This is a genomic window from Promicromonospora sp. NPDC050249, assembly GCF_040656015.1.
In the GTDB taxonomy this organism is placed as follows: domain Bacteria; phylum Actinomycetota; class Actinomycetes; order Actinomycetales; family Cellulomonadaceae; genus Promicromonospora.
This window is the reverse complement of the sequence record NZ_JBFAKY010000039.1, coordinates 1-52,824: the sequence shown is the minus strand read 5'-3', so window position 1 is coordinate 52,824 and position 52,824 is coordinate 1. Positions and strand designations below refer to the sequence as shown.

The window sequence follows — 52,824 nt, the reverse complement described above, 5'->3', positions numbered from 1 at the left end:
ACCTCGGGCTCCCCCCACTAGCTGGGTTTGGCGTGGCCCTGGCCTCTGCCCTGGGCCGCGCCGCTCTTCCCCACCACCACCCCCCCCCCCAACCCCCCCCCCCCCGACCGAAGTCGGCGAGGCCGGCGGGGCATGTGACCGAAGTCGGCGAGGCCGGCGGGGCATGTGACCGAAGTCGGCGAGGCCGGCTCAGTGCCCAGCGGAACTCAGTGCCAGCGGAAGAGGCGGGCGGCGCCCGCGCCGAGCGCGGCCGTCCAGGCCAGCAGGATCACCACGGAGAACGGCGGCACGGAGCCGTGCAGCAGGGCGCCGCGCATCGCCTCACCCAGCGCTCCGGAGGGGAGGAGCACCGCGACGTGCGCCAGCGGGCCGGCGAGCTGTGCGGCGGGCAGCAGCACGCCGCCGCCCACCGTGAGCAGCACGAGCACGAGGTTGGCCACGGCGAGCACGCCCTCGGCGCGCAGGGTCCCGGCGAGCAGCAGCGCGAGGGCGGTGAACGCGGCGGTCCCGAGCAGCCCCGCGCCGACGACGGCGGGCAGCGCGCCGAGCTCCGGACGCCAGCCGAGGGCTACCGCGACGCCCGCGATGACGAGCACCTGCACCACCTCGACCGCGAGCACGCCGAGCACCTTGCCGGCCAGCAGCCCGCCGCGGCCCAGCGGGGTGGTCGCCATGAGGCGCAGCACGCCGTTGCGCCTGTCGAACGCGGTGGCGATGGCCTGGGACGTGAACGCCGTCGACATCACGGCGAGCGCGAGCACGCCCGGCGTCACGAAGTCGATACGCGTGTACCCCTGCGTGTCGAGGTCGAGGAACGAGGTGCGCACGAGCCCCACCAGCACCAGCACGGGCAGCACTATCGTCACGAGCAGCTGCTCGCCGTTGCGCAGGATCGCGCGCGTCTCGAAGGAGGCCTGGGCGGCGATCCGGCGGGCCACGGGCGCGGCGGCCGGTGCGGTCTGGACACTCATCGCAGGTTCCGTCCGGTGAGGTCGAGGAAGACGTCCTCGAGGGTGCGGCGGCCGGTGCTGACCGACCGGGCCAGCACGCCGCGCTCGGCGAGCCAGGCGGTCACGACCGCCAGCGCGGCGGGATCCACCGCCCCGGTCAGCGTGTACACCCCGGCCTCGCCCTCGCCGCCCGCCCAGTCCCCGGTGGTGTTGAGGGTGGTGAGCAGCGGGGTCAGGTCCAGGCCCGGTGTGGCCTCGACGCGGAGGGTGCCCGGTCCCGTGCTCGCGTCGGTCAGCTCGCGCACGCTGCCGGACGCGATGACCTTGCCGTGGTCGACGACGTGCACGTGGTCGGCCAGGTCGGCGGCCTCGTCCATGAGGTGGGTCGTCAGGACGATGGCGACGCCGTCGGCCCGCAGCTCGCGCACCAGGTCCCAGACGGCGCGCCGGCTCTGCGGGTCCATGCCGGCGCTGGGCTCGTCGAGGAAGACGACGTCGGGACGGCCGACGACCGCTGCGGCGAGGGCGACCCGCTGCCGCTGCCCGCCCGACAGGCGGCGCACGGTGGTGCGCGCGAAGCCGTGCAGCCCCAGCCGTTCGGCGAGCTCGTCCACGGGTCGCGGGCTGGCGTACATCGCGGCGACGTGCCGCAGCAGCTCCAGCGCGCGCACCCCGGTGGGCAGGCCGCCGTCCTGCAGCATCACGCCGACGCGGGGGCGCAAGGCCCGGGCGTCGGCGACGGGGTCGAGGCCGAGCACGCGGACCGTGCCGCCGTCGGGGGAGCGCAGGCCTTCGCAGCACTCGATGGTCGTCGTCTTGCCCGCACCGTTGGGGCCAAGGACCGCGGTGACGGCGCCCTGGCGGGCGACCAGGTCGAGGCCGTCCACCACCGCGCGGCCGTCGTAGCGTTTGACGAGGCCGCGCACCTCTACGGCGACCGCGTGGTCGCCGTCGGCCGTACCGGAGGCGCTGACTGTGGTGGCGCCCGCGGTGGCCGCCTGGGCGGAGTCGATCGCGGGCGCGTCGGACAAGGACACCGGACAATCGTAGGTGGCGGCACGCGGACCGTCGTCGTGCGACGTGACCTGGGTGTGGATCACACGTGTGAGATGTGTCGCGATCGGGCGGAACTGAGGTTCGCCTTCCTTGCGCATCTCGAATTAGGGAACAAGGATGTTCTCAAAAGCATTGGCGTCTACGAGGCGTGCACACCGAGGGTGAAGTTTGCCTCCGGACCGACGCGAGATCGACGTAGACCGGCGCAGGACCGACGTGAGGGAGGTGACCAGCATGAGCGCAGCGACACAGGTGGCGGCGGGCCACGTGGCGAGCCACGAGACCGACGGCACCACGCGTCGGCGAGTGCTCGAGCTCGTCGCTTCCCGGGGCCCGGTCACCGCAGGCGCCCTCGCCGCCGTCCTGGAGCTGACGGCGCCCGCCGTGCGCAGGCACCTGACCCTCCTGGAGGAGGACGGCAAGATCGCCGTCCACGAAGCCTCGCGGTCGGGCGTGCCCCGCCGTGGGCGCCCCGCCCGGCGGTACGTCGTCACGGGCGGCGGCCAGTCCGAGCTCGCCGGCGGCTACCAGGAGATCGCGCGGCAGGTCCTGCGGTTCCTGCGCGAGACGGGTGGCAGCGAGGCGGTGGTGGGCTTCGCCAAGGAGCGGTTCGACGCCGTCGCCCGCAGCTACGCGCCGCACCTCACCGCGGAGACCGCGGAGGGCCGCGCCGCCCAGCTCGTCCAGCTGCTGTCCGCCGACGGTTACGCCGCCTCCGTGCGGCCCGTCCCTGCGCCGCTGAGCGGTCCCACTGCAGGCACGGTCGCCCGTGCGGTGCAGCTCTGCCAGGGGCACTGCCCGGTCCAGCACGTGGCCGAGGAGTTTCCCGAGCTGTGCGAGCAGGAGGCCCGCGCGTTCAGCGAGCTGCTGGGCTCGCACGTCCAACGCCTCGCGACCATCGCGGGCGGTGCGCACGCGTGCACGACGAACATTCCCGTGAACATCCCCGTGAACCTGCCTGTGAACATCCCCCTGAACCACCCCGCGAAGACCCCCACCGAAGGAAAGTGATGAGCGCAGAAACGCAAGCGCCAGAGCAGCGCTCCGACGATGAGATCATCGCCAGCATCGGCTCTTACGAGTACGGCTGGCACGACAGCGACGCTGCGGGCATGTCCGCGCAGCGAGGCCTGAGCGAAGAGGTGGTTCGCAACATCTCGGCTCTGAAGAACGAGCCCGAGTGGATGCTGAACCAGCGGCTCAAGGCCCTGCGTCTCTTCGGCAAGAAGCCCATGCCGAGCTGGGGCTCCGACCTGTCGGGCATCCACTTCGACAAGATCAAGTACTTCGTGCGCTCCACGGAGAAGCAGGCCACCTCCTGGGAGGACCTGCCTGACGACATCAAGAACACGTACGACAAGCTCGGCATCCCCGAGGCGGAGAAGCAGCGTCTTGTCGCGGGCGTCGCCGCCCAGTACGAGTCCGAGGTCGTCTACCACCAGATCCGTGAGGACCTGGAGGAGCAGGGCGTCATCTTCGTCGACACCGACACGGGCCTGCGCGACTACCCGGAGCTCTTCCAGGAGTACTTCGGCACGGTCATCCCCGCCGGTGACAACAAGTTCTCCGCGCTGAACTCCGCCGTGTGGTCGGGTGGCTCGTTCGTCTACGTGCCGCCGGGCGTGCACGTGGAGATCCCGCTCCAGGCCTACTTCCGGATCAACACCGAGAACATGGGCCAGTTCGAGCGCACGCTGATCATCGCCGACGAGGGCTCGTACGTGCACTACGTCGAGGGCTGCACGGCGCCGATCTACACCTCCGACTCCCTGCACTCGGCAGTCGTCGAGATCATCGTGAAGAAGAACGCCCGCGTTCGCTACACGACGATCCAGAACTGGTCGAACAACGTGTACAACCTGGTCACCAAGCGCGCCACGGCCGCCGAGGGTGCCCAGATGGAGTGGGTCGACGGCAACATCGGCTCGAAGGTCACCATGAAGTACCCGGCGATCTACCTGCTGGGCGAGCACGCCCGCGGCGAGACGCTGTCCATCGCCTTCGCCGGCGAGGGCCAGCACCAGGACGCCGGCGCCAAGATGGTCCACGCGGCGCCGAACACGGTGTCGTCGATCGTCAGCAAGTCCGTGGCGCGCGGCGGCGGCCGCACGTCCTACCGCGGTCTGGTGCAGGTGCTCGAGGGCGCCAAGCACTCCGCGTCCACCGTCCTCTGCGACGCGCTGCTGGTCGACCAGATCTCCCGCAGCGACACCTACCCCTACGTCGACGTCCGCGAGGACGACGTCTCCATGGGTCACGAGGCCACGGTCTCGCGGGTGAGCGAGGACCAGCTGTTCTACCTCATGTCCCGGGGCATGGAAGAGACCGAGGCCATGGCCATGATCGTGCGCGGGTTCGTCGAGCCCATCGCGCGCGAGCTGCCCATGGAGTACGCACTCGAGCTCAACCGCCTCATCGAGCTGCAGATGGAAGGGTCCGTCGGCTGATATGACGACTGCTACCACCGATCTGACGACAGATCACACGCGCGCTGTTGCCGACGGCGCCCACACGCACGGCGCCGTCAAGCCCCAGGGCTCACGGGCCGAGCGCCGTACGTCCTTCGACCTGGCGGACATCCCCGTCCCCAACGGCCGCGAGGAGGAGTGGCGCTTCTCCCCGGCGGACCGCCTCCAGCCGCTGTTCCAGGCCGAGCTCGGCGCCTCGGGCGTCACGGTCCAGGTCACCGCGGCCCCCGAGGTCACCGTGGAGACCGTCGGCCGCGACGACGCACGTCTCGGCACCGCCGGCCAGCCCGGCGACCGCACGGCGGTCACCGCGTGGAACGCCTTCGAGCAGGCCACGATCGTGACGATCCCCAAGGAGGCCGTTGCCTCCGACGTCACCTCCGTGCGCCTGACGGGCGTGTCGAAGGACGCGACGGCGGCCCACGTGCTGGTCCGCGCCGAGCGGCACTCCGAGGCAGTGGTGGTCCTGGACCACGACGGCAGCGGCACGCTCGCCGAGACCGTCGAGATCGTCGTCGAGGACGGTGCGCAGCTCACCGTCGTCAGCGTCCAGGACTGGGCCGACGGCGCCGTGCACGCCTCCTCGCACCGCGCCCGCCTGGGCCGCGACGCGAAGCTCAAGCACGTCGTCGTGACGTTCGGCGGCGATGTCGTCCGCGTCACGCCGGACGCCGAGTTCACCGCCCCCGGTGGTGAGGTCGAGATGGTGGGCCTCTACTTCGCGGACACGAACCAGCACCAGGAGCACCGCCTCTTCGTGGACCACGCGGTACCGGACTGCAAGTCCCGCGTGACCTACAAGGGCGCCCTGCAGGGTGCAGGCGCGCACACCGTCTGGGTGGGTGACGTCCTGATCCGGGCGGCCGCCGAGAACACCGACACCTACGAGCTCAACCGCAACCTCGTCCTGTCGGACGGCGCACGCGCTGACTCGGTGCCGAACCTCGAGATCGAGACCGGTGAGATCGCCGGCGCCGGCCACGCCAGCGCCACCGGCCGGTTCGACGACGAGCAGCTCTTCTACCTCCAGGCTCGCGGCATCCCCGAGACGGAGGCGCGCAAGCTCGTCGTGCGCGGCTTCTTCGCCGAGCTCATCCACGAGATCGGCATCCCGTCGGTCGAGGAGCGCCTGCTCGCCTCCATCGAGGCCGAGCTGGAGAAGTCGATGAGCGTGATCACCGGAGCACCGACCGCATGACCGCGCAGCTGGCCTGTATGACCGACGACCTGGGACCGGAGGAGGCGATGCTCGTGGAGCTCGACGGCGCCGACGGCGCCCCGGTGCCCGTGACCGTCGCCCGTGACGCGGACGGCAACTTCCACGCCATCTCCGACATCTGCTCCCACGGTGCGGTCTCGCTGTCCGACGGCGAGGTGGAGGGCTGCCTGGTCGAGTGCTGGCTGCACGGCTCCCAGTTCGACCTGCGGACCGGTCAGCCGATCCAGCTTCCGGCGGTGCGCCCCGTGCCCGTCTACCCGGTGACGGTCGACGGCGACAAGGTGCTCGTCGACATCGACGCCACCGTGCCTGTTTCCTGAATCTTCTGACTTCGCAAGCAACCCTGGAGTAATCGATATGCCCACCCTCGAGATCCGCGACCTGCACGTCAGCGTCGAGACCAAGGAAGGCCCCAAGCCGATCCTGCGCGGTGTCGACCTGACCATCGCCAGCGGCGAGACCCACGCCATCATGGGCCCCAACGGCTCGGGCAAGTCCACCCTCGCCTCCGCGCTCGCCGGCCACCCCAAGTACACGGTCACCTCGGGTACCGCCACGCTCGACGGCGAGGACCTGCTGGAGATGTCCGTCGACCAGCGCGCTCGCGCCGGCCTGTTCCTCGCCATGCAGTACCCGGTCGAGGTCGCCGGCGTGTCGGTCGCGAACTTCCTGCGCACTGCCAAGACCGCCATCTCCGGCGAGGCCCCCGCCCTGCGTACGTGGGGCAAGGAGGTCCGGGGCGCGATGGAGAACCTGCGCATGGACCCGGCCTTCGCCGAGCGTTCCGTGAACGAGGGCTTCTCCGGTGGTGAGAAGAAGCGCCACGAGATCCTGCAGATGGAGCTCTTCAAGCCCCGCTTCGCGATCCTCGACGAGACCGACTCCGGCCTCGACGTCGACGCGCTGCGCATCGTGTCCGAGGGCGTGAACCGGGCCAAGGAGCAGACCGACATCGGCATCCTGCTCATCACGCACTACACGCGGATCCTGCGCTACATCAAGCCCGACTTCGTGCACGTCTTCGTCGACGGCAGGATCGCCGAGGAGGGTGGCTCCGAGCTGGCCGACCGCCTCGAGGAAGAGGGCTACGACCGGTACCTCGTCAACACCAAGACGGTCTCGGCCTGATCCACCGCTGACGCATCTGCTGATGCTCTGCTGATCTTCTGCAAGGGGACACCATGACCACCACCGCCACCGTGCGACCGGGCAACCAGGAACCGCAGGCAGCCGCTGCCGCGGGGGCCGTGCCTGTCGAGACGCAGCTCTCGACGACCGAGCTGGCCGCCGTCCGCGCGGACTTCCCGCTGCTCGAGCGCACGGTGCGGGGCGGTCAACCCCTCGTGTACCTGGACTCCGCCGCGACCTCCCAGAAGCCGCAGGTGGTGCTCGACACCGAGGTGGACTTCTACGAGCAGCGCAACGCCGCGGTACACCGCGGTGCGCACCAGCTCGCCGAGGAGGCCACCGAGGCGTTCGAGCAGGCGCGCGCGGCGGTGGCGGCGTTCGTCGGGGCCGACGACGGCGAGATCGTCTGGCAGCCGGGCGCGACCGCCGCGATCAACGTCGTGGCGTACGCCTTCTCCAACGCGTCCCTGGGACGCGGGGGAGAGGCCGCCGCGCGGTTCCGGCTGGCGGCGGGCGACGAGATCGTCGTCACCGAGGCCGAGCACCACGCGAACCTCGTGCCGTGGCAGGAGCTGTGCGCCCGCACGGGCGCCGTCCTGCGCTGGATCCCGGTGGGCGACGACGGCCGGCTCGACCTGTCGAACCTCGACGCGGTCGTCACCGAGCGCACCAAGGTGCTGGCCTTCGGGCACGTGTCGAACGTGACCGGGGCGGTCGCGCCCGTCGCCACGCTCGTCGCGGCGGCGCAGCGGGTGGGCGCCCTCACGGTGCTCGACGCCTGCCAGTCCGTGCCGAACATGCCCGTGGACTTCCACGAGCTCGGCGTCGACTTCGCCGCGTTCAGCGGGCACAAGATGCTCGGTCCGACCGGCGTCGGCGCGCTGTACGGGCGGCGCGAGCTGCTCGAGGCCATGCCACCCACCGTCACCGGCGGGTCGATGGTCGAGGTCGTGACCATGGAGAGCACCACGTACGCGCCGCCCCCGCAGCGCTTCGAGGCGGGCACCCAGATGGTCGCCCAGGCGGTCGGCATGGGGTGCGCGGCCCAGTACCTCGACGAGCTCGGCATGGCCGGCGTCGCCCGGCACGAGACCGAGCTGGCCGCCGAGATGCTGAAGATCGCCGACATCCCTGGGGTCCGGGTGATCGGCCCGCTCGACACCGCCGACAGGTTGGCGGTCGTCTCGTTCGTGGTCGACGGCGTGCACGCGCACGACGTCGGACAGGTGCTGGACGACAAGGGCATCGCCGTCCGCGTGGGGCACCACTGCGCGCAGCCGCTGCACCGCCGGTTCGGGGTCGCGGCGACGGCCCGCGCGTCGGCGTCGGTCTACACGACCGTCGAAGAGGTAGTGGCGTTCCGGGAAGCGTTGGCGGGGGTCCGCGCGTTCTTCGGAGCAGAATGAGAACGTCGGCAAGGCTGTTCGGACGGTTGTCCGGACGATCGAGAGAGGCAGCGTCGTGAGCACGCTCGAGCAGATGTACCAGCAGGTGATCCTGGACCACGCGAAGCGTCCGGTGGGCCACGGCCTCGTCGACCTCGCATCGGTGGAGGGACACCTCGCGGGGGAGTCGCACCAGGTGAACCCGACCTGCGGCGACGAGGTGACCCTCCGGGTCGACGTCACGCCCGAGGGCACGGTGGCCGGCGTCTCGTGGGAGGGGCAGGGATGCTCCATCTCCCAGGCGTCGGTGTCGGTCATGACGTCGCTGGTCGAGGGTGCGCCCCTGGCCGAGGTGGCGCGGCTCGACGGCCTGTTCCACGATCTGATGTCGTCCCGCGGCAAGGGCCTGGACGACGACGCAGCGGAGGACGCCCTCGGGGACGCGACAGCGTTCACCGGTGTGTCGCAGTACCCCGCGCGAATCAAGTGCGCGCTGCTCGGCTGGGCAGCGCTCAAGGACTCGCTGGCGCGCAGTGGCGCGCTGGCAACGAGCTGAGGAGAGACCGATGACTGAGGCGAGTACCGAGGTCGGGCAGGAAGCCCCGGCCGCTCCCGCTGAGGGAGTGGGCCCGTCGCCCACCACTGCGGTGGACGTCGAGGAAGCGATGCGCGACGTGATCGACCCCGAGCTGGGGATCAACGTCGTCGACCTGGGCCTGGTGTACGGCATCCAGGTGGACCAGAACAACCACACGACCATCGACATGACGCTCACGTCGGCGGCCTGCCCGCTGACGGACGTGATCGAGGACCAGACCGCGCAGGCACTCGAGGGCATCGTCGACGGGTTCCGCGTGAACTGGGTCTGGATGCCGCCGTGGGGTCCGGAGAAGATCACGGACGACGGCAAGGAGCAGCTGCGGATGCTCGGGTTCAACGTCTGAAGCCCAGCATTCTGGGACTCGGTCAGGTCGTCCAGCACGGCCGGGCAGCACGGATTCGAAACGCGCCTCGCGAGCGGCAACGGCGGCTTCCTGCGGAACAGAAGGTGTTCCGCCGCAAGTCCGGCTGACCCCTCGGTGTTGAAGGCCGCTGACCTGGTGAACGACCGGGCCGGCGGCCTTCGTCATACCTGATGCGGCTCAGGAAACACCCGAGGCGCTCCTCGGTCATGCCAGCCTGCAGGCCACACGTGGGTATGTCGCCGTGTTCCCGTGGTCAACGAGTCCCGGAGGGAGCCCGGCTGCAGGTCGCGCCGCGACGGCGCGGGGTCGCGAAGCTGGGCGACGTTAGGCGGCGGGCCGATCAAGGCCCTGCACCGTCGCCACGAATGCGGCGATCAGCCGAGACTTTCGGCCCTGCTCCCAGCCCAGATGGACCTCGGTCGGCGGAAGGTCCGTAACGGGAACGAATCGGACGTCACCCCGACGGTAGAACTGGGCGGTCGACAACGGGAGAATCGCGATTCCCTGCCCTACCGCCACCAGCTCGAGCTTCTCCTCGACGGTGCGGCTCAGCGATCGTGCCGGCCCGCGTCGTCGGCGCATCTCGGCGGCGATAGCGGCCCATTCCGGCACGGCGGCCGGGTCCTGTAGGAGGTGCTCGGCGGCGAGGTCGTTCATCAACACACCGGTCGCCGTCGCCAGCTCGTGCTTGGCCGGCAGCATGACCACTCGCGGTTCGGAGAAGAGCAGCTCGGTCGAGAGTCCGGCGGCGTCGAAGGGGCGCCGCAGGTAGCTCACGTCCGCACGACCATCATGGAGCACCTGCACCTGGTCCTCCCAGCCGGTGCGCATGACCTGGATCGTCACGTCCGGGTTCGTGCGCTGGAATTCCCGCACAGCCTCGGCGACCACCAATCCCGGCATGAATCCGACAGTGAACACGGCCTCGCCACGCGCGGAGGTCATGACGCGGCGTCGCACCGCGGCCGCGGTGGCGAGCAGCGCCTCGGCTTCTCGATGGAGCAGCCGACCGTGCTCGGTCAGCTCTGTGCCACGCCTGTCGCGGACGAACAGCTGCACACCGAGCTCATCCTCGAACGCTCGGATCTGCCGGGACAGGACCGGCTGGGCGATCATCAACGCCTCGGCCGCGCGTCCAAAGCTCAGCTCGTCGGCCACCGCCAGGAAATACCGCAACTTGCGAAGATCCAGATCGGGACTCATCACCCAAGCCTTCCACAACTCGCTGATACCCGTTAGGTCTCACGGCTCACGAAAGAGGTCTTGGACGAAGAGCCGTCCCGACGCTGAGACTCGGTGTGGATTCGACGAAAGGAACCCCCATGTCTCTCACCAACCAGCGTGTCGTCGTCATCGGTGGCACGTCCGGTATCGGCCTGGCGACGGCGCATGCCGCCGCCGAAGCTGGAGCGCAGGTCATCATCGCCTCGAGTCGGCAGTCGAGCATCGATGCCGCCCTCGGCGAGCTCTCCGCCGACACGACCGGGCACGCACTCGATGTTCTCGACACTCGTGCGGTGCAGGCGTTCTTCGACGAGGTCGGTGAGTTCGACCACCTCGCGTACACGGCGGGAGAGTCTCTCCGCCTCATGCCGGTGGACGGGATGGACATCGACCAGGCGCGCGGCTTCTTCCAGGTCCGGTTCTTCGGAGCGCTGAGCACCGTCAGCACGGCCGCCGAGCACATCCGCCCTGGTGGGTCGATCACTCTCACCTCGGGTTCGGCTCGGACCCGGCCCGGCTCCGGGTGGTCGGTCGCATCGAGCCTGTGCGGAGCAACCACGAGCCTCGCCGGTGCGCTGGCCGTGGAGCTGGCACCGCTTCGGGTCAACGTCGTCGAACCGGGCATCATCCGCAGCCCGCTGTGGAGCGGTATGAGCCCTGAGGACCAGCAGGCGATGTATGACCAGCAGGCGGAGCTGCTCCCCGCCGGCCGTGTCGGGGAGGTCGACGACGTCGCCCAGGCGTTCCTCTACTCGATGACGCAATCGTTCATGACCGGCACCTCCGTTCCGGTCGACGGCGGCGCCCTCCTCGTCTGACCACGGACGACCGTGAGAGGGACCATGTCTCTCTCGAACCGCCTGGCAGCGTGTCCGCCGCTCGACCCGACGCCGTGCTGTGGTCGACCCGCCCGCCGGCCGGCGGGCGGGCGGGCGGCGGCTGGCCCCTGCCCGGCCTGATCATGCGGCCTCGTTTCCTGAACCGATCCTGACTGCCAAGTCGACTCCAGCCCAGCTCGGGCCTCTTACCGAGACCGCTTGCCGGCGTCGAGAGAGTCCGCAAAGTTCTGCAACAGCTCCGGCTTGGTCGCGTTGGAGCGGTCGAGAGTGGTCTGCAGTGTCTGGGCGAGCGTCACTGCGCCGAGCGCGTCATCGACCGCGCGTTCGACCGCCTCGTAGGTCTCGCTCAGGACCGACCCGACGCTGTAGCCGACAGGACAGTCCGACGAAGGCGTCGACTTGTGTAGTGCGAAGAGTTCATCGTGATCCACGGCGTGGCGGATGTCTCTCATGGTGATCTGATCGGCCGGCCGCTTCAGCGTCCATCCTGCTGGCGTGCCCCGGTGCGATTCGACCAGCCCTGCTGCCTGGGCGGCGCCGAGCAGTCGCCGCACGACAACCGGGTTGGTCTGAATGCTGTGCGCAATCTCGTCGGAGACGGCTGGTCCGCCGCCCAGCTGGCCTTTCAGGGCGATCCATGCCAAGGCGTGCGTGGCGATCGTCAACCGTGAGTTCCCGCTCATAGAGCTCCTTTCAGCGACCGGGGCCCGCCGCGCCAGGCGGGCAGTCCGGATCCGTCCTTGCAGTGGTGTAACAGATGTGGTTACATCATGGTGTAACACTCAAGGTTACATCGACCCTCGTGCGCGTCACTGAAAGGCCAGCACCCATGACCATCGCCACTTCTTCCGCCCTCGCCCCCTTGGAGCACGTCACCGCCGCCAGCGGCGAGACGTATGCATATCGGCGCTTCGGCGTTCAGGGCGCGGTGCCTGTGCTGTTCCTGCAGCACTTCCGCGGCAGCATCGACAACTGGGACCCCGCCCTGGTCGACGGGATCGCCGGCTCCCACGACGTCATCCTGTTCGACAGCCTGGGTGTGGCCGGCAGCTCGGGCGTGACGCCCTCGACCGTGGAGGGCATGGTCGCCTCTGCGGCTGAGTTCGTTCGTGCCCTCGGTGTGTCCCAGGTCGACCTGTTCGGGTTCTCGCTCGGCGGCTTCGTTGCCCAGGCCCTGGCGCTGGCAGAGCCGACCCTGGTCCGTCGGCTCGTCCTGGCCAGCACTGGTCCGAAGGGTGCGCCGGGCATGGAGAGGTGGGCTCCGGATGTCGTCGAGCGCCTCGTCGCCAACGACAGCCCGGGGGCCGGTGACATCCTCTACGTCTTCAACGCCCCCACCGAGACGAGCCAGGCTGCCGGTGGCGCTTCGCTGGGGCGCATCTTCACCCGCCAGGACGGTCGTGATGCCGAGGTGTCGCTGGCAACTCGTGACGCCCAGTACCAGGCTATCCTCGCCTGGGGCGTCCAGGACTGGTCGGCGGTGAAGCAGCTCACCCAGCTGACGCAGCCCACCCTGGTCCTGCAGGGCGACAACGACATCATGATTCCGACGCAGGCGAGCCACACGCTCGCCGGGCTCATCCCGAACGCCGAACTGGTGATCTACCCCGACGCGTCCCATGGTGCGATCTTCCAGTTCGTCGACGAGGTAGCGAGCAAGGTCACCGAGTTCCTCGGTCGCTGAATCACCGCGGCGCCGCCCAGCGTCCTCGCGAGGATGTTCGGCGGCGCCGTGCGGCTACAGGGGCCGGCCGATCGCCGAGTCGATCAACGTGGTTGCCAGGCCCCGCGCGTCCTCGAACGGCTGCGGGTCGTTGAGCGAGGTCGCGAGCGCCCGTGCGCCCTCGAAGAGGATGGCGAGCTGTCCACCCAATTCCTCTGGATCGGCGGCGCCGGCAGCCTCTGCCGTCGCGATGAGAGTGGCGACCAGTTCCCGCTTGTGGCGCTCGACGAACGTAGCCGCATCTGGCATCCTCCCGGCAGCCTCGACCACAGTGTTGTGGAACGGGCACCCCCTCACCACCTGTCCTGATGCTCGGTCGACCGGGGGAGCGGCGAACAGCGCGAGGAGCCTGTCGCGAGGAGCAAGGTCCTCGCAGAGCAGAACGGTTTCGATCTGAGCCGGGCCGCCTGGCTCCGATTCGAGACGTTCGAGATACGCACCCACCAGTGCTTCCTTGCTGGGAAAGTGCTGATACAGGGTGCGCGTCGATACGTGGGCCACGTCCACCAGTCTGGCGATCCCTGTCGCATGGATGCCGTCGCGAGCGAAGAGCTCGACGGTCGCCTTCAAGATCCGCTCTCGAGCGCCGCGACCGCCGCTCGTCGCGGCTGTCGTCATCGTGTCTGTCACCACGCAAGTATAGCGACCGTTGTACTTCGGGGATCCCAGGGGCTACAGTGGGACAAGTACAGCGATCGCTGTACTTGTCGGGGCCGCGGCCTCGCCGATCCAAAAGGAGCTGGCACCACATGCCCAATAGCACCTTCATCTCTGTTCCTCATCAGGTCGTCCGTTGGTCGATCGACACAGGTATGTCCTTCGCGGACTTCCGTGCTCGGTACGAGGCGGCCGTGCCCGTCCTGGATACGGACCGGCTGGCACGGCTGCGCGCCGAGCATTCCGACTGGGGCACTGTGCTCGATGCGGCGGCCGAGAACGCCCCGCACGGCTTCATGCGGTTCTGGAGCACCGACGTCGGCGAGACCATGCAGCTGGCTGGTAACCCGGGTGACTGCGCCGCGTACCTGATGGGAAACCACACCATCGCAGAGCGGATGTACCGTCACGACCCCGCAGTGATGCTCTACGCGCCGCTGCGAACTGCGATCCACGTCGACGAGAACAGGGCCACCCGGTTCTCGATCGATCAGCCCAGCACGCGGTTCTCCACCTTCGACAGCCCGGAGATCGCGGCAATCGGCGAGGAGCTGGACCGAAAGGTCCTTCACCTGCTCCAGGTGCTCGATGTGGTGGTCCCGGAGACCCTGTTCTCGGACGGGGTGAACACGTGATCCCCGCGGACCGGCAGAGCAGCGCCGACAGCGTCGGCGGTGACACGGAACTCACCGATCTCAGTGTTGTCGGGGCCGCCGACGCGATCCGGAACGGCGACGTCACGGCGGAGTCCTACGCCGAAGCGCTGCTGCGCCGCGCGCGCACGCAGTCCGAGCTCAACTCGTTCATCACCATCGATGAAGTGGCCGTGCTCGATGCTGCTGCTGCCGCTGACAAGGCGCGAGCAGCAGGCTCGACCTTGCCGCTGCTCGGGGTCCCACTGGGGATCAAGGACAGCTATGAGACACGCGACCTTCCGACGACGATCGGCCTGAAGTCGCTCCAGGATTTCACTCCGTCCGCGGATGCCGAGGTCGTCACAGCGGTCAGGGCCGCTGGCGGAATCGTGTTCGGCAAGAACAACCTCGTCGAGATGTCCTGGGGGGTTACCGGCCACAACGAGGCCTACGGGCAAGTGCTGAACCCGTACCAGCGCGACCATATCTCCGGCGGATCCTCGAGCGGCTCGGCCGCCTCGGTCGCCGCGCGGATCGTGCCGGCATCCTTCGGTGGCGACACCATCGGCTCGATCAGGATCCCCGCTGCTCTCAACGGAGTGGTCGGTTTCAAGCCAACCACCGGCCGGTGGCCACGCGGCAGAGTCGCTCCGGTCTCTCACACGCTCGACACCACGGGACTCCTCGCCCGACACGTTGAAGACGCCGCCCTCATCGACCACATCGTCACCGGCGAGCCGGCGGCACCGGCGCTCTCGGACCTCACCGACGCGCGGTTCGCCCATGCCCCCAAGCACTACCTCCGGCTCGTCGATCCGGAGGTCGAGAAGCAGTTCTGGGAGACCGTTCACCTCCTGCGCGACGCAGGCGCCGAAGTGGTCGAGATAGACCTTGGCGAGGACTTCTCCGACCTCGCGGACCGCACCGGGTGGAACCTCTTCCTGCGCGATACCCACCAGGCCGTCTCCCGGTTCCTCCGGGAGAACGACTACCCCGTCGCGTTCGACGACGTCTACCACGCCCTCAAGCCACAGCTGCACGCCGAGTGGAGCGCCGTCGTCATTCCTGGCGCCCCTAGTCGTCTCTCGGAGGAGGAGTACGCCGCTACGCTCGCTGTCGATCGCCCGAGGCTGCAGCAGCGCTTCGACGACGTGTTCACCCGCGACGGCTTCGATGCGCTGATCTTCCCCACCACCCCCACATCGGCGCCGGCGATCGCGGACCAATGGAAGTTCACCGTCGCCGGCGAGACCGTGCCGCACCTCTTCCTGTCCAAGAACACCATCCCGGCCAGCGGCGCGGGCCTCCCCGGCATCAGCCTCCCGGCGGGGCTGACCACCGGCGGGCTTCCGATCGGAGTCGAACTCAACAGCGCCCGCGGCCGCGACCAGCAACTCCTCGCCCTTGCGCTACGGGTCGAGAGCCTCCTCGGCTCGCTGCCGGCACCCGCCTGACCCGACCAACAGCAACAGCGCGCGAACAGTACGTCCCGCCCCTCCTGCCAGGTCCTTCTGTCGACCACGGGTGCTCGTTCGACAAGTGGCGGTGCTGGAAGAGCGTGCCCCATGGGGTTCAGATGCCGGCTCCGCTGTCGAGCAGCCAGTGGTATCGCATGCGCAGAGCGCGTTCGGTGGCGCCGACGCCAGCGCCGAAGCCGAGCGCGACGTTGAGCCACAGCGGCAGATGCACGGGAGACTCGAACGTGCCGATCGTGTCCGCGACGGGTGGGATCTCGGAGAGCGGCTCCGCGAGCTGCAAGAGGTTCAGGCCGATGCCGATGAGCAGCAAGACGGTGGAGACGGCGCCCACGAGCCAGCTCCCGGCGGGATGCTCGCGGGCGAAGCGCATGCGGCGACCCTCTGCGGACCGAGGGTCTGGCTCCAGTCGATGCTCCGTCCCGTCGTCGGCGATGAAGTGCGCTCGACGCATCCCCACCTCGCTCGTGCGTACGTCGATGCGTCCGCCCGGGACAGGGAAGAGCGCCGGCACCTTCGACTCGGCCACGTGCCTGCCGTCGCGGTAGAGACTTGCCAGCACCTCCCACGTCTCAGGATCGCCGCCGTGCTTGACCTCGATCGAGTACACCGACGCCTCGCCTCCAGGCGACGCCGGGTCGGTGGGCAGGGCGATCGACAGCACCGACCGCCGTGTCATCTGCCACCATCGGAACCGTTCTAGCTGCCGCCCGTCGCCCGGCTTCACGCGCCTGACGAGACGACGGTCGTTCCAGCGTGCGGTCATGGCTCCGGTCTCCTTCCACGGCCTCACGTGCGTGCCGCATCTGGCGACGGTGGGGCCGGCGAGCTGACGGGCGGGTGCAGCACCAGGACGACGACGACCACGACGAGGATCACGGCGGTCAGGGTGACGGGGACGGGGACCAGCGGGTCGCACAGGACCAGGACCGCGGCGAGCGGGACGACGGTGTTGACGAGCGGGTCGGCGTGGTCGCGGATCGCAACCCACCAGGTCCCTGCGAGGAAGATGGCGACCGGGATGGTCACGGTGTAGGACGCGGCCAGGTCGTTGAGCTCGCTGTGACCGGTCAGGGCGTCGATCTGGACCTCGATGCCTGCGGAGAGCGCGCCGGCGGCGGCGAAGACGAGGTAGTGGACGTAGCCGTAGCGCAGCGTCCCGCCGAACCCGGTGATGGACCGGTGATGAGGCGGCCAGAAGTAGATCCACCACAACGCGGCGGTCACGACGAACGCGAGTGCGGCGATCGAGACGAGCGGTGCGAGGGCATCGGTGTCGTGCACGGCCTCGATGATCGCGTTGGCGGAGCCGAGCAGGCTCTCGCCGAGCAGGATGAGGGTGAACAGGCCGTAGCGCTCGGTGATGTGGTGTGGATGCCACGGCGTGGTGCCCTGTCTCTGGGCGATCACCGGGATCGCGACCTCGGCGACGATGAGCAGGACCAGCATGATCCTGCCGGGTGCGTCGGGCAGGATGAGCTGCACGAGCCAGAGCACCTGTACCGCCGCGATGCCCCCGGCGTAGACATGGGCGGTGCGGCGCACGGACGGGTGCGAGCGCGAGGCGCGCAGCCACTGGGCGACCATCGCCAGGCGCATGACCACGTAGCCGAGGACCGGCACGGTGTAGTCCGCGTCCGTGAAGGCGGGCTCGATCCCCGTGGCGAGCACAAGCACGCCTGCCATCTGGACGATGGTCAGCACGCGGTAGAGCCAGTCGTCGGTGTCGAAGGACGTGGCGAACCAGGTGAAGTTCATCCAGGCCCACCAGATCCCGAAGAACACCAGACCGTACGTGGCCAGGCCGTCGAGCACGTGTCCCTCGGTCAGGGCGTGGTGAAGCTGGACCGAGGCGATGCTGACCGCGACGACGAAGACGAGGTCGAAGAACAGCTCGAGCGTGCTGGCCGACCGGCCCGGTTCACGGGAGTCGCGGGGCGCCATCGGGACGAGGCGGAGCCTGCTCGCCTGGGACGGGGGTCTGGTCATGGTTCAGCGCAGGGCGCGGAGGTGCTCGCGACCTACGGGGTCGGTGGCGTCGTCGAAGTCGTGGTGCGTGGCGAGCCACTTCTTCACGTAGGGGCAGACGGCCACGATGCGGTGCCCGGCCTGGATGCTGGTGCTCAGTGCGGTGCGGGTGAGGGTGCCGGCGAGACCTCGGCCGCCGAACTCGTCGAAGACCACCGTGTGGTAGAAGACGCGCTGCGTCTCGCCGAGGTCTTTGTACGCGGAGAGCCCGGCGTGCGTGTCCTCGACGAAGACGTCGAAGCGGCTCTCGTCGGGGTTGTCGCGGACGGTCACTTCGTGCTGGTCCTGATCGTTCATCGCTGTGTTCCTCTCGTGGTGGGGCTCTCCAGGCGCTCAGTCAGCTCGGCGACGAACCGAGCTCGAGCGCTTGGCGCGCTCGACGAGCCAGACCATGACGACGACCAGGACGTTCATGACCATGAGGATGATGATGGAGGGGCCCGGCCCGGATCCGACGCCACGGTCGATCACCGACGACCCGCCGCCCGCGAAGAGGGCGTTCACGATTCCGACGACAACGTTGTTGGAGACGTGGAATGCCATCGCGGCTTCCAGCCCTCCGCTGATCAGTCCCATGATCGCCGTGCACGCGGAGAAGACGAACAGATAGCTGACGAGCCACGGATCCAGGGACACGTGAACCGCCGCGAAGAGCGCTCCGGAGACGAGGATGCCGAACACCAGGGCGAGCCGGACACTACGGAACCAGGAGCCGGCAGCGGGGATCACCGCTCCTCGGAAGGCAATTTCCTCACCTGCCGACTGCAGAGGGGTGAAGAGAAGAGTGGCGACGAGAGTGGCGATGGTGGTCGCTCCGATCTCGAATGCCCCCCGTCCGGTGGACCCCGGCGCGATGAGTGTTGTCGCGATGCCGGCGAGTCCGACCAGAACTGCGGATCCAAGGAGATAGACCCAGACACGGCGCCAGTCGAAGGGGCGGATGTGCCGGAAGACCGCCCGCCACGGCACCTTCGCCATCCTCGCGGCCAGCACCGTCGCGAGCAACGCGGTGATGGCGGTGCTCAGGCCCGTTGCGACGATCGTGAGCGGTGTGAGTGCAGGCTTGTTCGGGTCTGCCGGCCCTTCGATCAGGACGACCGGTTGGAACACGATGATCTGGACCAGGAGCAGTATTAACGGCACCGCGATCAGGACGACCAAGGACTTCCAGCGCGCCATTCGGAAATGGACGCCGAACGGACGTTCGGGCAATGTCCCAGGCAGCGCTACCACTGCGTCACCGGCATGAACAAGAGCGGGGTCGGGTCGGATATCCGCGCCATGGGAACCATGGGGCTCTGGTGTGCGCACGAGGCATTACCTTTCTTGAGGAGGGATCGATTGATCCGCTCGTGAGTAGGCAATCTGCCGCTGGGGCGATCACCAATATTGAAGTGCCTTCAGACAGCAGAGGTCTGCGCAGGAACCTCTGCCGACCTCGGCGTCAGGACCGTTCCCGTGCGTCGCGTACGGATCGCCACGACGATGACGGCGCCGATGATGAGCGGAACGGAGATGAGGGCGGTCAGGTCGATCGCGCCGGCGGAACGGTCGGTAGCCACGGTCGGGTCGATCTGGAGCGCGGCGTCGATGACGAACTGCGCGGTGTTGTGCACCGCATGGAGCACGACGGCGATCTCGAGTCCACCGGTACGCCAGGTGATCCACGCGGTGCCGACGGCGAAGACGATGTACCAGAGGTTCAGCAACCCGCTCGTGGAGACGTGGACCAGCGCGAAGAGCACGCTCGAGATGATGATGGCGAGCACGAGTCCGAGGCGAGCACTGCGCGTCCAGCTGCCCACGACGCGGAGGATGAGACCGCGGAAGCCGTATTCCTCGCCCGCGGCCTGGAACGGTGTCAGGGCGAGTGCCGTGGCGGTGAGCAGGAGCGTTTCGTGCCATGTCCAGGTCGTCTGCGGCAACGGCGTCCGGTAGTACGCGATCTGGAACAGGACGGTCACCGGAAGGAGGATCACGAGGGCGCGGCCGAAGACGTCGAAGCGGAAGTACGACAGCACCGACGACAGCGACCCGCCCCGCACGCCGTAGAGCCAGCGCTGGATCAGCATGCTCCACGGGATCAGGAGGGCCACGGAGAACGCACCGACGGCGTTGACGAGCGGGGTGTACCCCGGCCTGGTTTCCGTGCCGATCGCCGTGTCGACGAGGACCGCGACGATCGCGAGCCCAAAAGTGAAGACCTGCATGCCCCCGATAAGAAGGGCGATTGCGAGGATGCCTCGCCCGATCCTGCGTTTGTCGCTCACGAGCCCGCGGTGGTACTCCACAGGCGTGACGGGGTGTTCCATCGTGTTCTCTTTCTGTTCTTCACGGGTAGACGCGAGATCGGTAGGGAGCAAGCCGTCAGGCGCCGATGTCGTCGAGGAACTAGCTGCATCCGAGGTGGAGGACATGTTCTGAGGCCAATTCCGCTCAGCGTCGCGCACTCGTTCCACACATTCCAGGGGCGGCGCTGCCACAATCCGCGAGGATAGTGACACGCCCACCTTTCGTCGTCGTGAGTAATGGCAATTACGCACCGCCACCGTCGGTGGTGGGCGTGGCCAGGAGCTGCACCTCCCAGGCGAGTGCGACGCCGGTGGCGCCGCCGTGCTCGAAGAGGATCGGCCCGAGCTGGTTGGCCGTCCCCTCGCGGGCCCAGTCGCGCTGCCACTCGCTGGACACGACCAGCCAGGTGACCGGGACCACGCCGGCCCGCTCCATACGGCGCACCGCCACGTCGTGCGCCTCGGCACTGACCCCGCCGCTGGCGTCGGTGACGACGAAGACGTCATACCCGTCGGCCAGCGCGTGGATGGCGGGCATGGCGACGCAGATCTCCGTCCACAGCCCCGCGATGATCAGCTGCTTGCGCCCGGTCTTCTCCACGGCGTCGACCACACGGCGGTCCTCCCAGGTGTTGATGGAGGTCTGGTTGATGGGCTGGTGGTCGATGAGCACCAGGACGCTCTCCTCGGGGGTGAGCAGTGCGTCCAGTCCTACCTTTGCGGAACGCGTCACGATGATTCCTTCTGCCGGAGGAGCTGAACGCCAGGAGGGAATGGTGGGCTCGGACCGACGAGAGGGCCGCCTCCACGACGTCGGACGGGAGCTGTTCCAGGCACGACGAACCGGCGTCGACGGAGCGGACCGGAGCCCTTCCCGTGGCGTGGCACGACGCTATGGCGGGCGTCCGGCAGACGTCCAAGACTTGTCCCGACGCCGGACGATAAGAACTGTCTATCGATCAGCAGGCGCCCCGCATCGATGCTCTCCGCTCATGGGTTCCCGGCCGGGCACGCCGTCGGGTGAGAACCCGTCGACCGGCTCATCGGACGGCCCCGAGGACGCCGCTGATGACGAGTGCGGTGAGGGTGGTCCAGGCGATGATGGTGATGGCCTGCCAGATCAGGATGCGGGTCTTGCCGACGCCGGAGGCGGCGAGCATGGTGGCCGTGAAGTGCGTGGGGAGCAGGAGCGGGCCGAGCAGGCTGACGCCGGGGACGCCGTAGCGTTCGTAGGCGCGCTGGAACTTCTCGCGGCGCGCGTCGCTGCGCGTGTCGTCGAGCCTGGCGTCCGGCGGGATCTCCAGCGTGGATCCGACGCGTGCCGGCGCACCGGCGTGGGCCAGGACCTTTTCCTGGCGTCGGGTCACGACGGCGTTGCGGGCGCCGGAGCTGAGCAGTACCAGGACGGTCACGGCGAGGAAGTTGCCGGCGATCGCGGCGATCGCGGCGACGACCGGGCTGATACCGCCGAGGATGCCGATCGCCGCGCCGCCCTCACCCTCGATGAAGGGGATGGCGCCGGCGGTCGCGACGATGAACGGCTGGATGAGCTCGGGCACCTGCCCGAGGAGGTTCTGGAGGGTTTCGACGAGGTCCATGGCGTGCTCCTGCGGATGTGGCTGCTGTGGTCGTCGGGGGTGGTCCCCGGTGCTGACTCCAGTTCACCGCTCGCGAGCTCCGCACAGAAGTGCCGACCTGTCACCGCCTCCCGGATGCTTTGCACACCCCACCCATGACATGCGTCATGCCTCTGACCCGAGGGGGGAGCAGCCCGCTACGCGGTGAGGTCGTGCAGCCACCCGTGGCGCTCGGCGCATCGTCGTGCCGCGGCCAGCACGCTCGCGAGGGCAGGTGATGGATCGTTCGTCGGCCACAGCATCGACAGGTCTGCGGCGATCGACGGATCGACGACGTCGCGAGCAGTGAGAGTGGTCCCAAGGTTCCCGGCGTGCTCGGCGAACGACGCGGGGGCCAGGCCGATCTCGCGCCCGCCGGAGAGCCGAGCGAGCATGGCGTTGACCGGTGGGTCCTCGAACGTGCGGATCCCGGGGGAGAAGCCCGCTTCCTGGCATGCAGCGACGATCCCGTCGTAGTACGCCGGTGCCAGGCGGCGCGGAAAGAGCAGCAGCGTCTCGTCACGCAGCTCGGCCAGCGGTATCTTCGGCGCAGCGGCGAGGCAGTGGCGCGTGCTCAGGAGCGCGGAGACGGCCTCGCGGCGCAGCAGCTCGCTGCCCACACCGTCGAACGGCGGCGGGGCCAGAGCGAGGCCGATGTCCAGCTCGCCGGCGCAGATGCGCTCAGGTATCTCGGCGCTGAAGACCTCCCGGGCGTCGATCGTGCAGTCGGGGTGCTCCTCCTGGAGCGCCTCCAGCAGCGCCGTCAGGGTGCCGAAGTTCGCGACCGGGGTGTAGCCAAGACGGATAGTGGTCGCGGCCCCCGATCCGGCCAGTCGAGTGCGCTCCACTGCCTGGTCCAGGGCGGCCAGTGCCGACGGCGCATTCTCCAGCAGCATCCGCCCTGCGGCGGTGAGGCCCACCCGGCGGCTCGAGCGCACGAACAACGGCGTGCCGAGAGTCTCCTCGAGCTTGCGGATCTGATGGCTCAGGGACGGCTGGGAGACGTAGAGCCGCATGGCCGCGCGGCCGAAGTGCAGCTCCTCGGCCACCGCCAGGAAGTAGCGCAGGAGGCGCGGGCTGATGTCGATAGACGGACCCTATCGTCGGACGCAGGACACGTCCTGGAGTCTGCCCGTGCACCGCGCACCGGGCGTGTCACTATCCTCGCGGACAGTGGCAGTGCCGCCACTGGCGGCCGTGGATCGTGCGCGCGACCCTGAGTGAGAACTGCTCGTCCACGCGCGTCGCGAACTCAGAACCACGATGAGGAACTCCCACATGACTGATCTGATGAAGGCCGTTGTGCTCACCCGATTCGGAGGGGTCGATGCCTTCGAGCTGCGCGATGTCTCCGTACCGGAGGTCGGACCCCGCCAGGTGCGGGTGCGCGTCCATGCGACCGCGGTCAACCCGCTCGACTTCCAGATCCGCCGCGGGGACTACGCGGACCATGTGCCGCTCCCGGCGATCACCGGGCACGACATCTCCGGCGTGATCGAGGAGATCGGGTCCCACGTGACCGAGTTCCGCGTCGGCGACGCGGTGTACTACACACCCAGAATCTTCGGCGGTCCGGGCTCCTACGCCGAGCAGCACGTCGCCGACGTCGACCTCGTCGGCCACACGCCGCAGAACATCGGTCACCTGGAGGCGGCGAGCCTGACTCTCGTCGGAGGGACGGCGTGGGAGGCCCTGGTGACGCGAGCTCGGCTCACCGTGGGGGAGACGATCCTCGTCCACGGGGGCGCGGGCGGTGTCGGCACGATCGCGATCCAGGTGGCGAAGGCGATCGGCGCACGGGTGATCACGACCGCCAGGGCCGGCGAGCACGAGTTCGTGCGCTCCCTCGGAGCGGATGCGGCGATCGACTACACCTCGACGGACTACGTCGATGCCGTGGCCGAGCTGACGCGAGGCAAGGGGGTCGACGTCGTCCTGGACACGATCGGTGGCGACACGCTCACACGAAGCCCGCTGACGCTCGTCGACGCCGGACGTGTCGTGAGCATCGTCGACATCACCCAGCCGCAGAACCTCATCGAGGCATGGGGCAGGAACGCCGCCTATCACTTCGTCTTCACGCGACAGAACCGAGGAAAGCTGGACGCGCTCACCACGCTGGTCGAGCGTGGTCTCGTGAAGCCGGTCATCGGCGCGACTCTTCCGCTCGCCCGGATCGGCGAGGCCCACGAGCTCCTGGAGAACAGGCGGTCGTACGCACTGCACGGCAAGGTCGCGATCGATGTAGCCGGCGAGACCGTCGCGCTTCCCCCTCGCATCTCGTAGCGGAACGCTCAGGCGCTCAGGCGCTCAGGCGCTGATCGCGGTGGTCAGCTCCGTCCGGCGAAGGTGGCGCGGTACTCCGTGGGGGACACGTCCAGGAGCCGGCGGAAATGCAGTCGGAGGTTCGATCCGCTACCCAGACCGACCTGGTCCGCGATGCGGTCGATCGAGAGTCTGGTGCTCTCCAGGAGCTCGCGCGCGGTGTCGACCCGCGCCCGGAGGATCCACTGCATCGGGGTGGTACCGGTCTCCTCGGCGAAGCGGCGCAGGAACGTGCGGGGCGACAGCCGTGCGTGAGCGGCGAGCTCGGCGACCGTGAGCTGCTGGTCGAGCCGCGCCATGGCCCATTCGCGCGTCGCGGCGAGGGTCTCGCCCTGGACCGCCGGGCTGGTCTTCGGCAGGTACTGGGCCTGACCCCCGGTCCGGTAGGGCGCGGTGACGAGTGCTCGCGCGATCTCGGTCGCAGGGCTCACGCCGAGGTCGCGGCGGACGATGTGCAGGCAGAGGTCGAGACCGGCGGCGGCACCCGCCGAGGTCAGGATGGATCCTTCGTCGACGAAGAGCACGTTCGGCTCGACAGCGACCTGCGGATGCCGCTCCGCGAGCTGCTCCGCCGCATCCCAGTGCGTCGTCGCTCGCAGGCCGTCGAGCAGGCCGGCATCCGCGAGGGCGAACGCGCCGTAGCAGATCGACGCGATGCGCGCCCCGCGGGCCGCGGCGGTCCGAAGCGCTTCGTGCACCTCCACCGGTAGCGGCCGACCTGCCGGGACGTACCCCGGGACGATGATCGTGTCCGCGTCGGTCAGAGCCTCCAGACCCCGCGGTACCGTGAATCCGAAGTTCCCGTGGGTCGTCACCGTCCCGGCGGTGACGCCGCAGGCCGACACCTCGTAGGGAAAACCCGACTCCGGATGGAACACTTCCGCCGGGATCCCGACGTCCAGCGGGCGCGCCCCGTCGAGCACGAGGACCACCACCTGGTGCGCTCGCTGCATCGCCCTGCTCCGATCTGGTCGGTACCTGCCGACCGTGTCATCATGCTCGCACGTCTGTGCATTACTGACATCGAGTGCATCCGCCCCGGGGCCGGTGCCGCAGCGCGGCAGGGATGCAGAACTCGCCCTAGGAACCGAGGGTTCCGGGCTACTTGCTGTCGATGCGGCCGAGTGTCGCACCGGTCTCGGCCAGTGCGGCGGTGGCCTTCGCCCATCCGGTGTCGGCAGGGTCCAGCGTGCTGCGCAGGTAGGCGGTGGTCAGTCGCTGCAGGACCGCGACGCGTTCCGGGTTCTCGTCGGTGGTCTCGGCGGCTTCCCAGCTCGGGATGCCACCCAGGGAGTGTTCGGCGCCGAACAGGGTCAGCAGGTCGGTGGCACCTGGGCTGTGGACGTAGGCGTCGGTGAACCAGTCCGGGCCGCGGCTGGACATCTTCGACTGGTCGTGGTCGCCGGCCACCACGAGCGTGGGCGTGGTCAGCTCGGTGAACGACGGGTTCATGAACGGGAAGTGCTCCTGGGCGAACGGGTGCAGCTCCTCGCCCCCGGTCCCGGTCGCGGCCAGCAGCGCGCCGGCCCGCACACGCCGGTCCGCGTAGTCCTGGCCGGCCTGGCCCGTGCTGTCGAGAACGCGCGCGCCGAGCAGCATCTGCACGGTCTGGGCGCCCCAGGAGTGCCCGGCCGCGACGACCCGGTCGCGGTCGACCCGCCCGGCAAGGCCCGGCACCGCACGTTCGATCGTCTCGAGCTGGTCCATGGTCCGCACGAGGTCGGCGCGCCGCTCGGTCCAGACCTGGCCGAACCGGGGGTGATCGAACCCGATCCCGTCGCGACGGGAGTCCAGGTGGGTCGGCTGGACGACGACGAACCCACGAGACGCCCAGAAGGTGGTCAGGGGCGCGTATCCGTCGAGCGACCACCCGTTGCCGTGCGAGAACAGCAGCACCGGCAGGTGCTGCCCGGTCACGGGGGCAGAGACGCGCACGTCGAGCGGGAGCGCCCGGCCCGGCGCGTCGAGGCGCACCGGGGCGACCGAGACGACCGGGTCACCGGCGCCGACGACCGCGTCGAGGGTATGGACGACCGGCGTGTCGGCCGTCGCGGGAGCGGCATTCATGGGAGATCACTCGTCCTTTGCGTTCGCGGCCTCCGCCGAGCACAATCGAAGCGGAGCGCCGCTCCGAAACAATACGGAGCAGTGCTCCGTTTTGCAAGCCTCGACGAAGGTTCCCCATGACGACTCCCGGTCCTGCCGGCTCGACACCCCGCGCGAAGCGCGTCGATGCCAGGCGCAACGAACAGACCCTGCTGGAGGCTGCCGCCGCCGTCTTCGTGACGGACGGCGTGGATGCGCCTGTGCGCTTGATCGCCGAACGCGCGGGGGTGGGCATGGGCACGATCTACCGGCACTTCCCCACGCGTCCCGCACTGCTGGCGGCGGTGTATCAGCACCAGGTGGAAGCGCTGGCCGAGGCGGGCCCGTCGCTGCTGCGCGAGTCCGGCGATCCCGGGGTCGCCCTCCGGCAATGGGTGGCCGGTTTCGTCGACTTCCTCGTGACCAAGCACGGGCTCGCCGGTGCTCTCGGGTCCGACACGGAGGGCGTGAACACCCTGCATCAGTACTTCGTGGACCGGCTCGTCCCGGTCTGCGACGCCCTGCTCGACGCCGCACTCGAACCGGGGTCCTCCGGGCGAGTGTCCGGCTACATGCTCATGCGCGGCATCGGCAACCTCTGCATCGGCGGCGGTACCGGCTCCGACTACGACGCCGCTCGCCTGGCCGGTCTCCTAGTGACCGGGGTGCTCACTGCTCGCGGGACGACTCCGTCAGCGTCCGTGCGCGACCGAGAGGCGTGCCTGGGCCCGGAACTTCGCGGGTGACGAGCCGACCACTCGGCGGAACGCGGTGCTGAATGCGCTCTCGGACTGGTAGCCCGTGGCCCGTGCCAGCTCGGAGATCGACAGCGTGTCGCGCGCGAGGGCGTCACGGGCGAGATTCATGCGCCACTGGATCAGGTATTCCAGGGGCGGGACGCCGACGTGACTCTTGAAGGCCTGGGCGAACGCCGAACGCGACATGTGGCTGATCTCGGCGAGCTCCTGGAGGCTCCAGGAGTGGGCCATGTCCGCGTGCACGGCACGCAGGGCGGCGCCGATGCCGTCGTCGTTCAGAGCTCCCAGCCAGCCGCAGGGCCAGTCCGTCTGGCCGGCGTGCGCACGGAGCATGTGCACGAGCAGGACCTGTGCGAGGTGGTTCTGCACCAGCGGGCCGCCGGCGGCGGCGATCCCGACCTCGGTGGCCAGGTGATCGATCAGCTGCGCGAGCCGCAGGCCATGAGGATCGGCGGCGCGGACGATCACGAGCGGCGGCAGAAGATCGGTCAGGAGGGCCGCGTTGCCGTCGTCGAAGGCGATGTGGCCGACGCAGAGGTAGAGGTCGTCCTCGGACTCCGGGCCGATCCGTACCAAACCGTCCTCGACCCCCGCCCACACCTGCGCGGCAGGACGCGGACGCGCGCCGGGCGTGCTGGCCAGCACGTAGGGCGGCGGGTTGCCCAGCATGAAGGTGTCACCCGCCTGCAGGAGCACCGGCTCGCGCCCTTCGAGGATCAGCCAGCACGTGCCACGCACGAGGCCGCCGATCCGCACGTGCAGGAACGGGTCGAAGCTCAGTGCCCACTCGCCCACGGCTCGGAGGCTGGGCCCGATCACCGTACGGGGCCGGAGCAGGCCGATCGCGTCAGCCACTGGATCGCTGAAACCGAGCAACGTTCAACTCCTGGACTATCGGTAAGGAATCCCGGACTATCCGTTATGGATCATACCTCCGCAGTCCCGCAGGATGAGTGCCTCAACAGGTCCGCGACGGAAGGTACGGGAGAGAGTCACATGGGACAGCTGGAGGGCAGGACGGCGGTCGTGACCGGCGGCAGCAGCGGCATCGGTCTGGCGACCGCGGTGCGGCTGGCGAACGAGGGCGCGTACGTGTTCGTCACGGGACGGCGTGCGGCCGAGCTGGAGGCCGCCGTCACGACCATCGGGTCCGACCGGGCGACGGGCGTGGTCGGCGACATCGCGAAGCTGGCGGACCTGGACCGCCTCTACGCGGCGGTTCGGACGCGGGGGAGAGGGCTGGACGTGCTCGTGGCGAACGCGGCGGTCGGCTCGTTCGTGACGTTGGAGCAGACGACAGAGGAGCACTTCGACCAGACCTTCGGGATCAACGTGCGGGGCACGCTGTTCACCGTGCAGAAGGCGCTACCGCTGCTCAACGACGGAGCCTCGGTGATCCTGACGGGTTCCACGGCGGCCGACCGGGGCATGGAGGCGTTCGGCGCGTACTCGGCGTCGAAGGCTGCGGTCCGGTCGTTCGCGCGGACCTGGTCCAACGAGCTCAAGGGGCGCGGCATCCGGGTCAACGTCGTCTCGCCGGCATGGATCGAGACGCCCGGAGGTACTGCCGCTTTCGGCGACGAGGAGACCGCCCGGGCCATCAAGGAGCAGGTTGCCGCGACCGTGCCCAAGGGTCGTATGGGGCAGCCCGAGGAGGCCGCCGCGGTCGTGGCGTTCCTCGCCTCGGAACAGAGCAGCTACGTCGTCGGCAACAACCTCTACGTCGACGGCGGCACCAACCAGGTCTGAGCGAGGGGTCGGGGGCCGGTCGCGGAGGGGGCGCAGCCGCTCCGGCCCTCGCCCAGGTGCCGGGGGTCAGTCGGTCAACAGGGCGTCAACGGCCTCGGCGGAGAAGACGTGGTCGACGACGGTGCGCGTCATCCCCACGATCTCGGCGTCCTCACCCAGCGACGCGAGCCCGATGTCGAGGCTGCGGGTCGCTCGGGGCGGCGAGTTGGGGTAGAGCGTCTCGCGCACGCCGCTGATGAGCGGGGAGGAGGCGAGCGCGCCGCCCATCAGCAGTACCCCGGGATTCAGCAGGCACACCAGCGAGGCCATGACCTCGCCGATCACACGGCCGGCCTCGCGGGTCAGGTTGACCGCCTCGACGTCTCCCCGGGCGAGGAGCGCGCCCACGTCGCGGCCCGAGTGGGCGTCGATCCCCGCGGCGGCGAGCGACGTGGCGACAGCGCGCCCGCTGGCCACCGCGGCCAGGCAGCCGCGCGCCCCGCACTGGCACAGGGCGTCGGGGTAGCCGGACAGCCTGACGTGACCGATGTCGCCGGCGCCGCCGTCGATGCCCTGGTAGACGCGGCCGTCGACGACGATGCCGACGCCGATCCCCGTCGACACCTTGATCACGCAGATCGAGCGGCTGTCCTGATAGGCCGACGCGTACTCGCCGATCGCCATCGCGTTCGCGTCGTTCTCGACCAGCACGGGGACGTCGACGATCTCTTGGACGTGCTCGACGATCGGGTACGCGTCCCAGCCGGGCATGATCGGGGGCTGGCTGGGACGCGACGTGCGGGGCTCGATGGGCCCAGGCACGCAGATGCCGATCCCGCTCAGCCGTGCCGCTGACGTGCCGGTGCGCTCGAGCAGGTCCTGTACGGCGGACGTGATCGCCGGAAGGACCTTCTCGGGTCCGGCGGTCACGTCGACGTCCGTGTCGACGTCGGCGAGGATCGTCCCGTCCAGCGTGGTGAGGGCCGTGCGCGTGTGGGTCGTGTCGACGGCGGCGGACGCGACCACCGAGTGCTCGACGTTGAACTCGAGCCGGCGCGGGCGCCGGCCGCGCGGGGACCGGTCGCTGCCGCCCTCGCGGATGAGGCCGGCGGCCAGGAGCGCGTCGACCCGCTGCGCCACGGTCATCCGCGCCAGGCCCGTGGCCTCGAGGATCTCCCCACGCGTCCCGGCGCCCCCCTTGCGGATCAGCTCGAAGATGCTGCCTGGTCCCGGCCCTACTGGCACTGTGCTGCCCCTCTCGGTGATCGACCCCACTTGACCCGCCATCCTTTCATGCTCCAGTCTAGGCAACGGATGCACATCAACTAGGCAGATTAAGTCTAGCAATAGACAGAACTGTCGCGTCGGCCAATGGAGGTCATCGTGGGACGAGATGTGACGGAAGCGCTCCGGCGCTCCGGATCGAAGAGGAAGGCGCGCCTGAGCGTGGGCGCCGCTCTGCTGGCGGGGACGCTGGCCCTGTCCGCCTGTTCGGGCGGTGGCGGAGGGCCCGAGGCGGATGGCGACGCGCTCACGATCTGGACCACCGACAACCTGCCGGACAGCATGGCCCAGACGGAGGCGATCGCCGCCGACTTCACCGAGGCCAGCGGCATCGACGTCGAGGTGGTCGGGGTCGCCGAGGACCAGTTCAACCAGCTGCTGACGTCGGCCGCCGCCGCGGGCGACCTGCCCGACGTGATCGGCGGCCTCTCGCTCGCGCAGGTTCGCACCCTGGCCGCGAACGACCTCGCGAACACCGACGCCACGGGTGCCGTCGTCGAGAGGCTCGGGGCGGACACGTTCACGGCGCGAGCGCTGGAGATGACCCAGGACGACGGCACGCAGCTCGCCGTACCGAGCGAGTCGTGGGCGCAGCTCCTGTACTACCGCACCGACCTGTTCGAGAAGGCCGGCCTGCAGCCGCCAGAGACCTACGAGGACATCCTGGCCGCCGCCGAGGCGCTCGACGGTCCGGACACGGCAGGGTTCGTCGGGGCGACCGCGCCCGGTGACGCCTTCACGCACCAGACGTTCGAGCACATCGCGCTCGGCAACGACTGCCAGATGGTCACCGACGCCGGGGAGATCGCGTTCGACAGCCCCGAGTGCGTCGAGGCGCTCCAGTTCTACCAGGACCTGATCGGCGGCTATTCCGTGCCCGGCGCGCAGGACGTCGACACCGTCCGGGCGGCGTACTTCGCCGGTCAGGCCGCGATGTTCGTCTGGTCGACGTTCGCGCTCGACGAGATGGCCGGCCTGCGCGACGACGCCAAGCCCACCTGCCCGGAGTGCACGGACGACCCCGCGTTCCTCGCGAAGAACACCGGCATCGTCCCCGCGATCCAGGGCCCGAGCGGGTCCGCGCCGGCACCGTTCGGCGAGGTCACGAGCTGGGCCATCACCGTGGGTGCCCCGGCCGACCCGGCGCAGCAGTTCGTCGAGTACATGATGACCGACGGCTACGAGCCGTGGCTCGCCATCGCGCCCGAGGGCAAGGTCCCCGTCCGGTCCGGCACCGCGGAGAACCCGACCCAGTACGCGGACGCCTGGGGAACCCTCGACATCGGCGTGGACACGCAGGGGCCGCTGAGCGACTTCTACTCGGACGACGTGCTCTCCGTGCTCCAGGCCGGCCCCGAGGACCTGAGCCGCTGGGGCATCACGCAGGGCCAGGGCGACCTGGTCGGCGCGTCCCTGGGCGAGCTCCCGGTCGCGGCAGCCGTCAGCGCCGTCACGTCGGGCACCGATCCCGAGCAGGCCGCGCAGGAGGCGGCGGACGCCCTGCGCACGATCCAGGAATCACAGGAATGAGCGGAGTGGACGTCCGGCCCTCGGGCGGAGGCACGTCGGGGCGCACGGGCCCGGCGTCGCCCCGCCAGGGGTCCGGGCGGCGAAAGAAGTCGGCCATGGCGCGGGCGGAAGCCCGCGCCGGCCTGGGCTTCATCACACCCACCCTCGTCATCGTCGTCGCCGTCGTGGTGCTGCCGGTCGCATGGACGTTCCTGCTGGCGTTCCAGGACGTCGGGCTGATCAACATCCGGTACGTCGGCCTCTTCGGCAACTACACGCTGGAGAACTTCGTCGACGTCCTGACCGCGCCCGGGTTCCTCGGGGCGCTCACCACGACGGTCGTCTATTCCGTGCTGGGCACGGCCGGCGCGATCAGCCTCGGTCTGGTGGCCGCGCTGGCCCTGCGCCGTTCCTTCCGGGGGAGCGGCTTCGTGAAGGCATCGATCCTGCTGCCGTACGTGGCGCCCGTCGTGGCGGTGACCTACGTGTGGCGGACGATGCTGAACCCGCAGTTCGGCGTCGTGAACCACTGGGGAGTCAGGCTGTTCGGCTGGGACGGGCCCGTCGCGTTCCTGTCCGAGCAGTCGCGCAGCGTGTCCCTGTTCGGCCTGGACCTCGGTATCCCCGTCGCCCTCTTGACGGTGATCGCCTTCGAGGCGTGGCGCTCCTTCCCGTTCGCGTTCCTGTTCCTCAGTGCTCGCATCGGCGCCGTCCCCGCCAGCCTGGAGGAGGCCGCCCGGGTGGACGGCGCGACCCCGACCCAACGCTTCCGGTACATCCTGCTGCCCCAGCTCGTGCCCACCATCGCGGTGCTCGCCGTGCTGCGCTTCATCTGGACGTTCAACAACTTCGACGACATCTACCTGCTCACCGGCGGCGGTGCGGGCACGGAGGTCGTCACGGTACGGATCTTCAACTTCCTCACCGCCCGCGGCGACATCGGGTCGGCGTCCGCCCAGGCGCTCGTGCTGGCCACGATCCTCGCGGTGCTGGTGACCGTCTACCTGCGGTTCGCCGGCCGCCGGGAGGAGAAAGCATGAGCACCCTCACTGCGGCACGCCGCCCGGCCGTCGCACCCCGCCGGCGGTGGTCGCGCGACCGGGTGGAGAACCTGCTGCTCGCGGTCGTGCAGCCGGCGACCGTCGTCGGACTCCTCCTGATCACGGTCGTTCCCTTCTACTACATGGTGATCCTGTCGCTGCGCCCGCTGGACGCGGTGCTCCAGGACCCGGGCGCACTGTGGGTCACCGTCGAGGAGCTCAACCTCTCCACGTACGTCTCCGTGCTGACTCCCACCGAGGACGGCGGGCAGGGCTTCCTCACCTTCATCGGGAACAGCCTGCTGGTGGCGCTCGGCACCGTCGTCATCACGCTGCTCGTCTCGATCCCCGGGGCGTACGCGGTGAGCCGGCTGCGGTTCTTCGGGCAGCGTCAGGTCAGCGCCCTGTTCCTCGGCGTCTACTTCTTCCCGACGATCCTGCTCGCGATCCCGCTGTTCGTCTTCTTCACCCGGGTCGGCCTGCGGGGCGAGCTCTTCGCCCTGCTGTTCGTGTACGTCGCGCAGGTGGTGCCCGTGTCCATCTACCTCCTGCGCAACTACTTCGACACCATCCCGGCGAGCCTCGAGGAGGCGGCGGCGATCGACGGCGCGAACCGGGTGCAGGTGCTGTGGCGGATCAGCCTTCCCCTCGCGATGCCGTCGATCGTCTCGAACGGCCTGTTCATCTTCATGATCGCCTGGAACGAGTTCCTGTTCGCCCTGCTCTTCCTCGTGGAACGCCGCGAGAACTGGACGGTCTCGCTCGGCCTGTCCCAGCTCGCCGGGAGCATCGAGATCCCCACCACGGTCCTCATGGCCGGCTCGGTCATCCTCACGGTGCCCGTGATCGCCATCTTCTTCGCGGGCTCCCGTCTGCTCACCGGCGGCCTGACCGCCGGGGCGGAGAAGGGATGAGCGTCGCTCGTCCCGAGGCCCGCCTCGCGTCCCGCCCCGCCCGGGCCTGACCGGCCCAGTTCTCACTTCTCTCTTCACCCGTCATCCCGGAGGTAACACCGTGCCCACCGTCGTCCAGTTCACCGCACCACGTCAGGTGGAGCTCGTGGACTGCGCCCCAGAACCCCTGCGACCCGGGACGGTCCGCGTTGCGACCCTGTACTCCGGCATTTCCGCAGGCACCGAGCTCACGGCGTACCGCGGCTCGAACCCGTACCTGACCCGCGCGTGGGACGCGGAGGCCAGGCTCTTCCGGGACGGCGAGCCGACGGCGCCCTACCCGCTCGTCGGCTGGGGCTACTCGGAGGTCGGCCGCGTCGTCGAGGTCGCGGACGACGTGACGTCGCCGGCGGTCGGCGACGTGGTCCACGGGATCTGGGGCCACCGCAGCGAGGCCGTCCTGCCCGCCGACGCGCTCGCGTGGCGGCGGCTCCCGGAGGGCACGGACCCGGTCGTCGGGGTGTTCGCGCGGGTGGGCTCGATCGCGCTCAACGCGGTGCTCGCCGCGGACGTCCGCCTCGGCGAGCAGGTCGCCGTCTTCGGCCAGGGCGTGATCGGCCTGCTCGCGACGCGCCTCGCGGCGCTGTCCGGCGCCCGGGTGGTCGCCGTGGACGTGCAGCCCGGGCGGCTGGAGGTCGCGACGCGGCTCGGCGCCGCCGCGGTGGTCCCGGCACTGGTCGACGGCGGCGTGGGTGCGGTCGTCCGCGACGTGACGGGTGGCGGTGCGGACTCGGCGATCGAGCTGAGCGGCAGCAGCGCCGCCCTGCACGAGGCCGTCCGCTCCGTCGTGGTCGAGGGGACCGTCGTCGCCTCCGGGTTCTACCAGGGCGGAGCCGAGGCGCTGCGCCTGGGCGAGGAGTTCCACCACAACCGGGTCTCGATCGTGGCGAGCCAGATCTCGGGCGTCCCGGTCCCCGTCGGGCGCCGCTGGGACCAGCCGCGCCTCGTGCGCGTGTTCATGGACCAGGTACTCACCGGAGCCGTCGACGTCGCGCCGCTGGTCACCGACGTCGTGGCCGCGGCGGACGTCGCCACGGCGTTCGACCGGCTCGACGCCGGCGACCCGGACCTGCTCCAGGCAGTCCTGAAGTTCGATACGGACGCGGGGGAGCGTGCATGAGCGACTGGTCAGCGGTGCCGGAGCACGGCCCGCGTTTTCCCGAACGGCGCCTCGGTGTCGCCGTCCTCGGCGCGGGCACCATCGCGCAGAGCGCCCACCTGCCCGCCTACGCGCAGCACGGCGTCGACGTCGTCGGCGTGTGGAGCCGCAACCCCGCGCGGACCGAGGGCATCCAGGAGCGGTTCCCCGGCGTGCGGCGCGTGTACGGCTCCGCCGCCGAGCTCCTGGCGGATCCCGAGGTCGAGGTCGTCGACATCGCGACCGGGCCGGCCGGCCGGCTCGACCTCGTCGCCGCGGCGGTCCGGGCCGGCAAGCACGTGCTGGCGCAGAAGCCCGTGGTCGCCGAGCCCGACGAGATCGGCGCGCTCGAGGCGATCCTCGCTGAGGCCGCGGAGCGCGGCGTCCGCGTGGCGGTCAACCAGAACGCACGCTGGGCACCCGCATGGCGGGTGGCGACACGGCTCATCCGGTCCGGCGCGATCGGCGACGTCGTCGGCGTCACCCACCTGCACGACAAGCCGTTGCCGCCCATCGCGGGCACCCCGTTCGACGACGTGCCGCACATGCTCCTGACCGACTACCTCGTGCACTGGATCGACATCACCCGCAGCTGGCTCGAGGGGCGCACCGTCACCACGGTCACCGCCCAGGACTCGCGCGTGCCGGGACAGCCCGCGTCCGCGCGCAACCCCTGGCACGCGACGCTCGGCCTCGCGTGCGACGACGGCGCCACGGCCCTGGTCCGCGTCGTCGGCAACGCCGTCGCGGGCGAGCCAGGCTGCCCGTTCTGGGTGCACGGCACGGAAGGCACCATCCGCGGCAGCGTGCTCGGCGGCTCCGACGCGGTCACGCTCGAACGGGACGGTACGCGTACGTCGTACGACCTGCAGGGCCAGTGGTTCGTCGACGGGTTCGCCGCGGCGCTCGCGGAGCTGATGAGCGCGGTGGCCGAGGACCGGGAACCCGAGAACTCGGCGTCGCACGTGCTGGCGACGGCCCGGCTGGTGTTCGCGGCCCGCGACTCGGCCGCGGCGGGCGGCGTCCCGGTGCACGGCACGACGTTCCTGACGACGGCGGGAGGCGCGGCATGAGCGGCATCGGCACCGAGGTCGGAGAGGTCAGGGTGGGACCGCGGGCCCGGGTCTACACCGAGGGCTGGCAGAGCTGGAGCCCCGCCACCTGGTACGCGCTCGACCAGCCGCAGCACCGGCCCGACCTGGGCTGGGAGCACACGATGCGGTTCCGGCCGGGCACGGCCCTGGCCGACGACGCGTACCAGGCCGAGGGCGTGCTCGTGGTAGACCCGGGCGACGGCGCACCCGCGCGGGCCTGGCTGCCCGCCGACCCCACGGGCGAGGTACCGACGCTGCGCGCCCGCGTGCGCGGCGACCACGTCGTGGTCACCGCGCACGGCGCCGCCGTGCGCACGATCGAGGCACCCGACGGCGCCGCGGCGCTGGCCGCCGCCGGCGACGCGCTCGCGGCAGGCGCGGGCGTGGAGCCACTGCGCTTACCCGGCGGGGTGTGGTGCACCTGGTACCGGTACTTCGAGGCGGTGACCGACGACGACGTCGTCCGCGACGTCGCCGCGATGGACCGGCTCGAGGTACCCGTGGACGTCGTCCAGATCGACGACGGCTGGACGCTCGGCGTGGGGGAGTCGCTGGCGCGCAGGCCCTCGTTCGGCTCGCTCGAACGCGCCGTCGACGCGGTGCGTGCCTCCGGTCGGCGCGCAGGGATCTGGCTCGCGCCGTTCCTGGTCGGCCGCGACAGCACCGTGGCCCGCGAGCACCCCGACTGGCTGACGGGCGACGCCGGCGAGAACTGGGGGACCGCCCTCGCCGGGCTCGACCTCACCCATCCGGGCGTGCGGGACCACCTCGTGCGGTGCTTCGCCGAGATCGCGGAGCTCGGGATCGACTACGTCAAGCTCGACTTCCTCTACGGAGGCGCGCTGCCCGGGCGACGCCACGCCGACCTGACCGGCACCGAGGCGTACCGCTCGGGCATGCAGCTCATCCGGGACGCCGTCGGGCCGCAGACCTACCTGCTCGGCTGCGGGGCCCCGCTGCTACCCAGCCTCGGCCTGGTCGACGCGATGCGCGTCTCGCCCGACACGTACCACGAGGGCGGCCAGGACGGATCAGTGGGTCTGCGCGGCCAGCTCTCCCTCGAAGGGCGGACCTGGCAGCACGGCAGGCTCTGGGTCACGGACCCCGACTGCGTCGTCGCGCGCCCCAGCTTCCCGCCGCGGCACGAGTGGGCCGAGATAGCGCGCCGCAGCGGTGGCCTGAGGTCCGTCTCGGACCGGCTGGACGAGCTCGACGACGCAGGCCTGGCGCTGACCATCGACTACCTGTCCGACACGCCGTCGATCGAGCCGCTCGTCGGCGCACGCACCACGGTCACCGGGGGTGCCGCATGAACCGCGACCGGCTCGCCGAGCGCATCGCCCCCCACCTCCGGCTCGTCTACCCCGACACCGCCGGCACGGTGATCGACCAGGTCCTCGACCTCGCCGAGCGCTGGGCCCCCGAGGTGTCCGCCACGCTCACCCGGCACCCGGCGTCCCGGCCCGATGCCGGTACCTCCTACCTGATCACCTACGGCGACGCGATCCGCCGGCCCGGCGAGGCGCCGCTGCACACGCTGGCCCAGGTGCTCCACGACGTGGTCGACGGCGCCGTGACCGACGTGCATCTGCTGCCCATCTACCCGTCCACCTCCGACGACGGGTTCGCCGTCGTGGACCACCGCGCGGTCAGCCCCGACCTGGGCACCTGGGACGACGTCGGCGCGATCGCCGCGGACCACGGGCTCATGCTCGACTTCGTCGCCAACCACGTCTCGGCCTCCAGTCCGTGGTTCACGGGCTGGCTCGCCGGGGAACCCGGCCGCGCCGGGTACTTCCTCGACCCCGGGCCCGGCTTCGACACCAGCCGGGTGGTCCGGCCACGGACCTCGCCGCTGGTCCACGACTACACCCGGCCGGACGGCACCACGGCCCGCGCCTGGTCAACCTTTTCCCGCGACCAGGTCGACGTCGAGGTACGGACTCCCGCCGTGCTCGTCGAGCTCACCGACGTCCTGCTCGGCTACGTCGCGCGCGGCGCGACCACGGTCCGCCTGGACGCCATCGGGTTCCTGTGGAAGGAGTCGGGCACCACGTCCATCCACCTGCCGCAGACCCACGCGGTGATCAAGGTGTGGCGCGCCCTGCTCGACGAGCTCGCACCCGACGTGCGCCTGCTCACGGAGACCAACGTGCCGCACACGGAGAACATCTCCTACTTCGGTGACGGCGGCGACGAGGCGCACATGGTCTACCAGTTCGCGCTGCCGCCTCTCGTGCTGCACGCCTTCGTCACGGGGGACGCGACGGTCCTGGCCCGGTGGGCGTCGACCGTCGGGCCCGTCGGCCCCGACGCCACGTGGTTCAACTTCCTCGCCAGCCACGACGGCGTCGGCATGCGCCCCTCCGAAGGGCTCCTGACCGACGCCGACCGGGCGCTCCTCGTCGACCGTGCGCTCGCGCACGGCGGACGGGTCTCCATGACGACCCGCCCCGACGGCAGCGAGAGCGTGTACGAGCTCAATGTCAGCTACATCGACGCGCTCTCGGCGCCCGGGACCACCGACGAGGAGATCGCCCGGCGGGCGCTGGCGGCGCACTCCATCCTCCTCGCGATGGTCGGCGTGCCGGCGATCTACTACCACTCCCTCTTCGGTTCGACCCACGATCGCGAGGGCATGGAGGCGAGCGGCGTCAACCGGCGCATCAACCGGCAGGTGCTCGACGCGGACCGGTTGACGGCGGAGCTGGCTGAGGTGCCTCGGCGCCACATCGTCTTCGAAGGGCTACGGGACCTGATGGCGGTGCGTCGTACCCAGCCGGCCTTCTCGCCGTTCGCGTCGCAGCAGGTCGAACACCTGGACCCGCGGGTGCTCGTGATTCGGCGCGCAGCGGGGACCGACGACGAGGTCATGGCGGTCACCAACGTCAGCAGCCAACCGGTGGAGCTGCCGGGCGTGCTCGGTGTCGACCTGGTCACCGGCAAGCCCGTGGCAGGCCTGCGCCTCGAGCCGAACGACTTTGCCTGGGTCAGGAGCTGGGCTGGCCGACGAGATACTCCATCGGATTGATTTATGCTGCACGGGTGCGCTGTGCGCACACAGCCTCGTGATCCGACGGGGTGCGGACGACCGGAGGACGAGTGGCTGAGTCGATCGACCGCACGACGAGCCAGGGTGCGAGGATGTGCGGGGGCGGCCGGCTGGGCCGCCCGCCGGCCGGTCATCGAGCAGGAGGTAACACGTGACGATCGACCAGTCGGCCGCGCCGTCGACCGTGCGCCGGGGGACCAACCTGCCGCGCATGGGCGACTTCAACGAGTCCGTCATCCTCGACGCGGTGCGCCGTGCGCGGGACGGGCTGAGCCGCGTCGAGCTCGCAGGCGCGACCGGGCTGTCGGCGCAGACGGTCTCGAACATCTGCCGCCGTCTGCTCGACTCCGGGCTGCTCGCCGAGACCGGCAAGAAGGGCGGGCGCGCCGGCAAGCCGCGCACGGTCCTGCAGGTGGTGCCCGGCGGCCGGTACGCGCTCGGCGTCCACCTCGACCCGGCGGTCGTCACGTACGTCGTGCTCGACCTCGCGGGGCAGGTGGTGCACAGCGTGCACCGGCCCACGCCCGCCGTCGTCGACCAGGAGTCGACGATCGCCGAGATGAGCGAGACCATCGAGACCGTCATCCGGGAGTCCGGCGCGGCTCGCGACCGGATCCTCGGCCTGGGTCTTGCCGTGCCGGGCCCCGTCGACTTCGCCACCGGGTCGGTGGTCGACCCGCCGCAGCTCAAGGGCTGGGGCCGGGTGCCGCTGCGCGACCGGCTCGTCGAGGCCACGGGGCTGCCGGTCCTCATGGACAAGGACGTCATCGCCGCCGCGGTGGCCGAGCGCTGGGCGGGTGCCGCCACGCACTCGGGCAACTTCCTGTTCTTCTACCTCGGCACGGGCTCCGGCATGGGCGTGGTGGCGGACGACGTCGTGCTGCGCGGCGCCTCCGGCAACGCCGGCGAGGTGGGCGGGCTGGACGCCAACTGCACCACGCGTTCGCTCGTCGACGAGGCGGTGTCCGCGGGCGTCCTGGACGCCGCACCCGTGCCCGGGCCGCAGGCCGTGGCCGAACAGCTCGGCCGGCTCGCGGACCTCGCGGCGGCGGGGGAGCGCGGCGCCCAGGTGATCATCGACCGCTGGGCGCGCCGGGTGGGCAAGGGCGTCGCGGCGGCGGCGACGCTGCTCGACTCGGACCTCGTGGTGTTCGGCGGACCCATCTGGCCGATGCTGTCCGAACGGTTCCTCGCGGTGGTCGAGCCGATGATCACGAGCTGGCCGTTCGTGGAGAAGATGCACGACATCCAGGTCGCCAACACGCAGCTCGGGGAGGACGTCGGCGCCGTCGGCGCGGCGTGCCTCGTGCTGGACCAGACCCTCTCGCCGCAGCCGCACGCGCTCCTGATCGGCTGAGCTCGATCGGCTGAGCTCGATCGGCTGAGCGGCCCGCGGTCCGACACCGGCATGCTCACGCCCGGTGCGCGCTCCCGTCCGTGGCGCGCAGCAGCGCCCACCGGTCGTGCTCGAGCGGGGCGCCCACCGGGTAGCGGCGAGCGGCCCGCTCGTCGAAGTCGACACCCAGCCCGGGCGCCTCGGGCGCGAGCAGGTGCCCGTTCGCGGGAACGGGCGCGCCCGGGAACACCTCGAGCGTCGCGTCGCGGAAGGTCGCGGCCTCCTGGACGCCGAAGGCGGGGGAGGAGATGTTCAGCGCCATGTTGGCCGCCATGCCGACCGGCGTGACGTCGCCAGGGCCGTGCGGCGCGGTGCGCACGCCGAACATCTCGCACACGGCGACCAGCTTGCGGGCCGGGGTGAGCCCACCGAGCGTGGGGATGCGGATGCGCGCGAAGTCGATCGACCGCCCGGCCAGCAGCGGCAGGTACGCGCGCGGGTCGTGGTAGAGCTCGCCGACCGCGAGCGGCGTCGTGCCCGCGGCACGCAGCTCCGGGAAGTGGGCGGCGTCCTCGGGCGCCAGCGCGTCCTCCAGGAAGTACAGGTGCGCGTCCTCGACCGCGCGGACGAACTGCCGGGCCTCGGCCGGGGTCATGCGCTCGTGGGCGTCGTGGAGCAGCTCGACGTCGGGGCCCACCCGGTCGCGGACGTCCGCGAGGATCCCCGGCACGTGCCGCAGGTAGGCCAGCGTGTCCCACCGGTCGGTGCGGGTCCGACGGCGGGCGGCCTCCGCCGCGTCGCGCGGCGCCGTGCCGTAGGTGTCCCGGCCCGGCACGGCCACCTGCACGCGCACGTGCCGGTAGCCCTGGCCGACGGCGGCCAGCACCTTGTCGGCCACCTCCGCCGCGTCGGCGCCGTCGACGTGCGTGTAGGCGTCCGCCCACGCGCGGGCCTTGCCGCCCAGGAGCTGGTGCACGGGGAGGCCCGCGACCTTGCCCTTGAGGTCCCACAGTGCCAGGTCGACCGAGGCGAGCGCGTTGTGCTCGATCGAGCCGCCGCGCCAGTACCCGCTGTTCAGCAGCAGGCGGTGCAGGTCCTCGATGTCGGCGGGGTCGCGGCCGACCAGCAGCGGCCCGAGGTATTCGTCGATCACCGCCCGGGTCGCGAGCGGGCGCTGCGGGTCGCTCGCGTCACCGAGCCCGTAGAGCCCCGGCTGGTTGGTCTCGACGCGGGTGACGACGTACGGGCAGCCCTGGGGGCCCGTGAGGAAGGTGCGCACCGCGGTGACCCGCACGCCGTCGGCCTCGTCGGTGGACCAGGGGGCCGGGGCGAGCACCTCGGCGCGGGGGGTGTCGCGGGCGCCGTCGGTGGTTGCCTGCGGTGCTGTCATCGGTGACCTCGATCCGGACGGGCTGTTCGCGCGGGCCGTCCCGCGCACTGGGAAGAGGCGCCTCCAGGGGGCCCGTTGACACTGTACATCGAATTGATTTATGTTCCGATGGCCGCGGCACCGATGCCGCCCCGATGACCCGAGAGGCACAGCTCGTGATCCGACACCGACGTCGTCCGTCCTCCGCACGCCTGACCACCATCACCGTCTCCGCGCTGCTCGTCGGCGCGCTCGCCGCCTGCAGCGGCCCGGTCGGCGGCGCCCCCGAGGGTTCCACCGAGGGCGACCCCGAGACCCTGACCATGTGGACCTTCAAGCAGTCGCACGTCGAGCCGCTGCAGAACGCCGCCAAGTCCTTCGAGGAGAAGACGGGCATCACCGTCGACGTCCAGGCCTACACGCCCGACGACGCCTTCGTCACCAAGGTGCAGGCCGCCGCGCAGACCGGCGACCTGCCCGACGTGCTGGAGGTGCACACCCACGGCGACGACTTCACGTTCGGTGCCGCAGGCCTGCTGGAAGACCTGTCCGACGACGTCGACGAGGAGTGGACCTCGCGGTTCCTGCCCGCCGTGGCGAACGACGGCACGGTCACCGACGCCTACTACGAGCAGTCGCTCGCCGAGGGGTCCAAGACCGCCGGCGTCGAGAAGGGCCAGCGCTACTCCGTGCCGCTGACCATCGGCACGTTCGGCATCGTCTACGCGAACAAGGAGCGCCTGGAGGAGGCCGGCATCACCGAGGCGCCCACCACCTGGGAGGAGTTCGTCGCGGCGCTGGAGGCCGTCCAGGAGGTACGTCCGGACGACGGCGGCGTGAGCATCGGCTTCCAGTCCTCCACCACCGGCCTCGAGTGGCTCATGCAGCCCATGGCCTACGGCCAGCTCGGCAAGGAGGACTTCGGCGCGCTGTTCGGCCAGGACCCGGCCAAGAACTTCGCGTCGGAGAACGGCACCGCGGTGCTGGAGGCGTACAGCCAGGTCCAGCCCTACTGGATGCCCGGCACGCAGTCCCTCACGATCGACGACGCCGACATCGCGTTCGCGCAGGGCAAGTCGTCGTTCGACATCGGCGGCACGTTCACCCTCGCGTTCCTCGACCAGAACGGGATGGACCCGGAGAACATCATGACGTTCCCCGTGCCGGCGCCCGAGGACGGCGCGATCGACGACCTGGAGCTCGCGCCGTTCAGCCTGACCGGGCTCTCGGTCGCCGCCTCCTCGGGCAACAAGGACGGCGCCCTGCAGTGGATCGAGTACCTCTCCGAGACGGACGTCGCGGCGACGTTCGCGCAGGACGCCCTCGACGTCCCGCCCGTCGACCTGGGCGAGGACCCGACCACGACCGTCGGGCCCGTGCTGGGCGCGATGATCGGTGCGTTCGGCGAGGGCGAGAACGCTTACAACCCCGGCGACACGTCCTACCGCCCCGCGGCGTACGACGCCGCGCAGGTGGGTGACGCCGTGATGGAGCTGACGCCGCTGGAGACCAAGGACGTCACCAGGGTGGGCCAGGACGTCGCCACGCTCGTCGACACGTTCTGGTCCCAGTCGAAGTGACCGCACAGACCCTGATCGCCACCGCCGCCCCCACGGGGGACGGCGGTGGTGGCCGGCGGGGCCGCCGCCGGCAGCCGGTGCAGTACCGCGGCCAGGAGGTCGCCTGGGGTTACGTCTTCATCGCCCCGGCCCTCCTGCTCTTCCTCGTCATGGGCGTCTACACGCTCTTCTTCAGCGCCCAGCTCTCGTTCGTCCGCTGGAACGGCCTGACCCCGACATGGGAGTGGGTGGGGCTGAAGAACTACGCCGACCTGCTGTGGGCGAGCCCGGTGTACGCACCGGTCGTCCACCGGGCCGCACTCAACACGCTCGGCGTGATGGTGGCCGTGCCGCTGCTCACCGTGCTGGTCTCGTTCCCGCTGGCGGTGGTGCTCAACCAGGCCCGCCGGTTCGCGGGGCTGCTGCGCTCCGTGTACTTCGTGCCGTACGTGACGGCGGGCATCGCGGTCTACATGGCCTGGCAGTACGTGCTCGAGCCGAACGGTGCCGTCAACCTGCTGCTGCGCACCCTCGGGCTCGGCAGTCTGGAGCAGCCGCAGGGCTGGCTCGGCAACCCCGCCACGGCCATGCCCACCCTCGTGGTCATCATGGTCTGGTCGGGCGTGCCCGTCGCGATGCTCCTGTACCTGACGGGCCTGCAGGCCATCGACACCTCGCTCCTGGAGGCCGCACAGCTCGACGGCGCCGGCTGGTGGCGCACCAACCTGTCGGTGGTGCGGCCGCTGCTGGCAGGGACCACCGCCGTGATCACGCTGCTCAACGTGCGCGAGGCGCTCCAGGGCTTCCAGATCTTCCTCATCATGACCAACGGCGGCCCCGCCGGGCGCACCAACGTGCTCGGGCTGGAGACGTACGACCTGGCCTTCCAGCAGGAGCTCGCGCCCACGCTCGGCCTCGCCAGCGCGCTGGGCTGGCTGCTGTTCTTCGCCGCGCTCGCCGTCGCGATCGTCAACCAGCGCATTGCGAGGGAGAAGTCATGATCGCCGTCATCACCCCCGCCGCCGGGGCGGCGACCGCCCGGACCACGGCGCCGCGCCGCCGTCGGGCCCCCGGGAAGGTGGTCCTGGCGCGGACGTTCGTGGGCGTGCTGCTCGCCGGGTACGCCGTGGTGAGCCTGTACCCGTTCCTCTGGATGGTCTCCGCCGCCTTCAAGACGCAGGAGGAGGTGATCCAGGGCGGGCACCTGATCCCGCACGACCCGACGTTCGCCACGATCGTCGACGCCTGGGCGCAGCTGCACTTCTTCGACTACTTCCTCAACAGCCTCAAGGTCACCGGCCTCACGACGCTCGGGGTGGTCGTGGTCTACTCCGCCGCCTCGTACGCGTTCGCGGTGCTGCGGTTCCCCGGCAGGCAGGCGTTCTTCCGGCTCTTCCTGGTGCTCCTGTTCGTGCCCGGCGTGGTCACGCTGCTGCCGATCGTGCTGCTGGAGAACCAGATGGGCATCCTCGGCACGCACCTGGGGCTGATCCTCCCGTTCGTCAACGGCACCGCGCCCTTGTCGATCCTGCTGCTCACCAACTCGTTCCGGTCGGTGCCGGACGAGCTGCGCGACGCCGCCCGGGTCGACGGCGCGGGGGAGCTGCGGATCTTCACCCGCATCTACCTGCCGCTCGCGCGGCCCGCGCTCATCACGATCGCGCTGCTCACGGCGATCCCGACGTGGAACGAGTACCTGCTGTCCCGGGTCTCCCTCAACGACCCCGCCACGTTCACGCTGCCCATCGCCCTGCAGCAGCTCCAGTCCTCGAACGTCGTCCAGTACAACCAGCTCATGGCCGGCGCCCTGATCGTGGTGATCCCCGTGATCATCCTGTTCCTCGCCACCCAGCGGTACTTCGTCAACGGTCTCGCCGGCGCGGTCAAGGGATGACCCACCACCCGCCGGCCACGGCCGGAGAGCAGAACGGAACGCACAGCTCCATGAACCACGCCTCGTCCGCCGCCCCGCCCGCCACGTCACGGGCCCCGTCACCCGCCACCTCGACGGCCCCGGCCCTGCACCCCGGCGACACCGTCCTGGTCACCGGGGCGGCGGGCGGCATCGGCCGGGTGGTGGTGCCGGCGCTCGCGGAGGCCGGCTACCGCGTCGTGGCGACCGACCGCGCCGCGTTCGACTCGCCGTCCGCCGACGTGGTGCTCGTGGGCGACACCCGGGACCCGGCCTTCGTCGGGTCGGCGCTGCGGGCCGGCGGCGGGGCGGGCGCGCCGGTGGTCGACGGCGTCGTGCACCTCGCGGCGATCCCGTCGCCCGGTCAGGTCCCCGACGACGAGACGTTCACGCAGAACGTGCGGGGCGCGTTCTGCGTGCTCGACGGCGCGGGCCGCGCGGGCGTGCGGGTGGCGGTGGCGGCGTCGTCGTTCTCCGCGTACGGCTACCCCTGGGCGGGGCGGCACCTGTCGCCCGCGTACGTGCCGATCGACGAGGCGCAGGAGCCCGTCGCGGTAGACGCGTACGCGCTGTCCAAGCTGGCGGGCGAGCAGGTCGGCGCGTACGCCGCGCGCCGGTACGGCATGGCGGCCACGCTGCTGCGCCTCCCGTTCGTCGGCACCGGGGACCGGCTGCGCGAGGCGGTCGACCGCACGCACCGTGACCCCGGCGCGAGCAGGCAGGAGCTGTGGACGTGGCTCGACACGCGCGATGCCGCGGGCGTGGTGCGAGCCGTGCTCGGATCCGGCGCCACCGGGTACCACGTGGTCAACGTCGCGGCGCCCGACACCACCAGCGACGTGCCCACCGCGGAGCTGCTCGCCCGGTACCACCCGGCGTCGCGCGTCGCGCGCCCGCTCGACGGGTTCGCGTCGGTCATCGACACGACGGCCGTGCGCGAGCTGTTCGGGTTCGAGCCCGTGCACTCGTGGCGCACGGGTGACGCGCTCGACCCGTCCGTCACGGCGGTGGCCGAGGGAGTGTGCGCCTGACGCGCCGGTTCCTGCCAGTTCCCGCCAGTCCCAGCCAGTCCGAGTCCCAGTCCGATCACGTCAGTCCGAACAAAGGTGTTGAGGATGAACATGAACGCACGAAGAAGCCGGGTGGTCGCCACCGCCGCGGCCGTCGCGATAGCGGTGACGGGGTTCGTCGCCCCGGCCGCCGCCGGCCCGCTGGTCGACGTCGACCGGTACCCGGTCGGCGTCGGCGCCGACCTGTCGGCGACCCCACGCACCCACGGCATCGCCGTGGCCACCGCACCGACCGCGGGCGGGCAGGTCACGGGCGAGCACGCGGCGCGCGAGTACTGGCGCACCGATGTCGCGTCGGGGGCGGACCGGCTCGCCCTCGACCTGGCCGACGAGTACGTGGGACGGCTCGACGGCACCCCCGGCTACCTGGTCGTGGACCACCGCGCGGGGGAGACGGTCGTCGCCACCGGCGAAGGGGAGCCGCTGACGGCGGGCGACCCCGAGGCCGACACCGACGACGACGGCTGGACGACCACCGTCGTCGTGCTGCCCGCCGGGACGCTCGACGCCGGAGCGGGACCCGAGGTCGAGCTCGCGGGCGCCGACGGCGACCTGACCGTGGCGGCCGTGCGCGTGGTGGCCCAGGGCACGAGCGTGGACCTCGGCCCGGCGGTGGCCGAGCGCGGCATCGGCGTGCGCGCGGGCGACGACACCGCGGGCCTGGTGACAGGGACCGCCGACGGCCGCGGCTACTGGCAGACGGGCCGCGCGCAGGGCACGAACTTCGTCTACGCCAACGTGTCGGACGGCTACGCCCGCGACGTGCGCGACCGCGTGCTGGTCGACGCGACCGTGCAGGAGGGCGGCGGCTCGATGTTCCTCCAGTACGACTCCCCGGGGGACACGATCCCGGACATGTTCCGGCCGTCCGCCCGCCACGACCTGACCGACGACGGCACGTGGCGCTCGCGGTCGTGGCTGCTGGAGGACGCGATCCTGACCAACCGGTCCAACGGCTCCGACTTCCGGCTCTCCGTCGAGGGCTCGACGCACGACGTGCGGGTCGACTCGCTCGCCGTGACGGTCGTGCCACGGGAGGTCGACCCCGCGGTCGGGCTGCGCAACCTGGTCGAGCAGGCCGACGTGGCGCACTACGCCGCGCGCGAGGGCGAGCGCGACGGGCAGTTCCCCGCCGGGTCGAAGGCCGAGCTGCGCACCGCGATCGAGGCGGCGCAGGCGGTGCTGGACGACCCGGAGGCCTCCGGGCCGCAGCTCGACGCGGCGACCGACGCCCTGCAGCAGGCCCTGGAGGAGTTCCTCGCGGCCGAGCGGACCACCGACCTCGCGCGCGGCGCCTCCGCCACGGCGAGCTCCACCAGCGCGGGCACGCCCGGCGCGGTCACCGACGGCACGGGTTCCGCGTGGTTCTCCGGCCGCGACGAGGAGTCGGCCTGGGTCCAGGTCGACCTGGGCGAGCCCACCCGGTTCGACGACGTCGTCGTGGACTGGACCGCCGACTACGCGCACGTCTACCGCGTCCAGGTGTCGGACGACGGCACGCAGTTCCGCACGGTCGCGACCGCCGGCTCGCTCGGCGCCACGCCGGTGCGCACCCGGTTCGCGGAGACCACCGCGCGCTACGTGCGCCTCGCGCTGGACGAGCGCGCCGTGCAGCGGGGCGCCTTCGGCCTGACCGCGCTCGAGGTGCGCGACGCCCGGCTCGTGGAGCTGGCGCCGCAGGTGGTCGAGACGGTGTTCCCGACCGACGACGTGGTGGTCGCCGACCTCGACGCCACGGACTTCGGTGCGGACGCCACGGGGGAGCAGGACTCCACCGCCGCCATCCAGGAGGCGCTCGCCACCTGCCGCGACGCCGGGGGCGGCACCGTCTGGCTGCCGGCCGGGACCTATCGGGTGAGCGACACCCTGGAGGTCTTCGCCTACTGCACGCTGCGCGGCGACCACCGCGACCTGGACGAGCAGCCGCTCGGCGCCCCCGACGCGCCGTCCGGGCTCGGCACCGTGCTCGAGGCGCACCTGCCGTCCGGCGAGGACGGCCCGGCGCTGCTGCGCGTGGGCGGCTCGGCGGGCGTCGTCGGCCTGACGACGTACTACCCGGAGCAGGACGCGGCCGACCCCGTGCCCTACGGCTGGACCGTCGAGATACCCGGCCTGGCGTGGATCGGCAACGAGAACTACATGCTCGGCACCGTCCAGGACCTGACGTTCCTGAACTCCTACCGCGGCATCGGCATCTCCACGATGCGCAACGACCGCGGCGAGGGCCCCGGCGCACAGGGGCACGAGCTGGCGAACGTGCGCAACGTGTCCGGGACGGTGCTGCGCGAGGGCGCCGCCGGGTACAACGGTGCCGACGTGGGCGTCTGGGAGGACGTGCGCTTCGACAACGGGTACTGGGCCGGAGCGGGCGCCGCGTACGGCGCGCCGGACCGGACCGTGCTCGACGCCTGGACACGCGCGCACGGCACGGGCTTCGTGCTCGCCGACCTGGAGTGGGACCAGTTCATCGGCCTGCACGCCGCCGACTACGCGGTGGGGATCAGGATGGTCAAGGGGCCCCGCGCGTCGTTCACCGGAGTGTTCGTCAACGCCGAGATCACGGACACCGACGTCGCCGTGCTGGTCGAGAACTCCGACCAGCGCTGGGGTTCCGCCTTCGCGTCCAGTGTCCTGGAGGGGTCCGAGGCGGCGGTCCGCAACACCTCGGCGGGCTACGTCAAGCTTACGGACACCGCCGTCAGCGGCGCCCTCGAGGGGACGGTGCACACGCTGGAGGGGCCGGGTCAGGTCCCGGAGCCGGGCGAGACCCGGACCGCTCCCAAGCCGGACGGGCGGATCTTCGACGTCACGGCAGCGCCCTACGACGTGCCGCGCACACCCAAGCAGCTCTCCGACGTCGACGCGACGCCCGGCATCCAGGCCGCGCTCGACGATGCCGGTCGGGCCGGGGGCGGCGTCGTCTACCTGCCCGCCGGCTGGTACACCGTGCGCGGGCACCTCTCGGTGCCGGCCGGGGTCGAGCTGCGCGGCGCGTCGGCGGTGCCGAACCGTACCTCGCTCGTGGAGTCGTCGGGCACGGTGCTGATGGCGTACGAGGGGCGCCAGGACGACACCGACCAGGCGTCGGTCGAGGCGGCCGCCGCCGCACCGGCCGTCGTGACGCTCGCCGGGCAGGACGCCGGCGTGCGCGGCCTGCGGGTGCTGCACCCGGAGAACAACCCGGCCTCGCCCAGCGGCGCGGTGCCCTACCCGTTCGCCGTGCGCGGCGACGCCCCGGGTGTCTACGTCGAGAACGTGGGGCTCGACAACGCCTGGAACGCGGTGGACCTCACCGAGCGCGCCGACGGGTTCCTGGTGCGGCGGGTGCTCGGCATCTTCCTGGACCAGGGTGTGCGCGTGGGCGCGGCGTCCGACGGTGTGGTGGACGGGGTGCTGTCCAACGGCAACGTCATGACCCGCAACGCGTACGGGCTGCCGGGCTGGGTCGAGGAGGCCAACCTCTTCGCCCAGGTCATCGACGGGATCAGCCGCGAGCGCGAGGTGCTGGTCCACGCCGTGGGCGCCCAGGACCTCGAGGTGCGCAACACGTTCGCCTACGGCTCCCACGACGGGATCGTGGCGCGCGACGGCGCGACGGTCACCGCGTTCAACCTCGGGACGGACAACCTGGGCCCCGGCGGGCACACGGTCGACGCCGACGAGTCCAGCGCCGTCCGGGTGGTCAACCTCATGCGCTACAACGGCACCACCAGCCGGGGCCCCGTCACGATCGTCAACCCGATGGCGATCAACATGGCCACGTCCGCCGTCACCGTCACGGCCGCCGGCGCCGGCACCGGCCGTATCGAGGGCAACGAGGCCGAACCGGGCCGGTACGAGACCGGCGCCGCCGTGACCGTCGTCGCCGAACCGGCGGCCGGGTCGCGGTTCGCCGGGTGGCGCGACGGCGCGGGCGAGACCGTCTCGTCCGCGGACCGGTACACGTTCCCGGTCGAGGCCGACACGGAGCTCGTCGCGACCTTCGAGCCCGCACCCGAGACCTGGGTCGAGGCGACGGCGGTGAGCCGGTGCACCGGCAAGCAGGCCCGGGTGGTGGCGCACCTGCACAACGCGGGGGACCGGCCGCTCGCCGTCCTGCTGTCGTCACCGTTCGGGCAGCGCCAGGTCGACGACCTGCGCCCGGGCAGGGACGTCCGCCGGCCGTTCCCCGCCCAGGCGCGCGTCATCGCGGCGGGCGAGGTCGAGCTGACGGTGACGGACCGCGACGGTGCGAGCGGCGTCGTCGGCGTGCCGTACCGCGCGGTGGACTGCCGCTGAGGCACCCGGCCGGGGGCGTCCGTGCCCCCGGCCCGTTGCACGGCCAAGGACGAGAGAGGAACACATGTCAGCAGCAGGTGAGCGCCCCGAGCCCGTGAGCATCCGAGGGGCGAGCCACGCCGAGGTCGCCCGCCGGGTGGGGTCGCTGGCGCAGGTGGCGCGGATCGAGCAGGTCGTCGAGGCCGACGGCCCGGGCCGGGGCGCCCGCCGGCTGCGGCTCGTGACCGGCGGCGGGCTCGAGCTCGACGTGCTGCCCGACCGGGCCCTCGACCTGGGCCGGCTCACGGTGCACGGCGTGCCGCTCGCCTGGGTCGCGCCGGCCGGCTTCTCCGCGCCGGGCCTGTACCGCGCCGACGACTTCGGGACGTCGTTCGGCGGCGGGCTGCTCGTCACGTGCGGCCTCGACCACGTGGGCTCGCCCGTCGTCGACGGCGGACGCCGGTTCCCGCAGCACGGTCGCCTCACCTCCGTGCCGGCGAGCGTGGAGCGGGCGGCCGTCGTCGGCGACGAGCTCGTCGTGGAGGGTGTCGTGCGCCAGGCGACCCTGCACGAGGAGAACCTCGTGCTGCGGCGGCGGATCCGGGCGGGCCTGGGCTCCACGTGGGTCACGGTCGAGGACACGGTGACCAACGAGGGGTGGCGGCCGGAGCCGCACCTCGTGCTCTACCACGCCAACCTGGGGTGGCCGCTCGTGTCCGAGTCCGCGGAGCTCGACGTCTCGTCGGCGCGGGTCGAGCCCGACGGCCCCGACGCGGTCGGGGACGCGTGGCGCGAGATCGTGGCGCCCGAGGCGGGCTACCGCCAGCGGGTGCACCGGCACGACCTCGCACCGGGCACCGGACGGGCCACCGTGAGCAACCCCGAGCTCGGCCTGCGGCTGACCCTCTCGTTCCCGACGGCGACGCTGCCCGTGCTCTACCAGTGGAAGATGTTCGCCCCCGGGCAGAACGTCCTGGGCCTCGAACCGGCGAACGCGCCCGCGATCCAGGGCCGCGTCGCCGCGCGGGAGGCGGGCGCCCTGCCGGTCCTGGCGCCGGGGGAGTCCGTCTCGTACCGGCTGCGGTTCGACGTCGACCGGCTCCCCGCCGGCCCGCTGTCCCCGCCCGGCCGGCTCCCCGTCGAGAGGAGGTCCAGCACCGTTCCGCCGCACCACACGTGATCGCCGTACCCGGGCCCGACGACGACGTCGGGCCCGTCACCTCGACGAACGGAAGACCACATGACCATCTCCCGACGTTCCTTCCTCAGCATCTCCGCTGCCGTGGCGGCCACGGCGGCCGCACCCGGCGCCGCTTCCGCCCTTGCCACGGCCGCACCCGGCGCTGCGGCGGCCGCGGCCGCGAGCCCGCCCGGCGACGTCGTCGGCAAGATCACCGCCGGCTACCAGGGCTGGTTCGCCTGCCGGGGCGACGGCGCCCCGATCGACGCCTGGTGGCACTGGGCCCGCCAGGCGGACCAGCCGCCGTCGATCTCGAACTCCGCCATCAAGTCGTGGCCCGACACTCGCGAGTACGCGAGAAGGTTCGGGACGGGATTTCCCGCGCTGAACGACGGGCGCCTCGCCCACCTCTTCTCGTCGTACGACCAGCAGAGCGTTGACGTCCACTTCCGCTGGATGGCGGAGAACGGGATCCACACGGCGGCGCTGCAGCGGTTCAACCCGTTCGGGGCCGAGGGGCCGACGCGCGACGCCGTCGCCGACCGGGTGCGCTCCGCGGCGGAACGGACCGGCCGGAAGTACTACATCATGTACGACGTGAGCGACTGGCTCTCGATGCGGACGCAGATCACGCAGGACTGGGCGACGAAGATGTCGGCCCACACCAGCTCGCCCGCCTACGCACGGCAGAACGGCAAGCCGGTGGTGGGGATCTGGGGCTTTGGGTTCAACGACGGGCAGCGCCCGTTCACCCCGCAGGAGTGCCAGGAGGTCATCAACTGGTTCAAGGGCCAGGGCGTCTACCTCATGGGTGGCGTGCCCACCTGGTGGCGCACCCTGGGCGACGACTCCCGGCAGGGCTTCGCGGATGTGTACCGCTCGTTCCACATGATCTCGCCCTGGCTCGTCGGGCGGATCAGCAACGTGGGCGGCGCCGACGACTTCTACAACCGGGCGACCGTGCCCGACCTGGCGGAGTGCAACCGCCTGGGGATCGACTACCAGCCGTGCGTGCTGCCGGGCGACCTGCAGGAGCGGCAGCGGGCGCACGGCGACTTCATGTGGCGCCAGTTCTACAACCACGCGCGGGCGGGGGTGGCGAGCGCCTACATCTCGATGTTCGACGAGTACAACGAGGGCAACTAGATCGCCAAGACCGCCGCGACGGCCGGGGACGTGCCGGCGGGATCGGGCATCTGGGCGCTCGACGAGGACGGCACGGCCTGCTCGTCGGACTACTACCTGCGGCTGACGAACGACGGAGGCCGCATGCTGCGCGGCGAGCTGCCCGTCACTGCCGGACGTCCGACGAGCCCGCGACCGTAGCCTTCAGCGGTCATCGCAGCGCGCCGTGAAGACGAGCTGACGGCGACGGCGTCCGTGCCGCACGTCGGCGGGCGCCGTCGTGGTCGTACCGGACGCCGCGGTCGAGGGGGCAGACGCACGGTGGCGCTACCAGGGCCGGGGGGGGGGGGGGGGCCACTCCCCGGAGCCCCACACCCGCCACCCCGCGGAG

Annotated in this window: 49 protein-coding genes; 31 read left to right on the top strand and 18 right to left on the bottom strand. The window is 70.9% G+C overall.

The window, feature by feature from the left end:
* Positions 1–206 precede the first annotated feature (206 nt).
* Entirely contained in the window at positions 207–971 is a 765-nt protein-coding gene (locus AB0I32_RS23670; protein WP_357510500.1) for an ABC transporter permease, read from the bottom strand.
* Complete coding sequence (locus AB0I32_RS23665) at positions 968–1,987, bottom strand: ABC transporter ATP-binding protein (RefSeq protein WP_357510498.1); 1,020 nt, start codon at positions 1,985–1,987, stop codon at positions 968–970. Before AB0I32_RS23665 ends, AB0I32_RS23670 begins: the two co-directional genes overlap by 4 nt.
* A gap of 253 nt (positions 1,988–2,240) precedes the next feature.
* Between AB0I32_RS23665 and AB0I32_RS23660 the strand changes: the two genes are divergently transcribed.
* Genes AB0I32_RS23660 through AB0I32_RS23625 form a run of 8 tightly spaced genes read left to right on the top strand, consistent with a single transcriptional unit; the run spans position 2,241 to position 9,150 of the window.
* A complete protein-coding gene (locus AB0I32_RS23660) occupies positions 2,241–3,017 on the top strand; it encodes a helix-turn-helix domain-containing protein (protein ID WP_357510496.1) in 777 nt (258 codons plus the stop codon).
* A complete protein-coding gene (sufB, locus tag AB0I32_RS23655) occupies positions 3,017–4,453 on the top strand; it encodes a Fe-S cluster assembly protein SufB (RefSeq protein WP_357510494.1) in 1,437 nt (478 codons plus the stop codon). Before AB0I32_RS23660 ends, sufB begins: the two co-directional genes overlap by 1 nt.
* Position 4,454: 1 nt before the next feature.
* Positions 4,455–5,672: a Fe-S cluster assembly protein SufD gene (gene sufD, locus AB0I32_RS23650; RefSeq protein WP_357510492.1), complete on the top strand. Its 1,218-nt coding sequence runs from the start codon at positions 4,455–4,457 to the stop codon at positions 5,670–5,672.
* Complete coding sequence (locus AB0I32_RS23645; protein WP_357446543.1) at positions 5,669–6,013, top strand: non-heme iron oxygenase ferredoxin subunit; 345 nt, start codon at positions 5,669–5,671, stop codon at positions 6,011–6,013. The genes sufD and AB0I32_RS23645 overlap by 4 nt, the downstream gene beginning before the upstream one ends.
* A 37-nt stretch (positions 6,014–6,050) precedes the next feature.
* The gene (sufC, locus tag AB0I32_RS23640; RefSeq protein ID WP_357510490.1) at positions 6,051–6,821 is read left to right on the top strand and encodes a Fe-S cluster assembly ATPase SufC; all 771 of its coding nucleotides are present in this window, start codon (positions 6,051–6,053) and stop codon (positions 6,819–6,821) included.
* A gap of 53 nt (positions 6,822–6,874) precedes the next feature.
* Positions 6,875–8,227, top strand: coding sequence for a cysteine desulfurase (locus tag AB0I32_RS23635; protein WP_357510488.1), 1,353 nt, complete (start codon positions 6,875–6,877; stop codon positions 8,225–8,227).
* 55 nt (positions 8,228–8,282) lie between these two features.
* On the top strand, positions 8,283–8,762 hold the full coding sequence (sufU, locus tag AB0I32_RS23630; RefSeq protein WP_357510486.1) for a Fe-S cluster assembly sulfur transfer protein SufU: 480 nt from the start codon (positions 8,283–8,285) through the stop codon (positions 8,760–8,762).
* A gap of 10 nt (positions 8,763–8,772) precedes the next feature.
* A complete protein-coding gene (locus AB0I32_RS23625; RefSeq protein WP_275007227.1) occupies positions 8,773–9,150 on the top strand; it encodes a metal-sulfur cluster assembly factor in 378 nt (125 codons plus the stop codon).
* A 345-nt stretch (positions 9,151–9,495) separates the two neighbouring features.
* On the opposite strand, the gene AB0I32_RS23620 is transcribed toward AB0I32_RS23625, so the two are convergent.
* Positions 9,496–10,374, bottom strand: a complete 879-nt coding sequence (locus AB0I32_RS23620; RefSeq protein WP_357510484.1) for a LysR substrate-binding domain-containing protein — start codon at positions 10,372–10,374, stop codon at positions 9,496–9,498.
* A gap of 119 nt (positions 10,375–10,493) precedes the next feature.
* Here AB0I32_RS23620 and AB0I32_RS23615 point away from each other — a divergent pair, with 119 nt between their 5' ends.
* Positions 10,494–11,213, top strand: coding sequence for an SDR family oxidoreductase (locus AB0I32_RS23615; RefSeq protein WP_357510482.1), 720 nt, complete (start codon positions 10,494–10,496; stop codon positions 11,211–11,213).
* A 206-nt stretch (positions 11,214–11,419) separates the two neighbouring features.
* On the opposite strand, the gene AB0I32_RS23610 is transcribed toward AB0I32_RS23615, so the two are convergent.
* Positions 11,420–11,917, bottom strand: a complete 498-nt coding sequence (locus AB0I32_RS23610; protein ID WP_357510480.1) for an Rrf2 family transcriptional regulator — start codon at positions 11,915–11,917, stop codon at positions 11,420–11,422.
* A gap of 146 nt (positions 11,918–12,063) precedes the next feature.
* On the opposite strand from AB0I32_RS23610, the gene AB0I32_RS23605 reads away from it, so the two are divergent.
* The gene (locus tag AB0I32_RS23605) at positions 12,064–12,918 is read left to right on the top strand and encodes an alpha/beta hydrolase (RefSeq protein WP_357510478.1); all 855 of its coding nucleotides are present in this window, start codon (positions 12,064–12,066) and stop codon (positions 12,916–12,918) included.
* 54 nt (positions 12,919–12,972) lie between these two features.
* Here the strand turns inward: AB0I32_RS23605 and AB0I32_RS23600 are convergent, their stop codons facing one another.
* Positions 12,973–13,587, bottom strand: a complete 615-nt coding sequence (locus tag AB0I32_RS23600; RefSeq protein WP_357510476.1) for a TetR/AcrR family transcriptional regulator — start codon at positions 13,585–13,587, stop codon at positions 12,973–12,975.
* 119 nt (positions 13,588–13,706) lie between these two features.
* Here AB0I32_RS23600 and AB0I32_RS23595 point away from each other — a divergent pair, with 119 nt between their 5' ends.
* Positions 13,707–14,249, top strand: coding sequence for a hypothetical protein (locus AB0I32_RS23595; RefSeq protein WP_357510474.1), 543 nt, complete (start codon positions 13,707–13,709; stop codon positions 14,247–14,249).
* Positions 14,246–15,703, top strand: coding sequence for an amidase family protein (locus AB0I32_RS23590; protein ID WP_357510473.1), 1,458 nt, complete (start codon positions 14,246–14,248; stop codon positions 15,701–15,703). The genes AB0I32_RS23595 and AB0I32_RS23590 overlap by 4 nt, the downstream gene beginning before the upstream one ends.
* Positions 15,704–15,821: 118 nt before the next feature.
* Here AB0I32_RS23590 and AB0I32_RS23585 read toward each other — a convergent pair whose 3' ends face one another.
* The 8 genes from AB0I32_RS23585 to AB0I32_RS23550 all read right to left on the bottom strand — a co-directional run bounded on the left by AB0I32_RS23585 (position 15,822) and on the right by AB0I32_RS23550 (position 22,726).
* Positions 15,822–16,490 carry a hypothetical protein gene (locus tag AB0I32_RS23585; protein ID WP_357510471.1) on the bottom strand — a complete coding sequence of 223 codons (669 nt, stop codon included), beginning with the start codon at positions 16,488–16,490 and terminating at the stop codon, positions 15,822–15,824.
* 23 nt (positions 16,491–16,513) lie between these two features.
* Entirely contained in the window at positions 16,514–17,713 is a 1,200-nt protein-coding gene (locus AB0I32_RS23580) for a low temperature requirement protein A (RefSeq protein WP_357510469.1), read from the bottom strand.
* A gap of 3 nt (positions 17,714–17,716) precedes the next feature.
* Entirely contained in the window at positions 17,717–18,049 is a 333-nt protein-coding gene (locus tag AB0I32_RS23575) for a GNAT family N-acetyltransferase (protein WP_357510467.1), read from the bottom strand.
* Between the two features lie 36 nt (positions 18,050–18,085).
* Positions 18,086–19,063, bottom strand: a complete 978-nt coding sequence (locus AB0I32_RS23570; RefSeq protein WP_357510465.1) for a type II CAAX endopeptidase family protein — start codon at positions 19,061–19,063, stop codon at positions 18,086–18,088.
* An 89-nt stretch (positions 19,064–19,152) separates the two neighbouring features.
* A complete protein-coding gene (locus tag AB0I32_RS23565) occupies positions 19,153–20,064 on the bottom strand; it encodes a type II CAAX endopeptidase family protein (protein ID WP_357510463.1) in 912 nt (303 codons plus the stop codon).
* 223 nt (positions 20,065–20,287) lie between these two features.
* Positions 20,288–20,776 carry an isochorismatase family protein gene (locus AB0I32_RS23560; RefSeq protein ID WP_357510461.1) on the bottom strand — a complete coding sequence of 163 codons (489 nt, stop codon included), beginning with the start codon at positions 20,774–20,776 and terminating at the stop codon, positions 20,288–20,290.
* 307 nt (positions 20,777–21,083) lie between these two features.
* Positions 21,084–21,641, bottom strand: a complete 558-nt coding sequence (locus AB0I32_RS23555; protein WP_357510459.1) for a small multidrug efflux protein — start codon at positions 21,639–21,641, stop codon at positions 21,084–21,086.
* 176 nt (positions 21,642–21,817) lie between these two features.
* Complete coding sequence (locus AB0I32_RS23550) at positions 21,818–22,726, bottom strand: LysR substrate-binding domain-containing protein (RefSeq protein WP_357510502.1); 909 nt, start codon at positions 22,724–22,726, stop codon at positions 21,818–21,820.
* Positions 22,727–22,937: 211 nt separating this feature from the next.
* Between AB0I32_RS23550 and AB0I32_RS23545 the strand changes: the two genes are divergently transcribed.
* Entirely contained in the window at positions 22,938–23,945 is a 1,008-nt protein-coding gene (locus AB0I32_RS23545) for a zinc-dependent alcohol dehydrogenase family protein (protein ID WP_357510457.1), read from the top strand.
* A gap of 44 nt (positions 23,946–23,989) precedes the next feature.
* Here AB0I32_RS23545 and AB0I32_RS23540 read toward each other — a convergent pair whose 3' ends face one another.
* On the bottom strand, positions 23,990–24,937 hold the full coding sequence (locus tag AB0I32_RS23540) for a helix-turn-helix domain-containing protein (RefSeq protein WP_357510455.1): 948 nt from the start codon (positions 24,935–24,937) through the stop codon (positions 23,990–23,992).
* Positions 24,938–25,085: 148 nt separating this feature from the next.
* Positions 25,086–26,051 carry a chlorophyllase gene (locus AB0I32_RS23535; protein ID WP_357510453.1) on the bottom strand — a complete coding sequence of 322 codons (966 nt, stop codon included), beginning with the start codon at positions 26,049–26,051 and terminating at the stop codon, positions 25,086–25,088.
* A gap of 116 nt (positions 26,052–26,167) precedes the next feature.
* Between AB0I32_RS23535 and AB0I32_RS23530 the strand changes: the two genes are divergently transcribed.
* Positions 26,168–26,815: a TetR/AcrR family transcriptional regulator gene (locus AB0I32_RS23530; protein ID WP_357510451.1), complete on the top strand. Its 648-nt coding sequence runs from the start codon at positions 26,168–26,170 to the stop codon at positions 26,813–26,815.
* Here the strand turns inward: AB0I32_RS23530 and AB0I32_RS23525 are convergent.
* Entirely contained in the window at positions 26,762–27,682 is a 921-nt protein-coding gene (locus AB0I32_RS23525; RefSeq protein ID WP_357510449.1) for an AraC family transcriptional regulator, read from the bottom strand. The genes AB0I32_RS23530 and AB0I32_RS23525 overlap by 54 nt on opposite strands.
* A gap of 141 nt (positions 27,683–27,823) precedes the next feature.
* Here AB0I32_RS23525 and AB0I32_RS23520 point away from each other — a divergent pair, with 141 nt between their 5' ends.
* Complete coding sequence (locus AB0I32_RS23520) at positions 27,824–28,576, top strand: SDR family oxidoreductase (RefSeq protein ID WP_357510447.1); 753 nt, start codon at positions 27,824–27,826, stop codon at positions 28,574–28,576.
* A gap of 66 nt (positions 28,577–28,642) precedes the next feature.
* Here the strand turns inward: AB0I32_RS23520 and AB0I32_RS23515 are convergent, their stop codons facing one another.
* Positions 28,643–29,842 (bottom strand): ROK family protein, encoded by a 1,200-nt coding sequence (locus AB0I32_RS23515; protein WP_357510445.1) that lies wholly within the window; start codon positions 29,840–29,842, stop codon positions 28,643–28,645.
* 96 nt (positions 29,843–29,938) lie between these two features.
* Between AB0I32_RS23515 and AB0I32_RS23510 the strand changes: the two genes are divergently transcribed.
* The 8 genes from AB0I32_RS23510 to AB0I32_RS23475 all read left to right on the top strand — a co-directional run bounded on the left by AB0I32_RS23510 (position 29,939) and on the right by AB0I32_RS23475 (position 39,982).
* Entirely contained in the window at positions 29,939–31,369 is a 1,431-nt protein-coding gene (locus AB0I32_RS23510; RefSeq protein ID WP_357510443.1) for an extracellular solute-binding protein, read from the top strand.
* Positions 31,366–32,388, top strand: a complete 1,023-nt coding sequence (locus AB0I32_RS23505) for a sugar ABC transporter permease (protein ID WP_357510441.1) — start codon at positions 31,366–31,368, stop codon at positions 32,386–32,388. The genes AB0I32_RS23510 and AB0I32_RS23505 overlap by 4 nt, the downstream gene beginning before the upstream one ends.
* Positions 32,385–33,302: a carbohydrate ABC transporter permease gene (locus AB0I32_RS23500; protein WP_357510439.1), complete on the top strand. Its 918-nt coding sequence runs from the start codon at positions 32,385–32,387 to the stop codon at positions 33,300–33,302. Before AB0I32_RS23505 ends, AB0I32_RS23500 begins: the two co-directional genes overlap by 4 nt.
* A gap of 100 nt (positions 33,303–33,402) precedes the next feature.
* On the top strand, positions 33,403–34,461 hold the full coding sequence (locus tag AB0I32_RS23495) for a zinc-binding alcohol dehydrogenase (protein ID WP_357510437.1): 1,059 nt from the start codon (positions 33,403–33,405) through the stop codon (positions 34,459–34,461).
* Positions 34,458–35,552, top strand: coding sequence for a Gfo/Idh/MocA family oxidoreductase (locus AB0I32_RS23490; RefSeq protein ID WP_357510435.1), 1,095 nt, complete (start codon positions 34,458–34,460; stop codon positions 35,550–35,552). Before AB0I32_RS23495 ends, AB0I32_RS23490 begins: the two co-directional genes overlap by 4 nt.
* Positions 35,549–36,886, top strand: a complete 1,338-nt coding sequence (locus AB0I32_RS23485) for a glycoside hydrolase family 36 protein (protein ID WP_357510433.1) — start codon at positions 35,549–35,551, stop codon at positions 36,884–36,886. The genes AB0I32_RS23490 and AB0I32_RS23485 overlap by 4 nt, the downstream gene beginning before the upstream one ends.
* Positions 36,883–38,604 carry a sugar phosphorylase gene (locus AB0I32_RS23480; RefSeq protein ID WP_357510431.1) on the top strand — a complete coding sequence of 574 codons (1,722 nt, stop codon included), beginning with the start codon at positions 36,883–36,885 and terminating at the stop codon, positions 38,602–38,604. The genes AB0I32_RS23485 and AB0I32_RS23480 overlap by 4 nt, the downstream gene beginning before the upstream one ends.
* Before the next feature lie 172 nt (positions 38,605–38,776).
* A complete protein-coding gene (locus AB0I32_RS23475) occupies positions 38,777–39,982 on the top strand; it encodes an ROK family protein (RefSeq protein WP_357510429.1) in 1,206 nt (401 codons plus the stop codon).
* Between the two features lie 55 nt (positions 39,983–40,037).
* Here AB0I32_RS23475 and AB0I32_RS23470 read toward each other — a convergent pair whose 3' ends face one another.
* Positions 40,038–41,351: an enolase C-terminal domain-like protein gene (locus tag AB0I32_RS23470; protein WP_357510427.1), complete on the bottom strand. Its 1,314-nt coding sequence runs from the start codon at positions 41,349–41,351 to the stop codon at positions 40,038–40,040.
* Between the two features lie 134 nt (positions 41,352–41,485).
* On the opposite strand from AB0I32_RS23470, the gene AB0I32_RS23465 reads away from it, so the two are divergent.
* From AB0I32_RS23465 to AB0I32_RS23430, 8 genes are all read left to right on the top strand, one after another.
* Entirely contained in the window at positions 41,486–42,910 is a 1,425-nt protein-coding gene (locus tag AB0I32_RS23465; protein ID WP_357510425.1) for an extracellular solute-binding protein, read from the top strand.
* Positions 42,907–43,890: a sugar ABC transporter permease gene (locus AB0I32_RS23460; protein WP_357510423.1), complete on the top strand. Its 984-nt coding sequence runs from the start codon at positions 42,907–42,909 to the stop codon at positions 43,888–43,890. Before AB0I32_RS23465 ends, AB0I32_RS23460 begins: the two co-directional genes overlap by 4 nt.
* Positions 43,887–44,783: a carbohydrate ABC transporter permease gene (locus AB0I32_RS23455; protein WP_357510421.1), complete on the top strand. Its 897-nt coding sequence runs from the start codon at positions 43,887–43,889 to the stop codon at positions 44,781–44,783. The genes AB0I32_RS23460 and AB0I32_RS23455 overlap by 4 nt, the downstream gene beginning before the upstream one ends.
* 50 nt (positions 44,784–44,833) lie before the next feature.
* Entirely contained in the window at positions 44,834–45,832 is a 999-nt protein-coding gene (locus AB0I32_RS23450; RefSeq protein WP_357510419.1) for an NAD(P)-dependent oxidoreductase, read from the top strand.
* A gap of 90 nt (positions 45,833–45,922) precedes the next feature.
* Positions 45,923–50,149 carry a glycosyl hydrolase family 28-related protein gene (locus AB0I32_RS23445; RefSeq protein WP_357510417.1) on the top strand — a complete coding sequence of 1,409 codons (4,227 nt, stop codon included), beginning with the start codon at positions 45,923–45,925 and terminating at the stop codon, positions 50,147–50,149.
* Positions 50,150–50,213: 64 nt separating this feature from the next.
* The gene (locus AB0I32_RS23440) at positions 50,214–51,308 is read left to right on the top strand and encodes an aldose 1-epimerase family protein (protein WP_357510415.1); all 1,095 of its coding nucleotides are present in this window, start codon (positions 50,214–50,216) and stop codon (positions 51,306–51,308) included.
* 60 nt (positions 51,309–51,368) lie between these two features.
* A complete protein-coding gene (locus AB0I32_RS23435; protein ID WP_357510413.1) occupies positions 51,369–52,454 on the top strand; it encodes a glycoside hydrolase family 71/99-like protein in 1,086 nt (361 codons plus the stop codon).
* Between the two features lie 30 nt (positions 52,455–52,484).
* Positions 52,485–52,634, top strand: a complete 150-nt coding sequence (locus tag AB0I32_RS23430) for a hypothetical protein (RefSeq protein WP_357510411.1) — start codon at positions 52,485–52,487, stop codon at positions 52,632–52,634.
* Positions 52,635–52,824: the final 190 nt, after the last annotated feature.

Excerpts from the sequence above, each read along its gene's own strand:
- AB0I32_RS23670 (WP_357510500.1), bottom strand. The coding sequence starts at position 971 with ATGAGTGTCCAGACCGCACCGGCCGCCGCGCCCGTGGCCCGCCGGATC.
- AB0I32_RS23660 (WP_357510496.1), top strand. The coding sequence starts at position 2,241 with ATGAGCGCAGCGACACAGGTGGCGGCGGGCCACGTGGCGAGCCACGAG.
- sufB (WP_357510494.1), top strand. The coding sequence starts at position 3,017 with ATGAGCGCAGAAACGCAAGCGCCAGAGCAGCGCTCCGACGATGAGATC.
- sufD (WP_357510492.1), top strand. The coding sequence starts at position 4,455 with ATGACGACTGCTACCACCGATCTGACGACAGATCACACGCGCGCTGTT.
- AB0I32_RS23645 (WP_357446543.1), top strand. The coding sequence starts at position 5,669 with ATGACCGCGCAGCTGGCCTGTATGACCGACGACCTGGGACCGGAGGAG.
- sufC (WP_357510490.1), top strand. The coding sequence starts at position 6,051 with ATGCCCACCCTCGAGATCCGCGACCTGCACGTCAGCGTCGAGACCAAG.
- AB0I32_RS23635 (WP_357510488.1), top strand. The coding sequence starts at position 6,875 with ATGACCACCACCGCCACCGTGCGACCGGGCAACCAGGAACCGCAGGCA.
- AB0I32_RS23625 (WP_275007227.1), top strand. The coding sequence starts at position 8,773 with ATGACTGAGGCGAGTACCGAGGTCGGGCAGGAAGCCCCGGCCGCTCCC.
- AB0I32_RS23620 (WP_357510484.1), bottom strand. The coding sequence starts at position 10,374 with ATGAGTCCCGATCTGGATCTTCGCAAGTTGCGGTATTTCCTGGCGGTG.
- AB0I32_RS23615 (WP_357510482.1), top strand. The coding sequence starts at position 10,494 with ATGTCTCTCACCAACCAGCGTGTCGTCGTCATCGGTGGCACGTCCGGT.
- AB0I32_RS23610 (WP_357510480.1), bottom strand. The coding sequence starts at position 11,917 with ATGAGCGGGAACTCACGGTTGACGATCGCCACGCACGCCTTGGCATGG.
- AB0I32_RS23605 (WP_357510478.1), top strand. The coding sequence starts at position 12,064 with ATGACCATCGCCACTTCTTCCGCCCTCGCCCCCTTGGAGCACGTCACC.
- AB0I32_RS23595 (WP_357510474.1), top strand. The coding sequence starts at position 13,707 with ATGCCCAATAGCACCTTCATCTCTGTTCCTCATCAGGTCGTCCGTTGG.
- AB0I32_RS23585 (WP_357510471.1), bottom strand. The coding sequence starts at position 16,490 with ATGACCGCACGCTGGAACGACCGTCGTCTCGTCAGGCGCGTGAAGCCG.
- AB0I32_RS23580 (WP_357510469.1), bottom strand. The coding sequence starts at position 17,713 with ATGACCAGACCCCCGTCCCAGGCGAGCAGGCTCCGCCTCGTCCCGATG.
- AB0I32_RS23575 (WP_357510467.1), bottom strand. The coding sequence starts at position 18,049 with ATGAACGATCAGGACCAGCACGAAGTGACCGTCCGCGACAACCCCGAC.
- AB0I32_RS23565 (WP_357510463.1), bottom strand. The coding sequence starts at position 20,064 with ATGGAACACCCCGTCACGCCTGTGGAGTACCACCGCGGGCTCGTGAGC.
- AB0I32_RS23555 (WP_357510459.1), bottom strand. The coding sequence starts at position 21,641 with ATGGACCTCGTCGAAACCCTCCAGAACCTCCTCGGGCAGGTGCCCGAG.
- AB0I32_RS23545 (WP_357510457.1), top strand. The coding sequence starts at position 22,938 with ATGACTGATCTGATGAAGGCCGTTGTGCTCACCCGATTCGGAGGGGTC.
- AB0I32_RS23540 (WP_357510455.1), bottom strand. The coding sequence starts at position 24,937 with ATGCAGCGAGCGCACCAGGTGGTGGTCCTCGTGCTCGACGGGGCGCGC.
- AB0I32_RS23535 (WP_357510453.1), bottom strand. The coding sequence starts at position 26,051 with ATGAATGCCGCTCCCGCGACGGCCGACACGCCGGTCGTCCATACCCTC.
- AB0I32_RS23530 (WP_357510451.1), top strand. The coding sequence starts at position 26,168 with ATGACGACTCCCGGTCCTGCCGGCTCGACACCCCGCGCGAAGCGCGTC.
- AB0I32_RS23520 (WP_357510447.1), top strand. The coding sequence starts at position 27,824 with ATGGGACAGCTGGAGGGCAGGACGGCGGTCGTGACCGGCGGCAGCAGC.
- AB0I32_RS23515 (WP_357510445.1), bottom strand. The coding sequence starts at position 29,842 with ATGGCGGGTCAAGTGGGGTCGATCACCGAGAGGGGCAGCACAGTGCCA.
- AB0I32_RS23505 (WP_357510441.1), top strand. The coding sequence starts at position 31,366 with ATGAGCGGAGTGGACGTCCGGCCCTCGGGCGGAGGCACGTCGGGGCGC.
- AB0I32_RS23500 (WP_357510439.1), top strand. The coding sequence starts at position 32,385 with ATGAGCACCCTCACTGCGGCACGCCGCCCGGCCGTCGCACCCCGCCGG.
- AB0I32_RS23490 (WP_357510435.1), top strand. The coding sequence starts at position 34,458 with ATGAGCGACTGGTCAGCGGTGCCGGAGCACGGCCCGCGTTTTCCCGAA.
- AB0I32_RS23485 (WP_357510433.1), top strand. The coding sequence starts at position 35,549 with ATGAGCGGCATCGGCACCGAGGTCGGAGAGGTCAGGGTGGGACCGCGG.
- AB0I32_RS23480 (WP_357510431.1), top strand. The coding sequence starts at position 36,883 with ATGAACCGCGACCGGCTCGCCGAGCGCATCGCCCCCCACCTCCGGCTC.
- AB0I32_RS23470 (WP_357510427.1), bottom strand. The coding sequence starts at position 41,351 with ATGACAGCACCGCAGGCAACCACCGACGGCGCCCGCGACACCCCCCGC.
- AB0I32_RS23465 (WP_357510425.1), top strand. The coding sequence starts at position 41,486 with ATGACCCGAGAGGCACAGCTCGTGATCCGACACCGACGTCGTCCGTCC.
- AB0I32_RS23455 (WP_357510421.1), top strand. The coding sequence starts at position 43,887 with ATGATCGCCGTCATCACCCCCGCCGCCGGGGCGGCGACCGCCCGGACC.
- AB0I32_RS23450 (WP_357510419.1), top strand. The coding sequence starts at position 44,834 with ATGAACCACGCCTCGTCCGCCGCCCCGCCCGCCACGTCACGGGCCCCG.
- AB0I32_RS23445 (WP_357510417.1), top strand. The coding sequence starts at position 45,923 with ATGAACGCACGAAGAAGCCGGGTGGTCGCCACCGCCGCGGCCGTCGCG.
- AB0I32_RS23440 (WP_357510415.1), top strand. The coding sequence starts at position 50,214 with ATGTCAGCAGCAGGTGAGCGCCCCGAGCCCGTGAGCATCCGAGGGGCG.
- AB0I32_RS23435 (WP_357510413.1), top strand. The coding sequence starts at position 51,369 with ATGACCATCTCCCGACGTTCCTTCCTCAGCATCTCCGCTGCCGTGGCG.